Annotated in this window: 33 protein-coding genes and 5 tRNA genes (1 of these 38 running past the window's edge); 15 read left to right on the plus strand and 23 right to left on the minus strand. The window is 38.8% G+C overall.

The annotated features are described in order from the left end of the window. From I6F45_RS12515 to I6F45_RS12535, 5 genes are all read right to left on the minus strand, one after another. Window positions 1-1,007 carry the 5' portion of a hypothetical protein gene (locus I6F45_RS12515; protein WP_197160673.1) on the minus strand. It extends 16 nt beyond the left edge of the window, so 1,007 of the gene's 1,023 nt are visible here — the first part of the coding sequence; its start codon is at window positions 1,005-1,007; its stop codon lies off the left edge, out of view. 101 nt (window positions 1,008-1,108) lie between these two features. After that, complete coding sequence (locus tag I6F45_RS12520; protein WP_197160675.1) at window positions 1,109-1,789, minus strand: tRNA (adenine(22)-N(1))-methyltransferase TrmK; 681 nt, start codon at window positions 1,787-1,789, stop codon at window positions 1,109-1,111. Beyond that, window positions 1,790-2,728 carry a class I SAM-dependent methyltransferase gene (locus I6F45_RS12525; protein ID WP_197160677.1) on the minus strand — a complete coding sequence of 313 codons (939 nt, stop codon included), beginning with the start codon at window positions 2,726-2,728 and terminating at the stop codon, window positions 1,790-1,792. A 2-nt stretch (window positions 2,729-2,730) separates the two neighbouring features. After that, window positions 2,731-4,725, minus strand: a complete 1,995-nt coding sequence (gene uvrB / locus I6F45_RS12530) for an excinuclease ABC subunit UvrB (protein WP_197160679.1) — start codon at window positions 4,723-4,725, stop codon at window positions 2,731-2,733. Next, entirely contained in the window at window positions 4,722-6,101 is a 1,380-nt protein-coding gene (locus tag I6F45_RS12535; RefSeq protein ID WP_165740053.1) for an MATE family efflux transporter, read from the minus strand. The genes uvrB and I6F45_RS12535 overlap by 4 nt, the downstream gene beginning before the upstream one ends. A gap of 1,052 nt (window positions 6,102-7,153) precedes the next feature. On the opposite strand from I6F45_RS12535, the gene I6F45_RS12540 reads away from it, so the two are divergent. The 13 genes from I6F45_RS12540 to nth all read left to right on the plus strand — a co-directional run bounded on the left by I6F45_RS12540 (window position 7,154) and on the right by nth (window position 17,330). Next, window positions 7,154-7,230: transfer RNA gene (locus I6F45_RS12540), tRNA-Asn, on the plus strand. A 21-nt stretch (window positions 7,231-7,251) separates the two neighbouring features. After that, window positions 7,252-7,328 (plus strand) — tRNA-Asn (locus tag I6F45_RS12545). A 21-nt stretch (window positions 7,329-7,349) separates the two neighbouring features. After that, window positions 7,350-7,426: transfer RNA gene (locus I6F45_RS12550), tRNA-Asn, on the plus strand. A gap of 29 nt (window positions 7,427-7,455) precedes the next feature. Then, window positions 7,456-7,532, plus strand: a tRNA-Asn gene (locus tag I6F45_RS12555). 148 nt (window positions 7,533-7,680) lie between these two features. Then, on the plus strand, window positions 7,681-9,624 hold the full coding sequence (locus I6F45_RS12560) for an EAL domain-containing protein (protein WP_024592352.1): 1,944 nt from the start codon (window positions 7,681-7,683) through the stop codon (window positions 9,622-9,624). Window positions 9,625-9,639: 15 nt separating this feature from the next. Then, a complete protein-coding gene (locus tag I6F45_RS12565) occupies window positions 9,640-10,458 on the plus strand; it encodes a substrate-binding periplasmic protein (RefSeq protein ID WP_197120007.1) in 819 nt (272 codons plus the stop codon). Window positions 10,459-10,539: 81 nt separating this feature from the next. Continuing rightward, complete coding sequence (gene rsxA / locus I6F45_RS12570) at window positions 10,540-11,121, plus strand: electron transport complex subunit RsxA (RefSeq protein ID WP_008172491.1); 582 nt, start codon at window positions 10,540-10,542, stop codon at window positions 11,119-11,121. A gap of 1 nt (window position 11,122) precedes the next feature. Beyond that, the gene (gene rsxB / locus I6F45_RS12575) at window positions 11,123-11,677 is read left to right on the plus strand and encodes an electron transport complex subunit RsxB (protein WP_007585357.1); all 555 of its coding nucleotides are present in this window, start codon (window positions 11,123-11,125) and stop codon (window positions 11,675-11,677) included. A gap of 8 nt (window positions 11,678-11,685) precedes the next feature. Continuing rightward, window positions 11,686-14,262, plus strand: a complete 2,577-nt coding sequence (rsxC, locus tag I6F45_RS12580; protein WP_197142177.1) for an electron transport complex subunit RsxC — start codon at window positions 11,686-11,688, stop codon at window positions 14,260-14,262. Further along, window positions 14,259-15,317, plus strand: coding sequence for an electron transport complex subunit RsxD (rsxD, locus tag I6F45_RS12585; RefSeq protein WP_197160682.1), 1,059 nt, complete (start codon window positions 14,259-14,261; stop codon window positions 15,315-15,317). The genes rsxC and rsxD overlap by 4 nt, the downstream gene beginning before the upstream one ends. Further along, window positions 15,314-15,955 (plus strand): electron transport complex subunit RsxG, encoded by a 642-nt coding sequence (rsxG, locus tag I6F45_RS12590; protein ID WP_002962266.1) that lies wholly within the window; start codon window positions 15,314-15,316, stop codon window positions 15,953-15,955. The genes rsxD and rsxG overlap by 4 nt, the downstream gene beginning before the upstream one ends. Further along, complete coding sequence (locus I6F45_RS12595; protein ID WP_007585346.1) at window positions 15,952-16,650, plus strand: electron transport complex subunit E; 699 nt, start codon at window positions 15,952-15,954, stop codon at window positions 16,648-16,650. Before rsxG ends, I6F45_RS12595 begins: the two co-directional genes overlap by 4 nt. Window positions 16,651-16,697: 47 nt before the next feature. Beyond that, window positions 16,698-17,330, plus strand: coding sequence for an endonuclease III (gene nth, locus I6F45_RS12600; RefSeq protein ID WP_007379030.1), 633 nt, complete (start codon window positions 16,698-16,700; stop codon window positions 17,328-17,330). 268 nt (window positions 17,331-17,598) lie between these two features. Here the strand turns inward: nth and I6F45_RS12605 are convergent, their stop codons facing one another. The 3 genes from I6F45_RS12605 to I6F45_RS12615 are packed head-to-tail and all read right to left on the minus strand — an operon-like array spanning window position 17,599 to window position 21,314. Next, window positions 17,599-19,281: a UvrD-helicase domain-containing protein gene (locus I6F45_RS12605; protein ID WP_197160683.1), complete on the minus strand. Its 1,683-nt coding sequence runs from the start codon at window positions 19,279-19,281 to the stop codon at window positions 17,599-17,601. Beyond that, entirely contained in the window at window positions 19,278-20,741 is a 1,464-nt protein-coding gene (locus I6F45_RS12610; protein WP_331460653.1) for an ATP-dependent nuclease, read from the minus strand. The genes I6F45_RS12605 and I6F45_RS12610 overlap by 4 nt, the downstream gene beginning before the upstream one ends. 9 nt (window positions 20,742-20,750) lie before the next feature. Further along, the gene (locus I6F45_RS12615; protein WP_197160687.1) at window positions 20,751-21,314 is read right to left on the minus strand and encodes an AAA family ATPase; all 564 of its coding nucleotides are present in this window, start codon (window positions 21,312-21,314) and stop codon (window positions 20,751-20,753) included. A gap of 416 nt (window positions 21,315-21,730) precedes the next feature. Between I6F45_RS12615 and I6F45_RS12620 the strand changes: the two genes are divergently transcribed. After that, entirely contained in the window at window positions 21,731-23,641 is a 1,911-nt protein-coding gene (locus I6F45_RS12620) for an aminotransferase class I/II-fold pyridoxal phosphate-dependent enzyme (RefSeq protein WP_165729538.1), read from the plus strand. A gap of 127 nt (window positions 23,642-23,768) precedes the next feature. On the opposite strand, the gene I6F45_RS12625 is transcribed toward I6F45_RS12620, so the two are convergent. From I6F45_RS12625 to I6F45_RS12680, 12 genes are all read right to left on the minus strand, one after another. Further along, window positions 23,769-26,732: a TonB-dependent receptor gene (locus I6F45_RS12625; RefSeq protein WP_197160688.1), complete on the minus strand. Its 2,964-nt coding sequence runs from the start codon at window positions 26,730-26,732 to the stop codon at window positions 23,769-23,771. A gap of 526 nt (window positions 26,733-27,258) precedes the next feature. Beyond that, the gene (locus tag I6F45_RS12630) at window positions 27,259-30,291 is read right to left on the minus strand and encodes a TonB-dependent receptor (protein WP_165741808.1); all 3,033 of its coding nucleotides are present in this window, start codon (window positions 30,289-30,291) and stop codon (window positions 27,259-27,261) included. A gap of 325 nt (window positions 30,292-30,616) precedes the next feature. Then, complete coding sequence (locus tag I6F45_RS12635) at window positions 30,617-33,349, minus strand: poly(beta-D-mannuronate) lyase (protein WP_165741881.1); 2,733 nt, start codon at window positions 33,347-33,349, stop codon at window positions 30,617-30,619. A gap of 462 nt (window positions 33,350-33,811) precedes the next feature. Next, a complete protein-coding gene (locus tag I6F45_RS12640) occupies window positions 33,812-34,774 on the minus strand; it encodes a class 1 fructose-bisphosphatase (protein WP_010555334.1) in 963 nt (320 codons plus the stop codon). Then, entirely contained in the window at window positions 34,771-35,853 is a 1,083-nt protein-coding gene (gene fbaA / locus I6F45_RS12645; RefSeq protein ID WP_007585332.1) for a class II fructose-bisphosphate aldolase, read from the minus strand. Before fbaA ends, I6F45_RS12640 begins: the two co-directional genes overlap by 4 nt. Before the next feature lie 14 nt (window positions 35,854-35,867). Continuing rightward, entirely contained in the window at window positions 35,868-36,485 is a 618-nt protein-coding gene (gene eda / locus I6F45_RS12650; RefSeq protein ID WP_007585331.1) for a bifunctional 4-hydroxy-2-oxoglutarate aldolase/2-dehydro-3-deoxy-phosphogluconate aldolase, read from the minus strand. 428 nt (window positions 36,486-36,913) lie between these two features. After that, window positions 36,914-37,846 carry a sugar kinase gene (locus tag I6F45_RS12655; RefSeq protein WP_197119998.1) on the minus strand — a complete coding sequence of 311 codons (933 nt, stop codon included), beginning with the start codon at window positions 37,844-37,846 and terminating at the stop codon, window positions 36,914-36,916. A gap of 74 nt (window positions 37,847-37,920) precedes the next feature. Continuing rightward, window positions 37,921-39,228 (minus strand): MFS transporter, encoded by a 1,308-nt coding sequence (locus tag I6F45_RS12660; RefSeq protein WP_007585328.1) that lies wholly within the window; start codon window positions 39,226-39,228, stop codon window positions 37,921-37,923. A 2-nt stretch (window positions 39,229-39,230) separates the two neighbouring features. Next, window positions 39,231-39,575, minus strand: a complete 345-nt coding sequence (locus I6F45_RS12665; RefSeq protein ID WP_002962963.1) for a cupin domain-containing protein — start codon at window positions 39,573-39,575, stop codon at window positions 39,231-39,233. A 5-nt stretch (window positions 39,576-39,580) separates the two neighbouring features. After that, window positions 39,581-41,791, minus strand: coding sequence for a heparinase II/III domain-containing protein (locus tag I6F45_RS12670; RefSeq protein ID WP_197160690.1), 2,211 nt, complete (start codon window positions 41,789-41,791; stop codon window positions 39,581-39,583). Window positions 41,792-41,796: 5 nt separating this feature from the next. Next, window positions 41,797-44,055, minus strand: coding sequence for a polysaccharide lyase 6 family protein (locus tag I6F45_RS12675; RefSeq protein WP_197142556.1), 2,259 nt, complete (start codon window positions 44,053-44,055; stop codon window positions 41,797-41,799). Between the two features lie 148 nt (window positions 44,056-44,203). Then, window positions 44,204-45,082, minus strand: coding sequence for an NAD(P)-dependent oxidoreductase (locus tag I6F45_RS12680; RefSeq protein ID WP_008170302.1), 879 nt, complete (start codon window positions 45,080-45,082; stop codon window positions 44,204-44,206). A gap of 646 nt (window positions 45,083-45,728) precedes the next feature. Between I6F45_RS12680 and gloA the strand changes: the two genes are divergently transcribed. Next, window positions 45,729-46,130, plus strand: coding sequence for a lactoylglutathione lyase (gene gloA / locus I6F45_RS12685; RefSeq protein ID WP_165729483.1), 402 nt, complete (start codon window positions 45,729-45,731; stop codon window positions 46,128-46,130). Window positions 46,131-46,185: 55 nt separating this feature from the next. Here the strand turns inward: gloA and I6F45_RS12690 are convergent, their stop codons facing one another. The 3 genes from I6F45_RS12690 to I6F45_RS12700 form a co-directional block, all read right to left on the minus strand. Then, window positions 46,186-46,452 (minus strand): DksA/TraR family C4-type zinc finger protein, encoded by a 267-nt coding sequence (locus I6F45_RS12690; protein WP_165729482.1) that lies wholly within the window; start codon window positions 46,450-46,452, stop codon window positions 46,186-46,188. Window positions 46,453-46,702: 250 nt separating this feature from the next. Then, window positions 46,703-49,570 (minus strand): M16 family metallopeptidase, encoded by a 2,868-nt coding sequence (locus I6F45_RS12695; RefSeq protein WP_197160692.1) that lies wholly within the window; start codon window positions 49,568-49,570, stop codon window positions 46,703-46,705. A 282-nt stretch (window positions 49,571-49,852) separates the two neighbouring features. Further along, window positions 49,853-49,928, minus strand: a tRNA-Glu gene (locus I6F45_RS12700). Window positions 49,929-49,953: the final 25 nt, after the last annotated feature.

Genomic DNA, 49,953 nt, shown 5'->3' on the forward strand with positions numbered 1-49,953 from the left:
TATAAATGCGCGTTTTCTGGCTGCTCAATACCATGTGCAGCTAAAAACCCACCAATAGCTTGCCCGCAGCCCTGTGGTGCTCGCCCGCTGTCTATCTCAAAGTTTAACTGGTTAGCATGTTGCTTACCCATAGAGCAAAGCCCTACGGTACTTGGCGAGCGCATAGCAATGCTTAAGTTACCTATTTGCTCAACCGCAACGTGTTTACTAAAGCGAGCAAAATCTTTGTACTTAAATTGCTCGTTTACGTAGTCATTACTTGTAGCTACCAATGCCGCAATTAAGCCATGTAAAAAACTATTAGCAGATGAGTCTGCTGTTAAAAACGAAATAGTTTTGTTATTAAACTCGCTAAGTTGGCAATCTTCACACAAAAGCTCAACGGTATATAAATGTTGTTCTGCTATTTGCTGCTGGCTTTTAAGCTCAATACTTTTTCCTGCAAATACAATGCGTTTAAGCACTTCATCAACTTGGCTTTCAACACTTGCGCTTTTAACAAGCTCAGGGTTTTGCGCCATAACAGGTAAGTCGTGATGGTTATTAAATGGCGTGCTTGTTGCGCCGCTTTGCGTTAACTGAAATAGCTCTCTTACTTCATGCTCACGCGCTACTTTTAACGCTAAAAATGCAGTTTGAATAAGCTCTGAAGTAGGTAAGTTTTCCTCTACTATCCAGCGCCTGCCAAATAATAGCTTTTTGGCTTTACCTTCATTTATAGATGCACTTTTTTGATAGTTATCTGGGCTCAGCACTGCTACTTGCAGGTAAATTTCTTCACCTTTTTGTGCAGCAAGCACTCTAAAGTGAGCCGAAAATTCTATACTATCAAGCACTTCGTTTACGCTTTCAAGCGTGTGCTTGTAACGTAAAAAATGTTGTGGCACTACCCAGCTACTATTAGCCAATTGCACAAGGGGTGCATAAGAAATAGGTTGCTCGTAACTGTGTTGCCATTTTTGCTCATTACTAAGCAAATGATTAATGTGACTCTTGTTATCTGACATAAATAAACCAAATAAACTCGCGTTGTGCGATATAAACTATGAACACATTACGTCGTCAATGTCGTAATTAGATCACATGTACGCCCTACTTTCGGGCTTTTTTAACTATCGGTGAGTTCTTGATAGTCTGTTATAACTTTTTGATAGTATGGCTTATCTTTATTGATCATTTTATTATAATGATTTATGAGTTGGCGCTGATACATAGCGTGTTCTCTACTCGCAAAGTCCCACATTTTATTACCGGTGTGACTAATCTCATTATTGCTACTAAAGCTCACTTCAATCACTTCATAAAAACGTTTGTTGTCGTAAACTATTTGCTCACTTACAAGCCCTAAACCTAATTGTTTTAAACCGACTCGCAACTTATAAGTGTGATGCACTGAGCACAAAATAAAACGAACATTATTTAAATGCTCACTTACGTTATTAGCAATAATTTGTTGTATTAAACTTAACAACAGCTCACCGCCAACACCTGCTATTACAACTACTTGGCTTTTACTTTGAGCAATTTCAATTTTGCCTACATCCTGACATAAGACCTGCCACTGCGGATTTTTATTACAGGTTTTTTGTAATTTATTTATAGATGATAATTGCGCTTCTAGGTCGTTCATTAAAGTGGCGACTATATCTACAAAAATAACCTGGTTTGCAGCTGCGCGTTTTAATAGCGCCATGCCTAAATAACCATGGTCGCAGCAGCAATCCCAAATAATATCGTGATGCTGCGAAATTAATGTATCAATGGCAGTTAGGCGTTTGCTGAGCTTCATTTAATCAGGTATTTGTGACGTTTTGTAGATAAGTGCTTTTAAGCTTCTGTCGCTGTCTACTTCAATAAAACGCTCGGTAGGGGCTAGGCGCTCAACAAATTCAATTGCGCCTTGGGTGTGCTCGTTTATTAACGCCTTAAACGCCTCTTCGCTAAGCTCTGGGCTATTAGCGCACAATAACAATTGTGTGGTATCGCAAAGTAGCTCTGGCAACCTGCGCAGCACTTTTTGATAGTCTTTAGTTAAAATAAAGCTGCCTTTTTGAAAGCTTGGCGGATCAACTATTATTAAGTCAAACGGGGCTGCTTTTTTTAGTTTTCCAAACGACTTTAAAATATCATGAGGTAAAAAACTCACGCCGCGCTCAAAACCATTTAATTGATGGTTTTGCTTACCGACTTTAAGTACGCCTTTGCTCATATCCATGTTCATTACATGATCCGCTCCGCCTTGCATGGCTGCAAGCGAAAACCCACACGTGTACGAAAATAAATTAAGCACTTTGCCATGCTTACTATTAGCCATTACAAACTCACGGCCGCTGCGCATATCGGGAAATATTCCGGTATTTTGGCGGCTCTGTAAATCAACCAAAAAACGAATGCCGTTTTCGGTTACAACATGCGGGTTAGGTAATTGCCCATAAACCACGGTGTTTTGGCTTTGTACGCCAGCGCGCTGCTGATAAACAAGTGACGTAATAAGTTCTGGCTGGTTTTTTTGTGCCCACTGCCACACAACATCGGTAAGCTCGCTTAGTGTTTGTTCGTCAATTTCGTCGTACGAAACCAAAAACAAACTTGGCGGATAAAAGTCTAAATTAATATGACTTAACGCCTCAACACTGTGGCCTCGACCATGAAAAACACGGCACAGTTCATTTTTTAAAATTGGCGCATCTTTAAGCGCAGTAATAAGAGGAGTAAAGTTTGCTGTCATTTTTAATTAATCAACTGTTGTTGTAGTTCATGTATTTCATCGCGAACAGAGCCCGCTTTTTCAAATTCTAAGTCGCTTGCGTATGCATGCATTTTGGTTTCAAGCTGCTTAATTTGTACGGTAATTTCTTTGGCGCTAAGTACCTTTTTAGAGTCTTTACGAACAAGTCTAAGGTTATCTTTAGGGCCGGCTTCTTCGCCTATATCCATCGCATCAAGAATCTTTTTGGCTAGTGAATGCGGTTCAATACCGTGTTCAATATTATAAGCATGCTGAATTTCGCGTCTGCGCGCTGTTTCGTCCATGGCCTTAGCCATCGATTTTGTGATTCTGTCGCCATATAAAATAGCGCGACCATCTAAGTGACGTGCAGCACGACCAATGGTTTGAATAATTGAACGCGCTGAGCGTAAAAAACCTTCTTTATCGGCATCAAGTATGGCTACTAGCGCCACTTCTGGCATATCCAGGCCCTCTCGAAGTAAGTTAATACCCACTAACACATCAAACACACCCGCACGTAAATCACGAATAATTTCAACCCGTTCAACTGTGTCTATGTCTGAATGTAAGTAACGCACTTTTACGTCGTGCTCACTTAAGTAATCGGTTAAATCCTCCGACATACGTTTGGTCAAAGTGGTTACAAGTACACGCTCGCCCTTCTCTACACTTTTGTAAATTTCTGATAGGAGGTCGTCTACCTGATCGCCTACTGGGCGAACTTCAATAAGTGGGTCAAGCAGTCCTGTTGGGCGAATTACTTGCTCTGCAATTGCGCCCACACAACGCTCTAATTCAAAATCACCAGGTGTAGCCGATACATAAATTGTTTGTGGTGAAATAGCTTCAAATTCTTCAAAGCGCAGCGGCCTGTTATCCATTGCAGAGGGCATTCTGAAGCCATACTCAACTAAGTTTTCTTTACGGCTTCTGTCGCCTTTATACATCGCGCCAATTTGCGATACGGTTACGTGCGATTCATCAATAATCATCAATGCGTCGTCTGGGAGATAATCAAGTAACGTAGGCGGCGGATCGCCTGGCGTACGACCCGACAAATAGCGGCTGTAGTTTTCTATACCAGAGCAATAACCTAGCTCTCGCATCATTTCTATATCGTATTGCGTACGCTGTGTTACACGTTGTTCTTCTACTAATTTATTAGCACTGAGTAACTGGGCTCTTCGATCTTTTAGTTCTTCTTGTATTTTATCGATAGCACCGAGTATTTTTTCACGCGGGGTAACATAGTGTGTTTTTGGATAGATAGTGGTGCGTATTATATGCTTTTCGACGGCGCCAGTAAGCGGATCAAAAATACTCAAGCGCTCTATTTCGTCATCAAACATTTCTACGCGAATTGCGAAGGTGCTAGATTCTGCAGGAAATATATCAACCACTTCACCGCGTACACGATACGTACCACGGCTAAAATCTATGTCGTTACGCGTATATTGTATTTCAGCTAGGCGACGTAGCATGTCGCGTTGGTCTACTTTTTCGCCCACTTTTAAAAGTAGCATCATTTTCATGTATGATTTAGGGTCGCCCAAACCATAAATAGCCGATACCGACGCCACAATAATGGTGTCGCGGCGTTCAAGCAGTGCTTTGGTTGCACTTAAACGCATTTGCTCTATGTGCTCGTTTATCGAGGCATCTTTTTCAATAAAGGTGTCGCTTGATACAACATAGGCTTCTGGCTGGTAGTAATCGTAATACGATACGAAATACTCAACCGCATTTTTAGGGAAAAACTCTTTCATTTCTCCGTATAGCTGCGCGGCAAGTGTTTTATTGTGCGCCATTATTATTGTTGGACGGTTTAAGTCGTTAATAATATTAGCCATGGTAAAGGTTTTACCTGTACCAGTGGCGCCTAATAATGTTTGATGTGCAAGCCCTGCTTCTAGGCCTTCGCACAGCTGTTTAATCGCTGTTGGCTGATCGCCTGCTGGTTTAAAATGTGATTTTAACTGAAAATGGTCGCTCAATTATTGCACTCCTGTAACGATTCGCCGCTCAGCGTTTCTAGTTTTTTCATAAACCATTTATACGCCACTATTGCTGTAAATAAGTTACCTAAAGCAGCGCCAATAAACAGCCCTAATAATCCGGCTATTTCGTTGCCTACATAAGCAAATGGTACATAAAATATGAATAACCGAATGACACTTAATACCAGTGCGTACATTGGTTTGTGTAAAGCATTAAACGATGAGTTTGATAATATGATCACCCCTTGTAAGCCATAGCTTAACGGGATGGTATAAATAAAGAGCTTAATTACATCTATTACGGCTTGTTCTTTACCAAACAATTGGCTTATAACACCTGAAAATGCAATGAGTAATACGTAAATAGCAAATTGCCATACCATCACAAATTTTAGTGTACCTGTGTACGCTTCTTTAACGCGGCACAATTTGCCAGCCCCAAAATTTTGGCTAACAAACGGCGGCAAAGTCATAGATAGCGCAAGCACTAATATACTTGCAATAGATTCTATTCGACTTCCCACTCCAAATGCAGCTACGGCCTCTGGCCCGTGATGCGCAACCATAGCGGTCATTACGGCCATTGCAACCGGTGTAAGCATGTTTGCGCCGGCAGCAGGCAAACCAATTTTTAATATTTTACGAATAGCGCCCGTCACTGTTTGCTTGCCTGCTTTTAGGCTCAACAAGCGTTTTTTAACCGCTAATATATATAAAATAATAACCACAGCAACCGACCATGCAATAACGCTTGCTATGGCCGCGCCTTGAATACCTAACGCTGGTACTGGCCCAAAACCAAATATCAATATAGGGTCGAGTACGGCGTTTATGAGCCCTGCTCCACCCATTACTATACTTGGCGTTTTTGTATCGCCACTGGCGCGCAGTACCGAGTTACCAATCATTGGAGTTATTAAAAATACACTACCGATAAACCATATATTCATGTATTCGTGTATTAACGGCAATACTTGTGCGCCCGCTCCTAGCAAAGTAAATATGGGGTCAATCAGTAAATACCCAACAGATGACAACACAATAACCAGAACCACACCAACCATTAAAGAAATACTGGCGTCAAAACGCGCTTCATCTATTTTATTACTACCGAGCGCTTTTGCTATTACCGCCGATGTACCGATCCCCAGCCCTATTGCTAAGCTAATAACGGTAAAGGTAACCGGAAATGTAAAGCTCACCGCTGCAAGCGGCTCAGTGCCTAGTAAGCTTATAAAGAATGTATCGACAATATTGAACATCATTAGCGTGATCATGCCGAATATCATCGGGATGGTCATCGTCTTTAATGTGGGCAAGATGGGATCGTTTAGTAAATCTGGGCGAGTCTGGGATTTTGAAATTGCGCGCATGAAATAAATAGGCCTCTTTTACTGAACGAATCATTTTAAAGCATCAAGGCAGTTCAAGCCACGGATTTATCACTACAATTGAAGTAATTAAAGAAGTAAAGATTCGAAAAAATAGTAAAACTTAGTTTTTGCATCTTTTTGTTAAAATAGAGCCTAAACACACCAAAAACCAATTAAAACACATTTTTATAACTTTTATTACAAACACCCAGTGATATATGATGCTTTTTCACACAAAGGTACTGCTTGGTTTATCGTTACGAAAAAATTCCCTCATCGAGTTGCATACATTCAGCATCAAATCATAACCCATTGTTTTATATTGAATTAAAAATAGTGATTTAAAAGCTTGAAATCGTTGTAGCACCCTAAACCATTGGTGCCGATGATGTTCTTAAAGTTTCATAAACAGAGTTATCCACAGAAACCGTGGATAACTCATTCAAACCCGCATTTATAAAGGCTTTGAGAGAGCCTCCATTTTCAGTGATATCCAACCAATTGACCATTTGTTAATTGTGGCATTTTTATAAACTCACGCTAAAAACTGTAGCTCACCAATTTTTCTTCTTAACATAGTTGTACGTTAGGTATAAAAAAACGTTTAATACAAAGTTAAGTTATTGATTGCTCTATTTTTGAACGGATAAAAAAAAATACTCATTTTATACATAGTGATTAGATCACAATTTAGATCAAAAAATATTTCTGTGAATATACGCATAGATATATTTTTAGAAAATTAAAACAAAAACGAATTAAATACGAGAAATATCGCTAAGTAAAAAATGAGTTTTTATGTTTTTGAGTTGTTTTTTAATAACAAGCCACTTTAATACCGTGTTTAATTTAACCAATTTGAAGGCTCAGCAATAATAAAAGTCACATTGTTATTCTTAAATTTTTAAAAAAGTAACTTTAATAGAGCTATAAAACACGCAGATCGAACACAAAAACAACGAATAAACCTCTTTTTTCAATTTATGACTTTTATATGTTGACACTTTGCGGCGCGGTCATTAATATTTCGCCCCGTTGAAAGGCAAGACGCTTCCCCCTTAGCTCAGTTGGTTAGAGCGACGGACTGTTAATCCGCAGGTCCCCCGTTCGAGTCGGGGAGGGGGAGCCAAGTTTTTCAACCATAAACGATTCCCCCTTAGCTCAGTTGGTTAGAGCGACGGACTGTTAATCCGCAGGTCCCCCGTTCGAGTCGGGGAGGGGGAGCCAAGTTTATGTTTATGATGTAGTTCCCCCTTAGCTCAGTTGGTTAGAGCGACGGACTGTTAATCCGCAGGTCCCCCGTTCGAGTCGGGGAGGGGGAGCCAAATCATCATAATAATATCACTACTTTAGTTCCCCCTTAGCTCAGTTGGTTAGAGCGACGGACTGTTAATCCGCAGGTCCCCCGTTCGAGTCGGGGAGGGGGAGCCAATTCTAAGAATTTCATAGACATCTCAAGCTAATTCCACTACTCTTCCTTATATAACTAAAGCATTAGTTTATTCCTTAATGCGCTGTACTTAGTTTATTAATCAAGGACTTGATTCCTTCCCTTTTGAATTATTAAAAGACTGAAAACATGGCTGGATTTAAAAAACTTATTTTTATACAAATTATCTCTTGGTTATTGTGTGTTGCAGCAGGAAGCTACTTCATATCTATAAGCTTTGATACTGCGGTAAGTGATGCACAAAAAAGTGCGCAAACTACTGTTACTAAGTATATTAATGACCTTTCTTTAGACGATATTTCTGCTCAAAATTTAAAACAATCAATTGCAGATGGTAAAACGTTTTCAAGCTTCACTCTAAGAGATTACCAAGGGGCTGAAATATTTAGTATTAACCCCCCTACTCAATTACCAATGTTTGCTGATTTTGTACTCTCTAACTTTAACTCAGTGCGCCCTCAATTTGCTGTAAATGACGCCTCAGATATAAAAGTTGAATTTGTACTTAACATTGAGCATTTAGCGTCGCAGCTACAAACCTCCCTTTTTATTGTTATTTTGATTTCTGCCATTTTAGTTATTATTCCAATAATTCTAATGAAATCTATTTTTTACCATTTAAATAAAAACATAAGTACAACAGTTGCTGACATTATCGATATTTATATCAATCAAAACCAAGTTGATAATGATTTAGAAACAGCACTAGATGGCACTCGATTGAAAAAAATGGGAAAAGATTTAGTACCTAGCTTTAATCGATTATCACATTTCTTAAAAAACAAAAACGAAGACATACAAAGCGCTGCTATGACTATTAAGCATGAAGCGTACAAAGATGTAATTACCTCGCTTGGTAATCGTAATATGTTTGTTGAGTACTACGAAAAAAATATTGAAAACACTGAGCAAAGTACATTTGGCTCTTTAGCTATGGTTCGTTGTAGCGAACTACAAGCTATAAACCAAAGCCGTGGTTATCAAAAAGGTGATGAGTACGTAAAAGGCGTTGCCGATATTATTAAGCACATAAGCGGCACTTACACTGGCAGCCAAATATTTAGATTAAACAGCTCTGACTTTGCTGTCGTACTACCCCACATTCCTTTAAAAGAAGCTGAGCGCTTTGGTGAAAACCTGCAATCGCGCTTCACGCAGTACCAACAAAACCAAGAGTTAAGCTCGGTAGCTAATACAGGTATTGTAGGTTACGAAAAAGGTAAGCCGTTAGGCGAATTGCTTTCTGTTGTTGATAACGCAATGAGTATGGCGCAATCAAAACAAGTAAACGCATGGCACGTACAACGCGAAACCGATTTAGTTAATAACGTAAGTGCGGGTTTTGGTAATCAAAACTGGCGTAAGGTTATTAAAGAAGTTATTGAATCTAAGCGTGTGCATTTGGTAATGCAAAACATTATGCCGCTTGGTAAAAGCATAAAAGCCTACGCTGAAGTACAAGTTCGATTTAAAACAGAAGACAATCAAGTACTGCCTACCGCTTCTTTTTTAGCGATGGCCGAAAAGCTTGATATGGCAATAGAAATTGATCGCCTGATCATAGACTCTTCTCTTGAAAAGGTTAAAAGCCGTAATTTATCTGAAAAGTTTTTTGGTTTAAACGTGACAGCTTCTAGTGCACACAACGATCAGTTTGTAATTTGGCTAGAGCGCCGATTATTGAAAGATACGCATATTGCATCTAAACTAGTATTTGAAGTAAGCGAGTTTGGTTTACAGCAAAACATCAAGGCTAGTAAGCGCTTTATCGACATGGTTCACCGTGTTGGCGCACGCGTTACAGTTGAACGTTTTGGTGTTGGCTTAACTTCGTTTAAGTTTTTCCGAGATTTAAAACCTGACTTTATTAAAATGGACGCAAGTTATACTCGCGGCCTCGAAGACGATAAAAACAATCAGTACTTTATGCGCTTAATGGTCGATTTAGCCCACCGCATTGGTGTTAGTGTATTTGCTGAGGGCGTTGAGAGCCAAGAAGAAAAGCACATTATAGAAACGTTGTGTTTAGATGGCGTTCAAGGTTATTACATAGAAAAACCTAAAGACATATAGTCTATTGGAGGCATCATGAAAAGAGTAATTACCTTTATTATACTTTTTATTATGCCTTTGAGTTTGTACGCAAACGCCCCGCAAAAAGAATTAGTTTTTAGCACTCATAACTATCCTCCATTTTCATTTGTTGATGAACACGATAATGCCGCTGGCCCCTTTGTTGATATACTTACCTTAGCGTGTAAACGCCTCAATTATAAATGTGAGTTTGTCAGCGTACCAAATCGTCGCTCTAAGCTCATGTTAAAAAACCTGCAAGCTCAAGGAAACTTTCCTATGGGCTGGAATCTTGACCGTGACGAATGGCTTTATTTTTCGATCCCGCTTATGAAAATGCAATATGCCTTTTTTCAACCTGAGGGTGCAAAAAAAACCATCAAAAGCCTCAATGATCTACAAAAAATGCAAATTGCTGTTTTTGGCCCTTCAAATGCGTCTTTTCAACTAATCAAAATACAGCAACAAATGATTAAAGATGGATTGAGGGAATTTGATATTGTTTTACTCACCGATGCCAATGGCACGGGTGTAAAAATGATAGAAAACAATCGTATAGATGGGTACTTTGCCAATACTTTACAAGCACGCGCTAGGCTAAAACAATTTAACTTACATCATGTTAATTTGGCCTTTTTACAAAGCGAATCCCCCTATTTTATTGGTTTTAATAAAATTCAATTATCTCCTGAACAAATTGCCCTATTTAATAAAGCCCTATTAGATTTATACCAAGAACACGATCAATTTAAAGATATTTTAAAGCCATATAATATCGATCCTATTCTAATTACACCTGAAATCTTAAGTCGCTTTAATATCATTACTGATTGAGTCGTTTATTTGCTTCTCATGTGTTGTTAATCGATAAAGAAAAAAGGATAATACCCACGTTTATTATAGCGTGAGGCACACATGACAGAATATGTCTTGTTATTGATTGGAACCGTTCTGGTTAATAACTTTGTATTAGTACAATTTTTAGGCTTATGTCCGTTTATGGGCGTATCAGGTAAGCTTGATACGGCGATTGGTATGTCTTTGGCAACCACGTTTGTGCTTACCCTTGCCTCTGTAACTAGCTATTTAGTTAATCAATATATTTTAATCCCTCTGGATATCGCCTTTTTACGCACCATGAGCTTTATTTTAGTGATTGCCGTTGTAGTGCAATTTACCGAAATGGTTGTGCGTAAAACAAGCCCTACTCTATATCGTTTATTAGGCATATTTTTACCGCTGATCACCACTAACTGTGCGGTATTAGGTGTGGCTTTATTAAATATCAAAGAAGATCATTCGTTTTTACAATCTGCAGTGTATGGTTTTGGTGCTGCGGTTGGTTTTTCTTTAGTGCTTGTATTATTTGCAGCACTACGAGAACGTTTAGCAGCTGCTGACGTTCCTACGCCTTTTAAAGGCGCCTCTATTGCAATGATCACTGCAGGCTTAATGTCGATGGCGTTTATGGGTTTTACTGGATTAGTGAAGTTTTAATATGACCTTGTTTTATGCCTTGATAGCGATTGGTTCGCTAGCACTCATTTTTGGACTTATTTTAGGGTTTGCAGCAATTCGCTTTCGCGTTGAAGGTAACCCTATTGTTGAGCAAATTGATACTATTTTGCCGCAAACTCAATGCGGACAATGTGGCTACCCGGGTTGTCGCCCTTACGCCGAAGCCATAGCCAATGGCGATGAAATAAATAAATGCCCACCGGGCGGCGAATCAACCATGAAAAAGCTTGCCGGCTTAATGGGTGTTGATGAAAAACCACTTGCCGGTGGCGAGCAAGCAGAACCTATAAAAACAGTGGCTTATATTCGCGAAGATGAATGTATTGGCTGTACCAAATGTATTCAAGCCTGCCCGGTTGACGCCATTTTGGGCGCAACTCGTCAAATGCACACTGTATTAATTGATGAATGTACTGGCTGTGATTTATGTGTTGAGCCTTGCCCTGTAGATTGCATTGATATGCTACCTGTAGCCGAAACTAAACAAAACTGGAAATGGCAGCTAGATGCTATTCCTGTTACACAAATAGATTAGAGGTTTGAGTGGACAAGTTACTTGAACAAATAAAAAAAGGCACCGTGTGGGCATTTCCTGGCGGCATACACCCACCACAACAAAAATCACTCTCTAATAGTGCGAGTATCACTCGCCTACCGTTGCCCGACAAACTCATTGTTGCGCTTAAGCAACACATAGGCGCAAACGGTAAGTTACTTGTAGAAAAAGGCCAACACGTCTTAAAAGGCCAACCACTTACAGCGCCTGCTGCTAACTGGTCGGTACCTGTGCATGCTCCAAGCTCTGGTGTGGTTACTGATATTGCACCTATGCCATCAGCACATCCATCGGCCCTACCTGAACTAAGTGTTATTATTGAACCAGACGGCAAAGACGAATGGGTAGCTCTAAATAAAAATAAAAATCCTGCTGAGCTTAGTCATGATGAGCTGATAAATATTATTCACCAAGCCGGTATTAGCGGTATGGGTGGTGCTGGTTTTCCTACTTATGTAAAAGCAGATACCAAGCAACCTATCGAATTTTTGATTGTAAATGCTGTTGAGTGCGAACCTTATATTACTGCCGATGACGTTTTAATGCGCGAACACGCTAAAGAAGTTATCCAAGGCATTGAAATAATGCAGCAACTTTTAAACCCAACACTGTGCATTGTGGGTGTAGAAGATAACAAGCCTGAAGCGATTGCCGCGATGAAGCAAGCAGCTGAGCATAACTCAAAAATTATTATTCAAACGGTGCCAACTATTTATCCATCTGGCGGTGAAAAGCAATTAATTAAATTACTTACTAACCGTGAAGTTCCTAGCATTGGTATTCCTGCCGATATTGGTATTTTAGTGCATAACACCGGGACTTTGTTTGCCGTACAACAAGCCGTTTATGAAGGTAAACCACTCATTGAACGTATAGTTACGGTAACAGGTAACACTATTCATAAGCCTGGGAATGTATGGGCACTACTTGGCACTGAAATAAAGCATTTACTTGATTGCCAAGGTTTCTCACCTGTACCGCAGCAAAGTGTTGTAATGGGCGGCCCAATGATGGGCTTTACGCTACCCACAGTGCGTATTGGCATAGTTAAAACAACTAACTGTATTTTAGCGCCTGATCATAAAGAGCTAGCGGAGCCCGGCCCTGAAAAAGCCTGTATACGTTGTAGCGCTTGTGCTGATGCCTGCCCTGCTTCTTTATTACCACAGCAATTGCAGTGGTTTGCTAAATCAAAAGAGTACGACAAACTACAAGAGCATAATTTATTTGACTGTATTGAGTGTGGTGCTTGTGCATATGTGTGCCCAAGCGAAATCCCTCTTGTACAGTACTACCGTATAGCCAAAGTTGAAATTAAAGAACAACAAGCGGATAAAATTAAAGCCGACAGAGCAAAAGAGCGTTTTGATGCACGAAAAGAGCGTTTAGATCGCGAGCAAGAAGAACGTCAAAACCGCCACAAACGTAAACCTGCAGCTAAATCTGCTGACGAAAAGCAAAAAGTAGCAGAGGCACTAGCCCGCGTTAAAAATAAATCAGATAACGGCGATGAAAAATCAGCTGTTGCAGCTGCTATTGCACGCGCTAAAGCTAAAAAGCTAGGCGATCAATCTGCTGAATTAGAACCTGACAACAGCGAAGTAGCAAAAGAGCGCGCACTACGTAAAGAACAAGCGCGTAAATATAAAGAGCAAAAATCTCAAACAGATGAATCGGCCGATACTGCGCCCGTTGATGATAAAAAATCAGCAGTCGCTGCAGCCATTGCTCGCGCTAAAGCTAAAAAAGCAGCACAAGCATTAGATAACGCTGAACAAGCAGCAAGTGAAGAGCCACAAAACGTGGCCCCTGTTGATGATAAAAAGTCAGCGGTAGCTGCGGCCATTGCTCGAGCTAAAGCTAAAAAAGCAGCACAAGCATTAGATAACGCTGAACAAGCAGCAAGTGAAGAGCCACAAAACGATGCCCCTGTTGATGATAAAAAGTCAGCGGTAGCGGCGGCCATTGCTCGTGCTAAAGCCAAAAAGGCAGCACAAGCATTAGATAACGCTGAACAAACAGTAAGTGAAGAGCCACAAACTGATGCCCCTGTTGATGACAAAAAAGCAGCGGTAGCGGCGGCCATTGCTCGTGCAAAAGCTAAAAAAGCGGCTAAAGCATTAGATGGCGCTGAGCAAACCGTGAGTGAAGAGCCACAAAGCGATACGCCTGCTGATGATAAAAAAGCAGCCGTAGCGGCGGCCATTGCTCGCGCAAAAGCTAAAAAAGCAGCTAAAGCATTAGAAGAAACCGAGCAAACCGTGAGTGAAGAACCACAACGCGCGGCACCCGTTGATGATAAAAAAGCAGCGGTAGCTGCGGCCATTGCGCGCGCAAAAGCTAAAAAAGCGGCACAAGCATTAGAAGAAGCCGAACAAACTCAAGAGCCACAAATTGATAGTGCTGCACTAAAGGGTGCAAACAATAATACCGATGACTCATCCAATTCTACTGAAGCAGATAAACCTAAATCAGCCGACGATAAGAAAAAAGCCGCCGTGGCCGCAGCAATTGCGAGAGCAAAAGCTAAAAAGTTACAAAAAGAAGGAAATAATCAGTCATGAAATTAACCATGGCCAGTTCGCCGCATAATCACAGCCATAAATCGTTAACGCGATTAATGCTTAGCGTTATTGCTGCGTGTATTCCTGGGCTAATTGCTCAAGTTTTCTTTTTTGGAACCGGTGTACTTATTCAACTGGTGCTCGCGCTTGTTGCTGTAAGCGTATTTGAAGCTGCAATAATGCTAATACGAAAGCGCCCTGTTTGGCCTGCATTAAGTGATGGCAGTGCGTGGCTTACTGCCGTGTTATTGGCACTGAGTATTCCACCACTTGCCCCTTGGTGGATAATCGTTATTGGCTGTTTATTTTCTATTGTTATAGTTAAACAGCTTTATGGCGGCCTTGGGTTTAACTTATTCAATCCAGCAATGGCGGCTTATGTACTGCTTTTAGTTTCGTTTCCAGTACAAATGACCGCATGGTTGCCTGTTACCGATTTAATAAATACGCCAATAGGCTTTGCTGATCAGCTAAGGCTAATATTCACCGATTTTACGGCCTCTGGGTTTAGCCTTGATCAAGTACGTGCAGGGGTTGATGGCCTAACAATGGCAACACCGCTGGATACTGTTAAAACAGACATAGCACACGGTTTAACCGTTACCGAAAGCATGGAAAAGCCATTATTTAACGAATGGGCTGGCCTTGGCTGGGTGTGGGTTAACTTAGGCTTTTTGGTGGGTGGTTTATACTTATTAAAAGCAAAAATAATTAACTGGCATATTCCTGTAAGTTTTATCGCAAGTTTAGCTGTATGTAGTGCTATTGGTTATATCGCATCACCTGGTACAGAGCCGGGCACCCTATTTCACTTATTAAGTGGTGCCACTATGATGGGGGCCTTTTTTATAGCAACCGATCCGGTATCTGCAGCAACAACTAACAAAGGGCGCTTAATTTATGGCGCGCTAATTGGCTTACTAATTTATTTAATTCGTACCTTTGGTGGTTTTCCTGATGCCATCGCATTTAGCGTATTATTGATTAATATTGCAGTGCCGCTAATAGACTACTACACACAGCCACGTACTTATGGCCATGGAGCAGTAAAATGATCATTTCGTCAATGGCTAAAAATGGTGCTATTTTAACTGCGTTTGCGTTAGCAACAACGGGCTTAGTTGCCTCTATCAACGCGCTTACTGCCGATAAAATTGCAGAGCAAGAACAACTGCAACTTACTGCGCAGCTACAAGAAGTGCTCGACCCAAAATCGTACGACAATCAATTATCACAAGATTGCGTAATTATTACTGACGAAAAACTAGGCCCACACGCAAACCAAGTAATTTACCGTGCTCGTAAAAACAATAAACCAGTCGCTGTTGTTATTAGGCATGTTACGCCAAACGGCTACAGTGGCGATATTAACTTATTAACAGCTGTATTGAGCGATGGCACTATTGCTGGCGTTCGTACGACTAAACACGAAGAAACCCCTGGTTTAGGCGACAAAGTAGAAGTTAAAAAATCACTTTGGATCACAACATTTAAAAGCTTAACGGTTGAAGGCGAAGAAGACGCTCGCTGGGCTGTAAAAAAAGATGGCGGCCAGTTTGATCAATTTACAGGCGCGACCATAACGCCACGTGCTGTTGTGGGCTCTGTTAAAAATGCCGTATTGTTCGCACAAACTAATTTTGATGATATTTTTGCAGCACCTAATGCCGAATGTATGGAGGTAGCTAAATGAGTGAGTTAAAAACATTATACAAAGAAGGTGTATGGGTAAATAACCCTGCCCTTGTGCAGCTTTTAGGTTTATGTCCACTGCTTGCCGTTACCTCAACTGTAACAAATGCCTTAGGTTTAGGCTTAGCAACTTTACTCGTACTAATAGGCTCAAATGTTACCGTATCAATTGTGCGTAACTGGGTGCCAAAAGATATTCGTATACCTGTATTTGTAATGATCATCGCGGGCTTTGTAACAATAGTTCAATTACTCATGAACGCTTATACCTTTGGTTTATATCAATCATTAGGGATTTTTATCCCGTTGATTGTAACTAACTGCGCCATTATTGGCCGCGCCGAAGCATACGCCTCTAAAAACCCTGTTCATTTATCAGCATTTGACGGCTTAATGATGGGCTTAGGCTTTATGATTGTGCTTGTTGTTTTAGGCGCAATGCGCGAACTAATTGGTCAAGGTACTTTATTTGACGGTGCCGACTTATTACTTGGCCCATGGGCACAAAGTTTACGCATAGAAGTGTTTAACTTTGATAACCAATTTTTACTCGCCATTTTACCACCGGGTGCATTTTTAGGCCTTGGGTTACTTATTGCCGCTAAAAACGTAATTGACGCACAAATAAAATCAAAACAAATTGCACCGCCAGAGGCAGAAAAAGGCCCTCGCGCACGCGTTACTAGCTTAACTTGAGGGGAAAACGCACTAACTTAGTAAATAGTTAATGCGTTTTAAGTTGCATGAATAAAGAAAAACGTCACCAAATACTATCGCGCCTGCGCGACGATAATCCACACCCAGTAACAGAGCTTGAATATTCAAGCCCATTTGAGTTACTGGTTGCCGTTACGCTCTCAGCGCAAGCCACCGATGTCGGCGTAAATAAAGCCACTCGTAAATTGTTCCCTGTTGCTAATACACCACAAGCAATTTTAGATATAGGCCACGATACACTGCGTGATTACATAAAAACCATTGGCTTATTTAATTCCAAAGCTGCTAACGTATACAAAATGTGCCAAATATTGGTGGATGAGCACAACAGCATCGTGCCAGAAAATCGTGAAGCGTTAGAAGCTCTACCAGGCGTTGGCAGAAAAACAGCTAATGTTGTACTCAATACCGCCTTTGGCTGGCCTGTAATAGCCGTGGATACACATATATTTCGTGTTTCTAACCGTACTAAGCTTGCCATGGGTAAAGATGTTGTAGCCGTTGAACAAAAACTTGAAAAAGTAGTACCTGCAGAGTTTAAAGTAGACGTGCATCATTGGTTAATTCTTCACGGGCGCTATACCTGCGTAGCCCGTAAGCCAAAGTGCGGCAGCTGTATTATTGAAGACTTGTGTGAGTTTAAAGATAAGACTGAATAATCTTTAGTCTACTTTGAGAAAATTGCAGACAGTTAATGATTATGATGTCTGGGGTCAAGGTTTGACCCCTTTGGTTTCTCTTTAGTTTTGGAGTTGTGACATCCGAAATTGAAATTTACCAGAAAAGGTACATAAACCCTGAACGTGAAATCGTCAAAATGGTAAGTGAATAACTTAGTGATCGCTACAACTAGTTTGACAATTTATAGAGGCGCGTAAATATTGTTGCTATAAGAAGCAACAAGACGAACTCATAATTGACTTTTTGTTAACTACAAATTTCATAATTAAATCCACATTTTCCAGTAAGGGTTTGAAACAACAGATCCACTTTATTGAAATTTGAGTAGCGATCTTGATTCCCTCTATGCTCTCTGTCGCCAGCTAATGTAACTAAAATACTTTCTTTAGCTCTGGAAAGAGCTACAAACATCAAACATTTACTTTCAAAGTTATTATCAGTATGATTCCAAAATGCTTCATCTTCCATCCCCATAAATATAACATATTGATATTCAAGTCCTTTACACTTATGAACATTCATTAATTGAACTGAATTTTCTGCATTAAACATTAATGATGCTTCTTCTAAGGTGGAAGTAACATTAATAGTATTTCTTAAATGCAACTCAAGATGCTTCCATATTAACCCAAAATACTCTAATGATTTGTACTGCGCCCATCTTGCTTTTATCTTGTTTATTCCAATAAACTCAAATGTTGCTTTAATTAGGTTCAGTAAAGAATTAGCTGGATCTGTACCAATAAATAATTTTTGATTTATGTGAACATGATGACTTAGCTTGTTAATGAACTCAATCTCTTCAGCATTACTTATATTATTCAGCGATAAACAAAACTCACAAAATTCACTCCAATTTTGAGCATCTTTCAACGTGTAAATTTTAAGTATAAAAGTGAACAGTCTACCTAATGGTTCTTTCAAAGTGTCTTGTAAATCTGTCATATCTAGATTTCTAATGCTTTTATTAGAAAGTCCAGATCTCAATACAGCCGTATACCTGGAAGAATGCTGCTTTGTCAAAACACAGATTTCCTCTTCTTTAACACCCGAATTAATTAACGATGTAATATATTCCACAAGAAAAGATGATTCTTTGTATTCATCAGAAAAGTATTTAATATTACAGTTAGGTACGGGGTTAGTTAACGGTTGAATTATCCGTTTATCATCTTCTACATATTCTAAAAATTTATTAAGTACGCCTTGAATTTCTTCGGTTGCTCTGTAATTTTTTGTCAATAACATCTTTTTAATTTTGTCATGGCAAAAATCATTTTGAAATTCATTGAAAACAGTTGGGTTAGCATTTGCAAAGAGCATAATGCTTTGATTCAAATCACCAACACAAAGTAATTTCGTACCCGTTCCCATGAATAAAGAACGCAACAAATTATACTGTTCGTAACTCGTATCTTGAAACTCATCAATAAAAACATAAGGGTAGGATAAATGAAAAAGAGATTTGATATCTGTACTCAATGTTACAATTCTTAAAGCCATTTGAATTAAAGCCCCAATCCAGATTTTATCTTTACCATTGGATTGATAATCTTTCATAACTAAATCGTAACGTTCAGAGGGTCTTTCATTTTTCGGTAACACATTCTTGAACCGATCAACAATACTCTTACTAAAAGCATGAAAGGTGAATGAATCAAAACGTTCTGCTTTTGCACCACAACGCTTTTTTACTCTTTTACCTATATTAACCTGTGCTTCAGTTTTAAAAGATAAACATAATATTCGCTTGGGCCATCTGCATTTGTTAGTTTCTAAAAGGTAACTGGATTTTTGGGCTAATAGCTCTGTTTTACCTGATCCTGCACCTGCCAAAATAGATAAAGAACTTTCATCAAACTGAATGATATTCATCAACTGTTCAGTTGCTTCAATACCTTCTGTTGGAAGCCAATCATTTACAATCATTCGATAACATCTTTTAGTATTTGTTGTGTTTTTAATGCGAACCTTTTTAACTCATCAGGAAGTTTTTCTTTTATTTGATCTGGTGTGTAGATATCTTCTAATTTTGAAAATAATCGAACATGTGATGCAGGTTTACTCTTACTGCCTAAAAATCTATATTTGTACCATAAGAAGTTATTTAAATAGTCACCAGAGTAATGCTTAGCTCCTTTATTACTCTCTTTTAACACTGCATTAATTAATGCTTTTTCTCTTGAGGTTTTATCAATTACACTTTCGTTTTCATCCGCCTCCTTCGGTCCTCTTTCACCATACATTTCATCCTTCGAACAAAATATATCAGGAAATGCCATAATCATTGAATAATCAATATCTAACGGACTTGAAAAATACACATTGTTTTTTTCCAATTCATTCATAATGTTTATTGTATCAACAGAATTATAGACAAGTTCAAAATCATTAGGGTGAGAAGCATCATCCCATTTAGGTAATACAGGAAGAACTCCTTCGTAGAAATAATCTGATTTTTTATAGGTATACAATTGTTTTATTGCATATTTTAATCTACCAAATCCCCCACCATTTCGATCTAAATCTAAATCCAACAATGTGATATATGGAATATTTATTGACTCTAATAAACGCCAAAAATGATTTACATGCCTTCCACCTAGAGGAACTATTGAAATAGAATGAGTATCAATGTCTGTCGAAAAAGCTTCAAGTATTTTGGGTAAAATTACTTGCTCACTATCCCCTTCCCCTAAAATAACTAATTTTGCAAAGTAAATCTCTGGGTATGCTTTTATAGCTTCACTAATATATTTTGATTTTTCGTCTTCTTTATCAGGTAATTCTAACTTAGTAATTGCAGTGCTTTTTGTCTCTGAATTTAAACTAAAATGTCTTATCTGTGATGGTTCGATACGACCGACAATCGAAGCAGAATGTGTTGATATTATTGCCTGACAATTACCATCTTCCCCATGTTCTAAAATTAACTTTATAATGCGTCCTAAATAATGAGGAGATAGATGATTTTCAGGTTCTTCAAGGGATATTAAACTGAAAATAGGTAATTTCATCTTTTCCGCATCAAAATGAGTTTTTTCACTAGATATTGAAGCTAATCGAATTGATTTATCTATGTCGAACAAGGCTTTTGTTAGTGCAAAATATGCAAGTGATTTCTGACCATCACTTAAAAGAGATGCATCCATTTTGTTTCCAGATTCATCAGGATTAAAATGTAATTGTAATAACTTAAGCACTTCATCAATATTGCTAAGAGGAAAATTCAAGTCTGCATCTTTTAAATAACGCCCCTTATATATCGACTTCCAACTTGTATCAATTGCTTCTGAGAGTTGTTTCAAAGCAGGTGATTTTTTAGCAACGGCTTTTAAATCAGAAGCTTTTTTTTCAAAGTTTTCTTTTTCAACGTCTGTCCAACGTATCGCTTTTAATCAACGCCCAAGAATTGCTTTTGAAGAATATTTTAATTGAATTAAAGGATCTCTGTTGGCAGGTATATAATTAACTTGTATCGCACTTCTTATCCCACCATTTAAGCGTCTTTTATCGTCATCGTCAGGTGTTTCTTTTGTACTGCTAATTGTCCATATATCCTCTTCAACTTCACCCGAAGGGCTGTAATCAAAAGTTAGTGAACCTTCAAGTCTGACTCTAAATAAAAGGCCTCCATCATCATCAGTAGCCACCATCTGATTTAATAGATGAGGTATTTCAACATTATCTTTATCGAGCTTAGGGAAATCAAACCAAGCTTCAATAACCAAGCTTTTAGGAGTATCAGATTGTTCAACAGAAGGTACATTAAAGTCATTTTTAGATAGCCCTCTAAGGTTAGAATCAGTAGAGAATAATTTATTTAAAGCCTCTAATGCAGTGCTCTTACCCGTGCCATTATGACCAATGAGAGTAGTTAACGAAGAATCCAACATCAACGTTTGCGGTGATTCATTTGAAATACTCTTAAAGCCTGAAATATAAATTTTTTTTAAACGCATTTTTCACTCTCAATCTAATGTAGGTAAATTCATTTCCCTAGCTTAAAAAGTATTCTTAATAAGGTACTTCAATCTAGCATACTCTCAATAATTGAAACGATATTTAGTTCAATTTATCAGGAAAACCTTATTTAAATCAGTAACAGAAAAAGTCAAAGGGGTCACCCATTAGAAAGCTCCAGTCAAGCAGGCAGCTGTGTTTTCTTGATCTTTTTATTCAAAAAACTGAGTTTAAAGATAAAACTGATTAGATAAATATCAACACCTATCAATCCATCTAAATACAATATTTTTATACGTAAGGCCGTGTTAGTGAAATTGCACAATTAATAGAACATTATCAAAGTATTAATTTCACAAGTCTCACTCCTTTAGTTATGCTGTTGAGCATTATAAATTTTTATTGCGAAATCCCTATGCTACCTTTACTTCGTATCTTGATAATTGAGCAAGACCCAATCATCTTGCAAGAGCTTTGCGCTAACCTGTCAAAAACGATTCCTAATTTTGAGCGAGTTGATATTGATATCGATATTATTGAACGCCTCGATCTGAAGCAAGCACTGGAATGTGTAAAGGAAGATGGCGATATTCAAGCCGTGGTTCTCAGTTGGGATGTACACAACAAAGTGGGTGAACAAATTTATAGTCGCTTTATCGAAGATTTAAAGGCAATTCGTCTCGAGTTACCAGTTTATGTTATAGGCGATGACACTAAAGGACTGGAAATCATCAACGAATCGGAAGAAATCGAATCCTTCTTTTTTAAAGATGAGGTAATTTCTGACCCTGAAGCCATTTTAGGTTATATGATCAACGACTTCGATGATCGCTCTGAAACGCCATTTTGGACGGCGTATCGTCGCTATGTTGGCGAAGCGAACGACTCTTGGCATACACCTGGTCATAGCGGCGGTTCTAGCTTTAGAAACTCTCCTTATATAAACGATTTTTATCAGTTTTACGGTCGCAATGTGTTTGTTGGCGATCTGTCAGTTTCGGTAGACTCACTAGGCTCATTGTCAGACAGCACTAATACCATTGGCCGTGCTCAAGAGTCAGCAGCAGCGACGTTTGAAGTTAAGCACACCTACTTTGTTACAAACGGTTCGTCTACCTCAAACAAAATCATCTTGCAGACACTACTTCGCAAGGGAGATAAAGTCATTGTAGACCGTAATTGCCATAAATCTGTGCACTATGGCATTTTGCAATCAGCTAGTTACCCCATTTATTTGGCGAGTATACTAAATCCAAAATACGGTATTTTCGCGCCACCGTCGTTGGCCGATATTAAGTTGGCAATTGAAAACAATACAGATGCTAAATTATTGGTGCTTACTGGTTGTACTTACGATGGCCTACTTAGCGATCTGAAACAAGTGGTAGATTACGCTCATCAACATGGTATTAAAGTGTTTATAGATGAAGCTTGGTTTGCATATTCTTTGTTTCATCCTAGCTTTCGTCATTATTCAGCAATACATGCTGGGGCTGACTACATTACCCATTCTGCCCATAAAGTGGTATCGGCATTTTCTCAGGCGTCTTATATTCATATTAACGACCCCGATTTTGATGCCGATTTCTTCCGCGATATTTACAGTATCTACGCCAGCACATCGCCTAAATATCAGCTTATTGCGTCTCTCGACGTATGCCAAAAGCAATTAGAGATGGAAGGTTATAAATTACTCAATGCGCTGCTAAATCATGTTGAAGAGTTTAAACAACAAATGGCATCACTCAAGCAAATTAAAGTGCTCGGTAAGGAAGATTTTATGAAAATATTCCCGCACTTTAGTGGCGATAACATGGGTCACGATCCGCTAAAAATCCTTATTGATATTAGTGAACTACCTTATTCATTAAAAGATATTCATAAATACTTATTGGATGAAATTGGCCTTGAGATAGAAAAATACACGCACAGCACCATCTTGGTTTTACTTACGCTTGGTGGCACGCGCTCGAAAATCATTCGTTTGTACAATGCGCTGAAAAAGCTAGACAGCGGTAAGGTAAAGCTGTCGAAATCGACGCGTAGAGCTCGCTTACCTGAAAATTTACCCGCTATCGACTTAGCGTGTATTCCAAGTGATGCTTTTTATGGCGATCGCGAATCTGTGCCTATTAGCAAAAGTAACAACCGAATTTGTGCCGGTTTAGTTACTCCATATCCACCGGGTATTCCGCTTTTGGTACCGGGCCAGCATATTACTAATGATCATGTTGAATATTTGCAAGAGTTGGCAAGCCAAGGATTGACGATTCAAGGCAGTTTCGATGGTGAAATTTATGTTCTTAAGGGTAAGGTTAAAAAGTAAAATACAAAGTGGGATAAATCATTTTATATAGATGTTAACTAATTTTAGTTAAAAAAAAGCAAGCCAGGTGGCTTGCTTTTAGCGTCTTTAAATACACACACTTATAGACTCGATTTAACTATAACGTTTAAAATCTATAGCTTGCGCCAAATGTAATACGGCGGTCTGTAATACCTTGGAAACAAAGTAAAGCACCTTCGTTAACACAAGACTGGCTAACTTCTGATTCAGTTAAGTTAACGGCTTCAATACCGATATTTAGCTGATCGTTCACATCATAACTTATGCTGGCATTAAGCTGCCCTCTGTCTTCTTGTACAACAGGGAAACCCCATGGAAAGCTCGAGGTGCTACCAAAGTCAGTTGAACGGTACCCTTCGCGCCACGTGTAACGCGCTCGAGCAGATAGACCGTATTTCTCATAATAAAATGTAATGTTATATGCGTTTTCTGACAGATCAATGAGTGATTGCTTAGCACTTATGTCTGCATCCGGGTTACCGGTTGTTAATGCAAAAACGGCATTTGCACGACTCGTTGCAGTGTCAAATGATTCACCACCAGAAAATTCTTGATAGGTATAGTTAGCAACCACACCAAAACCTGATGCCCAACCTAGCTCTTTTTCAAAACTTGATAAGTCGTATTGAGCTGCAAGCTCAATACCTTGCTGTGTTGTTTCACCAGAGTCATTAATAGTAGTTTGTGTTGGTACACATAACCCTACGCCAGCATCTGGGCCAAATACGTTTATGTCAGCAATTGGGTTAAATATGCCGCCGCCTTCACACTCTGGACCATTTGTATCGCGAAAGCCTGTGCTTGGGTCTTCAAATGGGTCAACTTGTTGTGTAACGTGCAAATCGCTACGTGTTTTATGAAAGTACCCCACACTTAACAAAGCAGCGGGTGCAAAATACCAATCTGTGGATATATCGAAAGAGGTTACTTCTTCTGGTGCTAAGCCTGAATTACCAATTGAAACGGCACTATTAGGGCTTGTGCCAAACGTAACAGATGTAGATAGGTCATCAAAATCTGGGCGTCTAATATCTTTTGACCAACCTAAACGAACAATCACATCTTCACTTACATTCGCGGCTAAATTGAATCGAGGTAAAAAGAAATCGTAATCACCTTTTGACGTTAGCTGAGTAACCAGTTCGTTGCCACTTCCATCTTGAGTAACAGAGTTACCTAGCGATGTAACTTCAGTCTCTAAATAACGTAGGCCAAAGTTACCGCGAAACATGCCATACTCAAAATTTGCTTGTCCATATAAGGCATGTGTTTCTTCTTCAATATCAAAAAATGCATTTACTTGAGACGTTGGTGAGCTTATTGGACCGCGATCAGAACCCGTTATTGCATTATTAGCTTCAATCGCTTGGTTAAGCGCTGCTAATACGGCTTGTGGATCAGAGGATGCAAGCTCTGGGTTTATAAGTAAGAAATCACGAATATAGAGTGCTCGCCCATCACCATCGTTAAAGTTATCTGGGCCCGCTGTTAATAATTGTGCAAATAAATCACCCGTTGGGCTATCAGCCATATTTCTTAAACCAACGTTAGAGCGAACTTGATCCGACACACTACTCGTTTTACTATAGCGGTAACCAAAATCGACTGACGTTATTACATCATCTAAGTAATATGTAAAATCTGTACGAAACGCATCTTCTGTATTCTCTGACTCATCTTGCCCTTGGTTTACGTCACGTAGAACAACATTTGCAGGGTCGAGTAATTGAGCCATTGTTGGCGCGTTTGCCTCCCCCGTTGCAATCCCAAACGTAAGTGCATCACCTGTAAGATCATACTCAAAAGGAGTCCCGTTTTCATTTGACGAATTAGTAGCAACATTTGGATTTATAAAATTAAGCGTTGTATTAAAGCTTGGTGTAGTTGAATCAGAACGAGAGGTTGAGGCTTCAACACTTGCAAATAATCTATCGCCTTGCCATTCGCCCCCTATTCTGAATATTTTGCTCTTTGTGATGCGTGAATTAGTATCGCTAGAAAAACGCAAGTTAGGATCGCCACCACCATCTTCAACCGGAATAACGCCTCTTACAGCCGCTTGTATGCTGCCTAGGTTTTGTCCGTCCAGTGAACCAAAATTAACTGTTTCAAATTCACTCGGTATTGATACATTTCTAAGATCACTTAGGCCAGATGCTTGTACTCTTGAGCTTTCTTGGCGGCGCTCTTGATCGTTAACAACTGCATCAAAAAAGAATTTCATATTATCGTTTGGTGCATATTCAAATGTACCTGCGAAGTTTTTTGTCTCGTATTCGTAATTATCGTAATCTTGAATTAAAAATTGTACTGGTAGAAAATCAAACGATTGTGCACTTGCAGCACCACTATCAGCGGCTACCGAATTATCTCTATCTGCGCGAGGACGAAATGCGGTTACGTCTTGCTCACTGTAACTACCACTAAATACAACACCAAACTTACCGCCCGAATCAAGCTCCCAGTTATCACCCCAAGCACCTGATACCCTAGGAGTCACTCCATCTGTTGATAAGCTACTATCTTCACCTTGAACTCTAATTGAGCCTAGAGTTTCATTTAACTGTAACGGGCGAATTGTTTTAAGGTTTATTGTTGCGCCCACAGAGCCTTCGATTGTTTTTGCTTCTGGTGACTTAATTACTTCTACACCAGAGATAATTGCAGCTGATACATCCTCAAAACTAATGCCACTTCGTCCAGACCCTGAGCCAACTGTTGATACGCCGTTCACTTCTGTACGATTAGCATTGGTACCACGAATTTGAACACCCGTACCTACCCCTGCTTCACGAGTAATTTGAATCCCGGTTACGTTTTCAAGTACTTCTGCGAGGTTTTGATCTGGTAGCTTACCAATATCTACAGCCTCGATAATTTCAACAAGGCTATCTGCTGAACGCTTTTGTGCAAGCGCATTTGTAAGCGATTGTCGAATACCTGAAACCTCGATAACCTCAAGATCGTCTGCAGCTTTTTTTGGAGCTTCTTGCGCCTGTGTAGACAAAGACATACCAAGTGCGGTTGCCGATATAACTGCCAGTGTAATTTTAGATAACTTGTGACTCATAGTTTTTTTCCTGTGTGTGTGAAATGCTATGTTTAACCAGCTACTTTATTGTTTTTATTAAAAGCCCTTTCTTATTACAAAGTCTTAACTTTATATTTACACCCACACCTACAAAGGTCAACCTTTTGGTAATGAATTTAGATCAAATATTATGCAATATGTTATTACCAAAATAGAAAAACCTAACTAAATTTCAAGTTAAAAGCAAAACTTACATTTTAAGTTGATGTTATTTATAGTTTTTAAATTCTATTAGAAATAGGGCTGTCAATAACAAAGGTTAGAATAGTTATCGTTTTAAAAATGAAATAATTTAGGCAGGAGAAACCGATGATGTTGGGCGTGCTGAATAAACAGCATTATTGGTTAACCAATTTAATTGTTTTTAGTCAAGTAGCGTAATTTAGGAGTGAGTTTTTTTTAAGTACTGTCTGTTAGTGTTATCGAAAATATAAAATTGAAGAATTTAGGGATCAAAAAAGGCGGTAAAACCGCCTTTTTAATGTGATCTAATGTTTAACTATTATTACAGCTTGTAGCTTAAACCTAAGAATAAACGTGGGCCGTAGTCATTCACTTCACCTAAGTTACCTTCAACAAAGAAGTCTTGTGATTTAGGTGCACTGAACAAGTTAATTGCTTCTGCTTTAACTCTAAAGTGCTCATCAATTTTGTATGATGCGCGCATTTCCCATACGCCTACGCCATCAACATAACGAAGTCGAGTACCATTTGTAGTATATGGTTGGAAATACTCACTACGATATTTGTAAATAACAGCAGTATCAAATCCACCAATTTGGTAGTACAGCTGACTGCTAAATACATGCTTTGAGAAACCAGGTACTGAAGCCGACTCAATAATACCGTCAGTTAACTGTGTAGTATTACCATCTACGTCAGTCTCAAACGTATCGCCGTATAAGCTATCTTGGAACTCAAAATCAGTGTCTGCATAGTTGTAACCAAATTTCATACCGATGCCGTTATCCCAGCGGTAAGAAAATGAAGCTTCAAGACCTAATATTTCACTGTCATCGTCTGATGTAACAGAGTTAGTAATTGGTAATGAAACAGTTTCACCGGCAACAGTAAAATCTTCAATTACTGTTTGTTGTTGAAAACCACCGTTGAACTGTTTGTAGTATAAGCTTAACGCTAAGATTGAATCTTCGTTAGGGTACCATTCAAACGCAGCATCGTAGTTCCACGACATAAGCGGTTGAGTGTCCGGGTTACCAGAGCCATTTACACCCACTAATAAATCGCTAATTGATGTTGCTGTACCTTCTGTATCTTCTTGGAATGTACGGCTGTAACCTAAATCAGATGGATCTGCGCGTGACATACCACGGTATATACCTGCACGGAATAAAATATCTTCACTGTAGTCAATAACTAGGTTAAAACTTGGTAAATACTTCGTGTAGTCACCACCGCTTTTTATTTTATCCAATGAACCATTATCAGATTCAACCAGAGAAAGTACACCGGTGTCGCTTGTTACTACGTCAAAGCTATTTCTAAAGCCAATCGAAGTTACTTCTGTGTCTACAATACGAAGACCAAAGTTACCGCGAATGAATTTACCAAACATTTCAGTATCGTAATTCGCCATTAAGTACACTGATGTGGTTTTTTCTGTTACATCAATTGTACCTGCATTTTCATATTCAACTTCTGGGTAAGCAAACACACCATCAGCGTTAGAACCAGCTACAGCTTGTGAGAAACATACGTTGTCGTATGTAGCCCATGATGAACCTGTACCGCTATCTACAACGTTACCGTCACTATCAACATTTGTTACGATATCGCCATCAGATACACTTGATAAAAAGCCTGATTCAGGGAAATCGATTTGACAACCTTGTAATACGTCAAGCGCTTCAGTACCAGAGTCTAGTGTGTATTCATTTCGTGAACCGTTACCTTGGCTACCACCATACTGTAGGAAGGTCATTTCAGATGTTCTAATACCACCTTGAATACTGGTGAAAACATTGCCATCTAAGGTATAGTCAAAATCTAGTCGCGCTGAGATAACTTCGTTTTCACGAACATTTTCACGGTCAAGTCGTGTTCTTAGGCTATCTGTAAAGTTTGAAATATCTGTTACGTCAAAGTCTGTCAGTGTGAAATGAGGGATCTCATCGCCCATATCCCAAGAAAAGAAATTACGACCTGATGTTCTACCACGGTTAGATATTTGAAGTTCTTCGCGTTCTGTTTTTGAATACGCTAAATCTAAGTCAACAGTTAATCTATCGGTAACTGTATGTTCTATATTTATGCCGTAACCTTGGTAGTTTTCTTCACGAGAAAATTGCTCACCTGCAGATTCAATTCGCTCTTCGCCTTCCCAATGAAGGATACCGCCAACATCATTAGTAACAAGTGTTGGACCGGTTACGCCTGGTGTTGCACGTTTTTGTAAAAAGATTAAATCGTGGCGTGCTTCTTTTTGTGTTCTATCTGAAATTTGTGCATCAAAGTTAACATCCCAATCAGCTGAAGGTTGATATTGCAGTGCAAAAAACATTGCATCACGTTCATCTGATGTCTCGTTTTGACGGTAGCTTCGGCTACTGCCAGTCCAAGCATAAGGAGTCCCATCACTTACTGCTTTACCTGTATCAGGATCAATTTTTGTATCGTAACCTTGATTTTTACTGCCGCTTACTTGATCTTCACAGTCACCTGCGCTGCTGCGATAAAAACCTTCGTTGGTATTATTAGGATCGTTTAAACACGCCCACAATGAAGAACCTGATGGGCTAGAGCTTCTGTATTCAGCTTCTGGTTGGCTGATATCTTGGCGCTGTACACCAAAAGACACACCAACGGCTTGGCCGTTATCAAATTCAAACTGGTCTACATAACTAAACGTGCCACGGTAACCCGCGTCACTTTGAAGTGAGTTATCTACATTACCTTCATCAGGGTTGTAGTTTAATTTAACTTCAGCTGATACACGTTGCTTGCCAAAATCAAGTGGAGTTATAGTTTCAAGTGCAATAACACCTGCAACACCACCTTCAATCATTGACGCATCTTGCGTTTTATAAATTGCTACTTTTTTTACAAGTTCAGACGGAAACTGCGAAAAGTTAACTGAGCGGTCACCACTACCATTAGTCGCTTCACGACCATTGATATGCGTTGCACTTAAAAATGGACCAAGACCACGAATAGTGATTTCTGTTGCACCACCGTTTTCACGGTGAGATGCAGCACCTGTAATTGATTCCAGTGCTTCACCGATAGACAGTGCTGGTAAATCACCAATATCTTCAGATGACAGGCCATCAACTACCGTTGTTGCTTCACGTTTAATTGCTATTTGGTCTTGAATCGTTCTACGTGTACCTGTAACACTAATTATTTCAACGTCTTCTTCAACTTCTGTCGCTTTTCCCTGATCTTCCTGTGCGCTTGCTGTAAATACGCAAGAACTTGCCATACCTGCGATGACCGCTGTTCTTACCCATTTTGCAACTGGGCGCATTGCAAACTGCCCTGTTGTAGAATTATTGTTATCTCGTGACTTCAACGACATTTGAATTCTCCGCTGGTTGTTGTTGTGTGATTTTAGTGTGTTAGCTTGTTATGCTTATGTATATTTTATGTGACCTTTGACGTTAATATACTTAAACGCAGCACGATGATCAACCAATTTGACGCTTTAATATTACCATAAGGTATACCAATTTTAACTTAGCGGCATTACCAGTAGGTCAGGCAGGTTTTTTACTAGAATATAAACCGCTCTAAACTAGTTTATAAATGGGTAATGTAGGTTGAGAAAAGTGTGGTGATTATTAATAAATAATAAAAAAGCCCCAAATTTGGGGCTTTTAAAAGTTAACTGATTAATTGGTTATTTAATCGTTTTGTATTTTCCATATAGATCCAACACCGACTTCAGATGATTGAATATAATGAAGACCTTTAGCACCCGCCTCTGCCTGAAGGCCTGCAGGGTCAGTTTCTAATAACGTACTTGTTGCTGTAACGTACTCAAGTACTTCTTTGCCATTAGTTGCTGGGTCTTGGTCAATTGCACCATCAGTATCGAATGCGCCATTACCATTTAGTTTTCTAATTTCAACCCAGTCACCGCTTGCATCGCCTGATACTCGACTATCCATATAACCAAAGTTGTTACTTAGCAGCGAGCTATCATGATTAATTAAGTCACAGTCATATTCAAAAGCATGGTCACTATCAAGTGTATTTGGATAAAATAGGCCTTGAGTTGTAGCACTGCTGTTTATTGTATCTTCGTCTGTTTGATCGCCTAAACCGTTTGCAATTAAATTTCCATTAAAGTTGATAACAAACGCATTTTTGGTTAGGCCGTATAGCACCGGCGCATTCGCTGCGGTTAACTCATCACAATCACTTGTTGGTGCTTTAGAGCCTATTTCTGTACTAAATACAATAGGTTGCTGCGAGTTCAAAACCGTATTGTTTGTTACATTTAGTGTAAAGTCTCCGGCACTATCAAGCACTGCCTGATTACCTGAATTTGGTACACCACCATCATCTTGCGAAAATGGGTTAGCTGTAAATACAATACCGCCCGCTTCTTTATTACCAGAACGAATACCTGCAATGTAGTTGTTACTTACGGTGTGACCAAGTGGTGTAATTAATATACCCGCTGGGCGATCATCAGAGCTTGCAATATCGGTAGTTCGAATAATAACGTTATCTGTAACACTGTTGAAGCCACCATCTTCTAGTGAAATACCCCCATTAGGATTTACGATTGTATTGCCTTTGATGGTTGCACCAGAAGTTTGTACACGCATTAAACGACGACCTGTTACAAAGTTTTCTACGCGGTTATACTGAATAGTAAAGTTTGCGTTATCAGCTGCACCGCTACCCGTTGTGCTACCTGCATTGATTAAATATAAACTTGATTGACCAAAGTTTGGATTATCACTGTCACTAAATAAATTATATTGAATAACGTGATCAGAGCTTGATGATGATATTTTTATCACAGACCCTTTTTCTGCTACATTTCGATTAGAGAATGTATTTCGCTCAACCAACGCGCTTTGACCTTTTATCATCAGCCAATGGTATTCAGAGTTATTGAGTGTAGCTTCTTCTCCATCCATCGTGTTTTGCGAAAAAGTAAAGTTATCCCCTTCTGAGTAAATAACAGCACCTTCTTCGGTTTCACAAAATGCACCCGCTTTAGTATCTATATTCTTAAAGGTAAGCCCTGTTAATCCAGCGCCATCTACTCCAGCAGCTACATGCACACATACTTCACCGCTAAGTACAGGAGTTTGACCTTCTACAGCGCGAAGCGTTACTGCACTGGTTAATAAAACTGCGTCCATATCAGCATAAACACCGGTGTTTAAGCCAATAACATCACCATCAGCTAAACCACCACTTATAGCACCAAGGAGTGCTTCAGGGTTACTAACTAATTGTGTGTAAACTAATGTATCAAGTGAGTTTGTAACCTCACTCGCAAAACCATCGTTATCTGTATACGTAGCTTTTACCGACATTATTGAGCCAGCGTAAGCAGAAGGTGTAAATGTTTTACTATTACTGTCGGCTACTTCAACGCCATCAGCAGACCAAGTATAAGTAACGTTTGCCTCTTCAACACCGTTGTTATCAGTTATCTCAGCGGTTAACTCGCCACTTGTCAAATAAGGCGCTACGCCCATAATGGCGACGCTACCGGCTTCGTCAACCGCAACAGCAGAAACAGCAATTGTTTCCTCTGATGTATTATCCTCGATAAATCCATTATCATCTGTGTAAGCAACTTGAACACTTATCTTTTGACCTAAAAGTGATGCATCAACTGTAAAGGTGCTTTGTGTTGCGCCATCTATCTCTTGTGCGTCAGCAAGCCATTGGTAAGTAATATCTCCTGTTGCCCCGTCGGTATCAGCAACTTCTGCTGTTAATATATTACCAACGGTTGGCGTGCCACTAATTGTAACTTCGCCTTCTGAGTTTGTTCGTGCTACAACCTCTGTACCCGTTGAAGTCACAGACTCGTTAAACCCACGGCTATCTTCAAAAGATGCACTAACTGTTATAACTGTACCAAACTGTGCGTCTGTTAACGTGAGCGTTGAAAGTGCCTCATCTGCAATCTCTATGTCATCAGCAAACCATTTATAAGTTACTGTATCGCCATCAAAGCCATTTTCGTCAGCTACATTGGCTGTTAGTTGCGAACCAACTAGAGCGTCGCCCGTAATAGTTAAACTTGCAGGGAATGCGATTGCGGCAACATCTGCGGTTGGATCTGTAATATGCGATTCATTAATACCGCCATCATCGGTATAAAGCCCTTGAACTGTAATTGGTAACCCTATCTGATCGTCAGTCAGTGTAAACGAAGCGCTATTTGCACCTGTAATTGCCTCACCATCTGCATACCAATAGTAAGTCACGTCACCTGAGATACCATCAGGGTCACTAACTTCAGCTGTTAATGTTTGTCCGCTTGTAACCGTTCCACTAAGAGCAATAGAGCCCAAGTTGTTGTCATTGTTGTTTGAGTTTGTGTCACAACCAACTATTGCAGCTGCAATAGCGCATAGCGCAAAATGTTTTAATTTCATGGTGGCTCTATTCTCCAAATTTATGGTTTTAATATTTGGTTATCTATTGTGTGTGTTACCAAATAAATCATGCGTTTATTACCAAATTCATTTAAATTGCAAATAAATTGTTAACCAACTTGGTAATATAACCATAATAAAATAACTTTTTCCACTACATCCACCCAATTAAATAACAACAAATAAACATAAAGTTAACCCTGCACTGTTATCGCAGGTCAAAAATTGAATTCAATCATGCACAATTACTGCGAAAATACATAACCTTAGAGTAAAAAATTGGTTTTACATGGGGTTAAGTAAATCAGATTTATTTAATATATATGAAGTATTCTTATTTGAAGACTATAAGAAAATTAAGAAATGAAGTGAGTTTGTATAAAAAGGATTATTTACAGAGAGAATGAAAAATAAGGGTAAAAAAGGGGCTATTTTCTTGCCCCTTTTTTATTAAGTACTGGTTTATAAAATAGCGTTATTATAAAACTCTACAGGCTCATTTGAGCCCAAAGCAACAGGCACACGTTGATGCAAGCTAGTTGGCGCAATATCTAAAATACGCGTTCCTCTAGAGGTTGCTTTACCACCTGCGTTTTCAACTAAAAGCGCTAACGGGTTTGCTTCATAAAGCAGTCTTATTTTTCCGTTATCGTTACCACTGCGTTTATCTTGCGGATACAAAAATAACCCGCCTCGGCATAAAATACGATGAACGTCGCCTACCATCGCTGCATTCCAACGCATTGAGCTTTTTTCAAAGCTTTCACAGGTGTAAAGCAATTTATCAAAATACACTTGTGTCGGTTCGTCCCAATAACGGTAGTTAGCCATATTAACGGCAAATTCACGACTCTGCTCTGGCACACTTAACTGCTTATTTGTCAGTAGATAACCGCCATGCGTTGAATCTAATGTATAACAACGCGTTGGACCGCCAGTGCTCATTACAAGTAATGATGAAGGGCCGTATAACACATAGCCTGCACATACTTGATTTACACCAGGCTGACTAAATTGCTCGTCGCTGTCGAAGGCAACATCATCACGGGCTAAGTAAATAGTAAATATAGTGCCTATTTGCCCATTAACATCAATATTAGAAGAGCCATCTAGTGGGTCAAAAGCAACAATAAACTTACCTTCAGGATGGCCACCTACCGCATGATCTTCTTCCTCTGATGCAACTGATCGAACGCTGCTGTCGTCAAGTAGTATGTCTTTAAGTAGTTGGTTTGCAATTACATCTAGCTTTTTTTGAACTTCACCTTGGATGTTTTCATTCAATGTTGAACCTAAAACACCGGCTAATTCACCTTGGCTTACTCGAAAAGCAATTTCTTTACTGGTCGCTAAAATTGTGCGAATAAGTAAAATAAGATCGGTATCTACACCGTCTTCTTTTAATACTGTATTTAGTCTTTTCATGCGCTATACCTATTTACACAATTTAGATCGTCAAAGCATTGCTCTAGTCTTGCAACCATACTTTGCTCTGAATGACGCAACCATACGCGAGGGTCATAGTATTTTTTGTTTGGCTTATCATCCCCATCAGGGTTACCAATTTGCTCTTGTAGGTATGCTTGGTTATCTTTGTAGTAGTCTAAAATACCTGTCCAACACGCCCATTGCGTATCGGTATCAATATTCATTTTAACTACACCATAGGTTAAAGACTCTGCAATTTTATCGTACTCAGAACCACTACCACCATGAAATACAAAGTTAATTGAGTTGCTTGGTAGATTAAATTTTTCTGATACGTAAGCTTGTGAATCTTTTAAAATAGTTGGTGTAAGAACAACGTTACCCGGCTTATATACACCGTGAACATTGCCAAAAGACGCTGCAATTATAAAATTAGGGCTAATACGACTTAAACGTTCGTAAGCAAATGCAACATCTTCAGGCTGAGTGTATAAAGAAGAGCTGTCTAGGTGTGAGTTATCAACACCGTCTTCTTCGCCGCCCGTGCAGCCAAGCTCAATTTCAAGCGTCATCCCTATTTTTGCCATACGCGTTAAGTAACGTTCACAAATTTCGATATTTTCTTCTAAAGGCTCTTCTGACAAATCAATCATATGCGAGCTAAACAGTGGTTTGCCAGTCAGTTCAAAGTGTCTTTCACCTTCATCAAGCAAACCATCAATCCAAGGTAGTAGCTTTTTAGCTGCGTGATCAGTATGAAGCATCACTGCTACTTCATAATGTGCTGCCACTGAATGTACATATCTTGCAGCACTTACCGCCCCAAGCACTGCTGATTGTTGCTCTGGTAAAGATAAGCTTTTACCACAAAAAAATTGAGCTCCACCATTAGAAAGCTGAATAATAACGGGCGAGTTTTTCTTTTTAGCAGCTTCTAGCGTTGCATTTATAGATGTTGTACTAACAACATTTACCGCTGGCAACGCATATTGATTAGTACGCGCATGTTCATACACAGCACTTACTTCATCGCCAACGATTACGCCTGGCAGTATTGTTGGGGCTAAATAATTCATTTATGAAATCCTTTCTATTTTAAAGCCTGGATACAAGAATCAGTAATTGCTTGCCAATTTTCTTGTTCAACCCACTCTTTTTTCGCTATCCAAGTACCGCCAACGGCGAATACATTATTTAAAGAAAGATAGTCCATTTTGTTACTTTCGCTAACGCCGCCTGTAGGGCAAAAGCTGACTGCTCTAAATACTGACGACACAGCTGATACAAAAGGTGCTCCTCCGGCAAGCGAAGCCGGGAATAATTTTTGCTCTTCAAAGCCATATTCAAGTGCCATTAAAATATCACCGGTGTTTGATACACCAGGAAGTACCGGCACATTACATTTAGCAAGTGCTGTAAGTAATGCAGGAGAAACCGCTGGCGTTACAATAAAGTCAGAACCCGCTTCAAGTGCTTGCTCTAAAATGTCAGTATTTATGACTGTACCCGCACCGACTTTTAGCTCTGGCACTTGTGCCTTAATAGCTTTTAATGCTTCTAAAGAAGCCTCTGTTCTTAGTACTACTTCAACTAAAGTAAGGCCAGCGTTAGCCATAGCTTTCGCTATTTGAACACCTTGCTCTGGCGTATCAGCTTGAATTATAGGTAGCAGTGTTTGTCCTGACATAAGTTCAGAAAAGCGAGTCATAACGTTGTTCCTTTATAAAAAGTAATGCGGCCGAGGTATGGCGGCCTTTAATGTTTGATTAACCTGAACTCTAGATAATAAATCTATCTCAAGCAGCTATTTTCAGCGCTAACTGCGTTGAATTTACTTGCAATAGGCCCGCTATTGACGCGTAAATTCGCCTTGTTTTCACTGAAAATCTCTAGCTAGAGAAAATAATTTTAAATATCACCATGATTCAATATGTTAGTAAATCTCTTAACCAGAGTTCAGGTTAATTATTTTGTTATACCAATTGCATTAAATTAATGATCTATTATAGCGACAAGAAAACAGCTCAATAACAAGGCTAAAATTATGATACATAGTTGTTCTATATAAATAATTTTTAACGTAGTTAGTGAGTTATTTAATACGCTAAGGTGATCATGTTTTTAATAAAATTGGTATCAAATACCAGCTTCAATCATTGCTAGCTGAAATATATCTTTTGGAGCAATGGCGCCTGGCTGTTGTATAACAGCACCTGCCGCTTTTGCAGCAAGTTGTACAGCATTTGAAATTGATTTATCAGATAAACGAGCACCTAAGTAAACACCGTTAAAGGCATCGCCTGCAGAGGTAGTATCTACAACGTTTGTTACCGGTATTATAGTGTGGCTTTGAAGCGTATCGCCCTCTTTGGTCACTACCGATTCAGGGCCATTTTTAACAATAATTTCTTCAATTTGGTAAGGTTTTAAATATTCAACAACCGCTTCTACGCTATGTACGTCATAAAGTGTTGTTAAATCTTCAACGCCTGGAAGGGTAATATCTGCAAGCGTAAAGGCTAAATGATATTGCTCTTTAGTTTCCTCTACACTATTCCACAAACGCGCTCTGTAGTTAGGATCAAAAACTATTTTAACCCCTGCATCTTTAAGCTGCTTTACCACTTTCCAAAATTGCTCGCGTGCACTTTCTTCAATTATTGCTAATGAAATTCCTGAAAAGAAAAACATATCACCTTGGCTAAGCTGCTCGAGTGCATCAGCATCTAAAAAATCAACAACCTTTTTAGCTGCAGAATCATTACGCCAATAAATAAAGCTACGCTCACCATGCTCATCTGTTTCTATGTAATACATGCCGGGTACTTTGGTATCGTGAGCAAATACGAGTTGTGTACTTATTTGTTCACTTTCAAAGCGCTCAAGCATTTTTTTACTTAAATTATCTTGACCTAAAGCCGTAACAACCGAGGTAGTAACCTGCGGGAAGCAACGTTTTAAATACACTGCAGAATTATAAACATCGCCTGCAAATGATTGGTGAAGTGTGGCTGCGCTCATAGCTCTAAGCTCGACCATGCATTCACCGATAAAGTAAATATTTTTCATCTTGGAAGTTACCCTATGTAGTTAACTGCTATGCGCTTATACAAAACATGTTGGCATAGCAGTTATTATCTAGATTATTGAGGCTTTTTAAGAGGTTCTATTTTTGGAATTAAAATCCAAACAGCTGCCATTGCTATAATGGCTAAAGAAGCACCAATAACAAATGCTGGCGTATAGTTACCATCAGCAGTAAGAATAGGCACAAGCGATGTAAGGCCTACAGCGCCAAGTTTTGCCGCCATACCAGAGAAACCTGACAGTGTACCCACTGCTTTTTTACCTAGTAAATCACTTGGTAGCGTTTGCACGTTACCAATTGCAGTTTGAAAACCAAATAAGATAACAGCCATAATTAGTACCGCAGTTGTTGGTCCACCTGGATTTGCCATTGCAAGTAACGCAGGTAGCATAATTAAACAACCCAGCGTAATAGTTAGCTTACGTGTTTTATCTGTATTCCAGCCTGCTTTAAGTCGGTTTTGAGCCAATAAGCCACCAAACCATGCGCCAAACATTGCGCCAACATAAGGAACCCAACCGTATATACCAATAGACTTAACATCCATGCCGTATACTTCGTTTAAGTAAATTGGAATCCAAAAAACAAATAACCACCAAATAGGGTCAATTGCAGCAGAGGCAATAATTACACCCCAGCTTTGTTTACGAGAAAGTAGTTCGGCTGTAGATGGGTTATATTCTTCTTCGTCTTCTCCTGTTACATCGCCGTTATCATCAACACGTCTTTGACCTGTTAAAATGTATTCACGTTCTTCAGCTGTAAGCCAAGGGTGAGAGCTAGGCGGCGCTTTAACTAAAATTAACCAAGGCACTAACCAAAGAAAGCCTAATACACCAACAAAAACAAACACCATTTGCCAGCTAAAGTAGATAGTTAAATAAGCAATTAAAGGAATAGCAATAATACCGCCAATAGCAGCGCCAGAGTTAAAAATACCCTGTGCTAAGGCACGCTCTTTAGTTGGAAACCATTCAGCATTACCTTTAGCTGCGCCCGGCCAGTTACCGGCTTCTGCTACACCTAAGATAGCGCGAAAAATACTAAGACTAAGAACACCTTGTGCAAATGCATGCGCAACTGTTGCAATAGACCAAACACCTATCGATAAAACAAAACCGAAGCGTGTGCCTACCCAGTCAAATATTTTACCAAATATGGCTTGACCAAATGCATAAGCAAATACAAACACAATTGAAATATTAGCGTATATTTGTTTGCGTTCTAGCGCTGATTCATCAGGAAATAAATCTTCAACGATGTCCGGCCAAAGCACACTAAGTGCTTGACGGTCGATATAGTTAATAATGGTAGCTAGCGCAATTAGCGCTATAACCCACCAACGTAAGCCTTTAAGTTGCATAATTAATCCTCAAGAAAGTCTTCACGCGCTGGGCTAAAAGTATCAATCAGGATTCCGCCTGTTGGGCAGGTAGCTCCATGATCAGCAAATGGTGGGATTAAGCAGCTATCACCCGGTTTTAAGATTTTAGTTACGCCATCAATGTTAAAGTGGAACTCACCTTCAACAACATACGTTACTTGAGAATGTCTGTGAGCATGGTTATAACCAATAGCCCCTTTCTCAAACCAAATTTTAACAGCCATTAGCTCTTCGTTATAACCTAGCATTTGACGTTTTAGACCATTTCCTAAATCTTCAATTTCGGTCTCGTTGCCAAATGAAAAGTTTGCGCTTTGCTTTTGCATCCTATTTACTCCTGATTATTGTTCATCATATAAACGCCTAATCGGCCATTTAAAGTGAACTCTTTATTTTGATAATTGAATGTATTTTTAGCTGAGGTTGGTGCTTTATTAATAGCCACTAAATATGACTTGCCTTTAATATCAAGTTCAACAAGTGTTAAATCGCCCTGCTGACTATATTCAAGCTTTGTAACTCTACTAACAGCTTCTAACGTATATTCTTTACTTGGATTGTATTCACCGTGAGGCTCTAATACAGATATAAATTTATGATGCTTTTGACCCTCAACACGACGAATAAAACCGTTTTCGTTGCGTAAGTTAAAATCAGGGTCGTTTGCGCCTATTTGAGTAAACAAGAAAGACTCATCACCTTTAACCAAACTCGTTTGCGTATAAAAGCGACCATTTTCGTTTAACCACGTTACTTTAGCTAAACCACTTTGAGGTTGCGCTTGAGCTTTAAGCCATAGATGCTGGTAGCCATTTTTAGTACCTAATGCAGACAGTTGTGTTGCATTTGCTTTTAACTCAAAGCTGGTATCTATAAGCTGACCTTTATAATGCAAAGGCAAGTCAAGTTGATGCGCTTTATTTGCAGCAACATCAAATATATCAAGTGCAACGGTGCTTTCAAGCTCTGGTAAGTTAATAAGTGCAAGCGTACGTTCAAGATCAACGCCTTTATAAGCTGTGCTTATTTCGCCGCTTGAAACCGTGCCGTATTCATTCGTTTCGAAAAAGTTAAGTGTAGGGTAATTACTATTTCCTACTTCAACATTTGCATTAAAATGCGTTGTTTCGTCAACCACTACCGTATTGTGCGCAACCGTGTGTTTAGCATAAGTTTCGTTTTCAGGTAAATAACGACCGCCATATTTAGCTTCTACATTTAAAAAACGTGCTGCGCCATAATCAGATACAATTTCATTACCGTGGTCGTAAAATTGCCATGTTAGTTTATCAAAATGACCGTGACCTAAGCCTTGTGCAGCAGGTTTAAATAGTAGCGCTTGATCGCCACCTACCTGCGTTCTCATTACAACTAGAGCACCTTGTTTACCGTCATTACCATCGCCGAAGGCAACAGATTTAAACGAATAAGGTTTTGCCATGTTGTTATCAAGTGCTTGAGCTACTTTTAGTCCATCACCAGAGAGAATTATTTGGTCTTGTTGCTTAGCAATATCTAAATAACCCGCATCGTTGGTTAAGCCATATGCTGCCGTTACACCATTAACTAACTCAATAGTATCGATACCTTTACTTTTTATTGCATCGTTAATTGGGAAAAACAAACCGTTGTAGCTAAGTTGAATCGTCGTATCAATCGCTTTTAATAATATGCCATCGCGATATTCAAAGATTTTTCGTTGTGGTTCGTTGTTTTCAATCGCTTTAGCAAACGTTACAAAGGGTAATAGTGCAAAGCGTTGATAGTAAGGACCTTCGTTATAGTAACCTTGTGGTGAAAACAGCATCTCTAGCTGCTTAATAAAGCCTCCTTTACCCGACTTTTCTAAATCGTATAATGATTTTTCTACCCACTCAGATTCGCCTAATACATACCCGGCCATGCCAACACCCGCTGTTGCCCATGTTCCATGGTTGTGTACTTTATTAAATGTAGAGGGTTGGCCTACTGATGTGAACAACGAAACAGGACGTAGTAAGTCATCCTCGATTGTTTTAATGTTATCGGCATTTAACGAGTCATGAATTAGATCATAAGCTTGTATTGTGTACACAAGCCACATTGCTTCATTTAGGCTTTGCCAAAAAAACTTACCTGGATTTTGCGAGTCCATTTTACGTTTTGGATGCAGACCAAGCGTTGGGTATAATTTTGCATACTCAAGCAACATATCACGTACATAGTTTGCGTATTTATCATCTTGGCTTAATTGATAAATAATGCCCGCGTTGTACATAAGTTGGTAATTTTTCTTGTGGCGTTCATGTGTATAACCACCACCACCATCTTTTGGTACAGGTACCGCAATTGGTTGAGCTATTTGTTCGTCTACTTGCGCTTTTAATAGCTCAAACGCAGTAGAAAATTTACCTTCGCTGCCTATTGCTTGACGCATATGACTTACGTCATCAGTAGTAATTACTAAGTTTGGGTGCGCTGCATGCGCACCCAATGATGTAAGTAATGTAAGTGCTGCTACAGCCGCTATTTTAAAACCTGTTTGGCATTTTAATAAGTACATAGTATTTACCCTGCCTTATTTAAAATGTTGTTATTTTTTAATACTGCTGTATGTGGGCCTTTAACTCTTAGTTCTTTAACACTTGGTGCTTTAGTTACATCAAATGTATTGTCTGAGATTTCAGTTTTAGGCTCGCCTACTGTGTGCTCTACAACAATAGGAGCAGATTTAACAAATTTATTATCTTTGATATTAGTAACCTGAACACCGTGAACATAAATGCTCGCTTGCTCTTTGTTACGCTTACCAAGGCCAACGTTATTAAGCGTGTTATTTGTCATTTCAAAATGAGGGCCAAATGTACTTTCATCAGTACCACCGCGGTAAAGCTTAAGTACACCACCTTGCACATCATTAAATGTATTATTATTTACAATAACGTATTCCGCGTTATAAACACCTAAGTCTTCAATTTCAGTATTTAGACGTAAAATGTCACCTGTTACTGTATTAAAGGTATTACCTGTAAGAATAATTTCATCAGCCATTGCACCTTTACCAGTGATAAAGAAATGGAATGAATGATTAATATCTAAAGCATTTAACTCTGAGTTGGTCATTACAAAGCGGTAATTATCAACCATACCCCATTTTTGCGTACGAACAATGCTGTTACCTATTGCATCTGGCGCGTTTTCACCTGAAATAGATAAACCATCTAGTTTTAAGCTGCCGCCATCATGTATTTCAAACAAGGTAGAACGTTGAAAAGTAAGTTTAGACTTTGTGTTCTGCTTCGCTTTAATTGTCAACGTTTTATCAATTTTAACCAGTTTAGAAACATCATACTGGCCAGGCGCTAGTTCTAGAACATCGCCCGACTGTGCATTATCAATAGCATCTAGTAATGCACTTACATCAGCTTTAACAGAATGTGTCTTACCAGAATCAAAATCAACTAAAGCAGGTACTTTTGCATACCAGCTAACACCGGTATCTTCTTTTTTAAGTACTTTTAAATCGCGCTTTGCACCTACATTTAAACTTTTAGATGTTGGGTAAAGTAGACCATTACTTGCTTTTTTAAGCGTGATTTTTTCTTTTTTTACACCGTACGTTAGCTCAGAAAGTACTTTTGTATCAGCAATGTTGTTACTTAGTACCAGCCCGCTTACATCATCAAATGTTGTAAATGGCTGTTCACCATCTTGATTTATGATTAAGTTATTTTTCATTACGCTATCTTTAGGTGCAGCGCTACGCTCAGCATCGCTACCTGCGGCAAGTTGAATATGACGCACATTTATAAATGTGTTGTTTTCAATTGTCGCATTTTCAACTTGGTGATAACGATTTATAGATGAATTTGGTACGCCGTTCATCACAGTAAAACCACTGCCAAAACGATACCCTGTTAGACCTTGTAGGTAGTTATTTCTTACAATTTGGTCTTTATTGATAACGCGGATACCACCGGTGTGGTCAACACCATTACCAATAAATATATTTTCTTCTATTAGGTTACCGTTACCATGGCGCAGCGTTAATGTACCGCGCGCTTCATAAAATACGTTATTACGAAGGATGTTTTTACCTGACTTAACCGACACAATTTCTACTTCACCATTGGTGCGTTCAAAGTAGTTATTTTCTACCAATGTATGTGAATCAGTTAATGAGTAATGACTAGTACCAATACGAAGTGTTTCACCACCGTTTGAACCAAAAGTTGGACGGTAGCCAAAATAGTTATTATCTATACGGTGATAGTTTTCTTGGCTTGCTTGAGTGTTTAAACGAACAGCAACTGTCACGCCTTTATTTCGTTTGCCAACTAAATGACTATGATCAAAGCGGTTATGTTGTCCATATAATGCAACCCAATAATCAGACTCTCGTTTGTCTGGATTACTGTAATTATCAATTACAATTTCTGTTACTCGTGAGTTGTAGGCTAATTCATTTTTGTTTTTACGAAATTCTATTACAGCTGAGCTCGGTGTGTAGCCGTCTTTAAATACTAAGCCAGAAGCCTCAAGGTATTTACCTGCAAGTCTTAGGTTAGATTGACCCGATAAAATTACTTTGCCGTTAGTTTCAGCGGTCAATAAAATAGGAGAGTTTTTTGTACCTTGGCCTTCAAGTAGGATTTCGAAGTCAGACCAAGTACCATTTTTAAGTACTACTTTGTCGCCAGCAACTAGATTAGCTGCGATATCATTAAAAGCTTGTTTACTTTCTACAAAATAATCTTTGGCCGCTATTTGTGTGGATATGCAACCGATGAGAACTAGACTAAGCTTTATTGTGTTAATCAAACGCATAGTTAACTCTTTTTCGTTGTGACTGAAAGTAGTGCTTCATCAGAATTTTAAAAAGCTGACATTGCACAAAGACTTTAGTCAATTGGTGTCATGTGTGTTAAAGCGCCTTAAGCTAAAAGCCTAAAGCGCTCAATAAGGTCGAGAAGTATTACTTTTCTAACTTTTTGAAGTAATCAAAAATTTCAGGAACGTTACCTTGACCCATACCAGCGTCAAACGCTGCTTGTAGGTTAGCTGATGAACCTTCAGCGATTTTTGATTCAGTACCTAGGTCTTCTACCATTTGTAGGAAGTAGCCTAAATCTTTGTTTGCATTAGCAATCGAGAAACCAAGGTCACTAACATTATCAACTGCATAGTTTTTACAAAATTGCATAAACGGTGAGTTAGATGGACCAGTCGACATGATGTCAAAAAGTTGTTGACGGTCAACACCAGCAAGCTCTGCAACTGCAAATGCTTGTGACATAGCACATACTGTAGTCATGCCCATGAAATTGTTGATAAGCTTAGTTGTATGACCTGCACCTAGCTCGCCAAGATGGAAAACGTTTTCACCTTGATCTTCCAGTACTGGTTTAACTTTATTGAATGTAGCAATATCGCCTGCAGCCATGATGTTTAAAAGGCCATCTTTAGCATGTGCTGGTGTACGACCAAGAGGAGCATCAATCATGCCTGCGCCTTTAGCTGCTAAATCAGCACCAATTTTTTTAGTAGATGATGGGATAGAAGTACCAAAATCAACTAATACTGCACCTTCTTTAATACCCGCTAGGATACCGTCTTCTGCATAAATGATTTTTTCTACAACGGCAGAAGTTGTAAGACAAAACATAACAATATCTGAACCTTCAGCTAGCTCTTTAGCAGTGCTTGCTGTTTTTGCGCCTCTAGCAACACATGCTGCAACCGCATCTTTGCTAAGGTCCATAACAATTAGCTCATAGCCTTTGTTTTGTAAATTTTCGGCCATGTTGCCGCCCATTAAGCCTAAGCCGATGAAACCGATGACTGGTTTTGACATGAATAACTCCTAAATATGTGGCGCATACTTTTATAAGAACAAGTAAAATCTACTCTAAAATACGCTGTGTCTTTGTTTCAATTTGTAGAGTAACTTTAAGCTTGAGTTATTTATAAATTAACCTGTGCAAAACGTAACTCTGATTAATTACCAATACATTGTATTCACTCAAACCAAGCAACTTACCAATTGGTATGCAAAAACTGTATTACCATACACCTTTTTTGTCAACCAATAAGTTAACCAAGTAAATCCCATATTTTTACAAATTACATACAAATAAATTTAATACCAATCAAAAACAAAGAGTTAGATATGAAAAACCCAATCAGACATAGGTTAAATTTTGTTGAACAATCAGTAACTTTTTTATACTAATAGGTTGACCAATAATTGAGTGTTCTTTATTTAAATATGCAAAATTCAATAAAATGGTTCATTAATTGGTAATTTACAATTGATGTTATTGGTGAAATTATAAAGACCATACGTGAACAGCTTCCGACTCTAAATGGTATTGAGGTTGTGATTTGTACGTAACGCCTACATATATGGCTAATACATATAAAAACCACAAAATGCGCTTAATAATAGCGCTTAGTTAAAAATATACTGAACTTTGAAAAATCACTAAAGGAACTGAATAATGCGTTTATTACATACTATGCTGCGTGTAGCGGATTTAGACAAATCAATTGCTTTTTATACTGAAGTATTAGGTATGAAAGAGTTACGACGCGCAGACAATGACGAGTATCGATATACATTGGCTTTTATTGGGTATGGAGATGAGAAGGACACGACAGTCCTAGAATTGACATATAACTGGGATGAGGATAGCTACGACCTTGGTAATGCTTATGGCCATATAGCCATCGAATTTGATAATATTTACAAAGCCTGTGCTGATATTAAGGCAGCCGGTGGTAATGTTAGTCGTGAACCTGGGCCTGTAAAAGGCGGTACTACTGAAATTGCTTTTGTAAAAGACCCTGACGGTTATTCAATAGAACTTATTCAGAAAAAAGATGACATGAGTAACTTTTAAGTTATGTAAGTTATGGGTGCTAGTTTAAATTAAAAAAGGTGCTTTTTAGCACCTTTTAACGCAACTGACTGTCTTTACTGCCACGTCTATTAAACGATTTAGCGCTAGCACCATTACCTTCTATTGCAGCTTGGCATGCAACACAATAGCGCACTCCTGGTAACGCGAGCCTTCGTGCTTGTGGGATTTCCTCATCGCACTCATCACATAACTCTGCACTTGCGCCAGATATTAAATTGCTTCTTGCATACTGTACGGCGTCATTAACACTCGCATCAATTTGATCTTGAATTGCACCGTCTCGTGCCCATCCACTTGCCATAAATCCTCCTAATAAAGTTGGATGTTTAAATTTATGCTACCAAATCGAATCTTTATAAGTACTGAATAAAAAAGCTAGGAATGTGATGTTCTTTGAAGGTTTAAGCTATAAAACTATATTTTATATCTAAAGAAAGATGCTGTAGTTGCTCCTTGTAATCTATTTTTCACAAAAAATTCAACACTCTACAATTAGGCAAAAAAAAGCAGCTAAAAAAGCTGCTTTATAATTCCAATGATTTATTTAAATATTAAAGACTGTAGTCAACAACCTTCATACCTAATTTTTCGAGCTCTGGACGAAGTGTTTTAGCATCACCCACTACTAAATAAATCATGTCTTTAGTATTTAAGTGTTTTTTAGCTAAGGCGTTAACTTCTTCTTTGCTGATATTGCTAACAATCTCATTCCTTTCTTTTACAAAGCTAGGTTTTAAATCGAATTCTAATATTTGTGCTAAAAAGCCAAGTTTTGCATTAGGCGTTTCGTATTTAAGCGCATCTTTTTGATTGATAGCCTTACGCATAAACATAAGCTCTTCATCAGTGACACCGTTTTGAGCATAGTTATTAAGCTCATTAGTAAACTCTGTAATAGACGCTGCAGTAGAGTCGGCTCTCACCGCTGCAGAAGCGGTAAAGCCACCTGATGTTTTATCACCCCAGAAACGAGAGCGAGCACCGTAAGTGTAGCCTTTATCTTCTCGTAAATTTAGATTGATACGGCTATTAAACGTGCCACCAAGTGCAAAGTTCATCAAGTTAGCTTTAAAAAACTCACCTGTAATATCTTCAACCATATCGCGTTTACCTATACGAATTTCTGATTGAGGAGCGTCTGGTTTATCGACCAAATAAATTACATTAGTTTCTACTTTAGGTTCACTGAAATCAACCGCTACTAAGCTCGATTTACCTTTCCAATTTGTAAGTGTAGCTTTAACTTTTGGTTCAATTGTTGACTCTTTTAAATCAGAAACAATAATTACTTGAGCGCCCTGCGGTTTAAAGTTTGCGTTATAAAAAGCTTTAACGTCAGCAAGTGTAATAGCCTCTATACTATTAAGCGTTCCAGTACTTGGAAGTGCAGCTATATTGTTGCCATATAGTAATTTACTATATGTATTAGATGCTAAATACCCAGCATCCTTCATTGAATGTTGAATATTTTGAATGATTTGCTTTTTATTACGCTCAAAGTCATCTGCATTAAATGCTGGTTTAAATAACTTTTCTTCTACAAGCTTTAGCGTTGCATCTACATTTTTGGTTAAGCTAGAAACATACACATTTGTATGTGTTTTATCTGAGTAGATACTTACCTGGCTACCTAGTTTTTCAAGCGCGTTACTCATCTGCTCTGTAGTGTAGTTTTGCGTTGACTCGCTCATTAACGATGCAGTTATTGATGATAAACCCACTTTACTAGCTTGCTCATTATATAATCCACCCGGGACTTTAATGAAAATAGCAGTCGTTGGAGTTTCGGTACTCTGAGTGCCTAATATTTTAATACCGTTTGCGGTATTAGTTTGCCAAAGTGCAGGCACATCAACGGCAGGGTTTGCACCTGCTACTGGATGTACACTTCGATCAAACGTATCAACAGCTCTTCTCGCTACTAAATCATCGGCAGAAGTTGTAGACGGGCCACCAAAGTCATGCGTTTTAGGGGTAAAGTTATCTGGAGCAGCTATAAGTTGAGTTTGCCCTTCTGGTACAACACTCATAATAACGGCAGATTTACCTTTGATATATTGATTAAAAACACGCATAACATCAGCTTTTGTAACTTTGTTATAACGTGCAATCTCATCTTTAGCTGAATTTGGGTTACCTGTAAACGTTTCTGACGCGGCTAGTTGAGAGACTTTTCCTGATACGCTTTGCAGACCAAAAATTGCACCAGATTCTATTTTAGCTTTTACTTTATCTAAATCATCTTGTGTAACGCCACGCTCTTCAAATTCAACAAATGAATCACGAATGATTTTTTCCATATCAGCTAACGTTTTCCCTGCTGTAGGATTTGGTAAAGCATAAAGACTAATTGAACACGCTAACTCTTGGCATGGATGATTTGCACTTGCTTGAACAGCAAGTTGAGTTTTAACTAAGTTTTTGTATAGTAGTGAATTATTACCACCACCCAATATTTCAGCAAGTATATCAAGAGGTGCTTCATCTTCAGAGCGAGCGTAAGTCGTTGGGAAACTCATACTTAATAAAGGCAAATGTACCTTATCTTCCATTGAAATATATCTATCAGCATTGAGTGTTACAGCTGTTTTTTCTACTGTAGGGATTTCAGGGCCTTTTGGAATTGGTGCAAAGTATTTAGTAACTAATGGCAGTATTTCATTAGCGTTGATATCGCCACCAATAGTAAGCGTTGCATTATTAGGACCATACCACTTTAAAAAGAATGCTTTTAAATCATTTACATTTACGCGATTAAGATCGTCCATAAAACCAATTACTGGCCATGAATATGGATGACCATCTGGATACATCGCTTGAGCAACACGTTCACCTAAACGACCATAAGGGCGATTATCAACACGTTGGCCGCGCTCATTTTTTACTGTTTCGCGTTGTACTTCAAATTTTTCTTGGGTTACAGCATCGAGTAAAAAGCCCATTCGATCAGCTTCTAGCCACAACATTTTTTCTAATTGATTTACAGGTACTGTTTCAAAATAATTTGTTCTATCTGAGTTAGTTGTACCATTTAAAGTACCGCCTGCTTCAGATATTATTTTAAAATGTTCCTCATCAGCAACATTCTCTGAACCTTGAAACATCATATGCTCAAAAAAGTGAGCGAAGCCTGACTTACCCAACTCTTCGCGAGCAGAACCAACGTGGTATGTTACATCAACGTGTACTAAGGGATCTGAATGATCTTCATGCACAATTACAGTTAAACCGTTATCTAGTTTATATTTTTTATACGGTATGTTGATTTCACCTGCATTAGATTTCACTGATTCAATAAGTGTAACGCCAGGAATTGATGTTTCTGTAACAATATTTTTATCAACAGCTTGAGTTGAGCTATTACATGCAGCCAACCCTGATGCAAGTAAAACAGCAAGTGCAATTTTTGTGAGTTTCATTTTTTAGTCCATATTTAAATTAACTCAATGAGTTTAAAGACTAATTAAAAGTACAACAAGGAGTATGGAGCGATTATGGGCTTGGTTTTGTAACAAAGTGTAAATAGATTGATATAAAAATGAAGTGTGAAATGAGGGTGTTAATTTGTGGTTTTATTCTAATAACACTGCACTTCCCTATCTAAGTAGTAAATGATATAGCTAAGAGATTGATACTCTTAATAACATCGTGCATATAGAGTGTTATGTAACACTGCTTTATACAATACTTAAAATAGTAAGTGGCGTCCCCAAGGGGATTCGAACCCCTGTTACCGCCGTGAAAGGGCGGTGTCCTAGGCCTCTAGACGATGGGGACACATAAATGTGTCACTAGGACAACT

The organism is Pseudoalteromonas sp. SWYJZ19, assembly GCF_015864375.1.
In the GTDB taxonomy this organism is placed as follows: Bacteria; Pseudomonadota; Gammaproteobacteria; order Enterobacterales; family Alteromonadaceae; genus Pseudoalteromonas; species Pseudoalteromonas arctica.

Coding starts and splice junctions, on each gene's coding strand:
- I6F45_RS12520 (WP_197160675.1), bottom strand. CDS start 1,789: ATGAAGCTCAGCAAACGCCTAACTGCCATTGATACATTAATTTCGCAG.
- I6F45_RS12525 (WP_197160677.1), bottom strand. CDS start 2,728: ATGACAGCAAACTTTACTCCTCTTATTACTGCGCTTAAAGATGCGCCA.
- I6F45_RS12535 (WP_165740053.1), bottom strand. CDS start 6,101: ATGCGCGCAATTTCAAAATCCCAGACTCGCCCAGATTTACTAAACGAT.
- I6F45_RS12560 (WP_024592352.1), top strand. CDS start 7,681: ATGGCTGGATTTAAAAAACTTATTTTTATACAAATTATCTCTTGGTTA.
- I6F45_RS12565 (WP_197120007.1), top strand. CDS start 9,640: ATGAAAAGAGTAATTACCTTTATTATACTTTTTATTATGCCTTTGAGT.
- rsxA (WP_008172491.1), top strand. CDS start 10,540: ATGACAGAATATGTCTTGTTATTGATTGGAACCGTTCTGGTTAATAAC.
- rsxB (WP_007585357.1), top strand. CDS start 11,123: ATGACCTTGTTTTATGCCTTGATAGCGATTGGTTCGCTAGCACTCATT.
- rsxD (WP_197160682.1), top strand. CDS start 14,259: ATGAAATTAACCATGGCCAGTTCGCCGCATAATCACAGCCATAAATCG.
- rsxG (WP_002962266.1), top strand. CDS start 15,314: ATGATCATTTCGTCAATGGCTAAAAATGGTGCTATTTTAACTGCGTTT.
- I6F45_RS12595 (WP_007585346.1), top strand. CDS start 15,952: ATGAGTGAGTTAAAAACATTATACAAAGAAGGTGTATGGGTAAATAAC.
- nth (WP_007379030.1), top strand. CDS start 16,698: ATGAATAAAGAAAAACGTCACCAAATACTATCGCGCCTGCGCGACGAT.
- I6F45_RS12605 (WP_197160683.1), bottom strand. CDS start 19,281: ATGATTGTAAATGATTGGCTTCCAACAGAAGGTATTGAAGCAACTGAA.
- I6F45_RS12615 (WP_197160687.1), bottom strand. CDS start 21,314: ATGCGTTTAAAAAAAATTTATATTTCAGGCTTTAAGAGTATTTCAAAT.
- I6F45_RS12620 (WP_165729538.1), top strand. CDS start 21,731: ATGCTACCTTTACTTCGTATCTTGATAATTGAGCAAGACCCAATCATC.
- I6F45_RS12625 (WP_197160688.1), bottom strand. CDS start 26,732: ATGAGTCACAAGTTATCTAAAATTACACTGGCAGTTATATCGGCAACC.
- I6F45_RS12630 (WP_165741808.1), bottom strand. CDS start 30,291: ATGTCGTTGAAGTCACGAGATAACAATAATTCTACAACAGGGCAGTTT.
- I6F45_RS12635 (WP_165741881.1), bottom strand. CDS start 33,349: ATGAAATTAAAACATTTTGCGCTATGCGCTATTGCAGCTGCAATAGTT.
- I6F45_RS12640 (WP_010555334.1), bottom strand. CDS start 34,774: ATGAAAAGACTAAATACAGTATTAAAAGAAGACGGTGTAGATACCGAT.
- fbaA (WP_007585332.1), bottom strand. CDS start 35,853: ATGAATTATTTAGCCCCAACAATACTGCCAGGCGTAATCGTTGGCGAT.
- eda (WP_007585331.1), bottom strand. CDS start 36,485: ATGACTCGCTTTTCTGAACTTATGTCAGGACAAACACTGCTACCTATA.
- I6F45_RS12655 (WP_197119998.1), bottom strand. CDS start 37,846: ATGAAAAATATTTACTTTATCGGTGAATGCATGGTCGAGCTTAGAGCT.
- I6F45_RS12660 (WP_007585328.1), bottom strand. CDS start 39,228: ATGCAACTTAAAGGCTTACGTTGGTGGGTTATAGCGCTAATTGCGCTA.
- I6F45_RS12665 (WP_002962963.1), bottom strand. CDS start 39,575: ATGCAAAAGCAAAGCGCAAACTTTTCATTTGGCAACGAGACCGAAATT.
- I6F45_RS12670 (WP_197160690.1), bottom strand. CDS start 41,791: ATGTACTTATTAAAATGCCAAACAGGTTTTAAAATAGCGGCTGTAGCA.
- I6F45_RS12675 (WP_197142556.1), bottom strand. CDS start 44,055: ATGCGTTTGATTAACACAATAAAGCTTAGTCTAGTTCTCATCGGTTGC.
- I6F45_RS12680 (WP_008170302.1), bottom strand. CDS start 45,082: ATGTCAAAACCAGTCATCGGTTTCATCGGCTTAGGCTTAATGGGCGGC.
- gloA (WP_165729483.1), top strand. CDS start 45,729: ATGCGTTTATTACATACTATGCTGCGTGTAGCGGATTTAGACAAATCA.
- I6F45_RS12690 (WP_165729482.1), bottom strand. CDS start 46,452: ATGGCAAGTGGATGGGCACGAGACGGTGCAATTCAAGATCAAATTGAT.
- I6F45_RS12695 (WP_197160692.1), bottom strand. CDS start 49,570: ATGAAACTCACAAAAATTGCACTTGCTGTTTTACTTGCATCAGGGTTG.